At 70.8% G+C, this 42,629-nt stretch carries 34 protein-coding genes and 1 pseudogene; 9 read left to right on the forward strand and 26 right to left on the reverse strand.

Annotated elements, in window-relative coordinates:
• The 4 genes from ACFU53_RS20475 to rimP form a co-directional block, all read right to left on the reverse strand.
• Positions 1-1,056 (reverse strand): translation initiation factor IF-2 N-terminal domain-containing protein (locus ACFU53_RS20475; RefSeq protein WP_383994072.1); only part of this gene is annotated, 1,056 nt, incomplete at its 3' end.
• Between the two features lie 147 nt (positions 1,057-1,203).
• Positions 1,204-1,500 carry a YlxR family protein gene (locus tag ACFU53_RS20480; RefSeq protein WP_383994075.1) on the reverse strand — a complete coding sequence of 99 codons (297 nt, stop codon included), beginning with the start codon at positions 1,498-1,500 and terminating at the stop codon, positions 1,204-1,206.
• Positions 1,501-1,649: 149 nt separating this feature from the next.
• Positions 1,650-2,636 (reverse strand): transcription termination factor NusA, encoded by a 987-nt coding sequence (gene nusA, locus ACFU53_RS20485; protein WP_383994077.1) that lies wholly within the window; start codon positions 2,634-2,636, stop codon positions 1,650-1,652.
• A gap of 2 nt (positions 2,637-2,638) precedes the next feature.
• A complete protein-coding gene (gene rimP / locus ACFU53_RS20490) occupies positions 2,639-3,148 on the reverse strand; it encodes a ribosome maturation factor RimP (protein ID WP_383994080.1) in 510 nt (169 codons plus the stop codon).
• A gap of 278 nt (positions 3,149-3,426) precedes the next feature.
• On the opposite strand from rimP, the gene ACFU53_RS20495 reads away from it, so the two are divergent.
• Genes ACFU53_RS20495 through ACFU53_RS20505 form a run of 3 tightly spaced genes read left to right on the forward strand, consistent with a single transcriptional unit; the run spans position 3,427 to position 5,424 of the window.
• Positions 3,427-4,011 (forward strand): hypothetical protein, encoded by a 585-nt coding sequence (locus ACFU53_RS20495; RefSeq protein WP_383994083.1) that lies wholly within the window; start codon positions 3,427-3,429, stop codon positions 4,009-4,011.
• Entirely contained in the window at positions 4,008-4,463 is a 456-nt protein-coding gene (locus tag ACFU53_RS20500; RefSeq protein WP_383994085.1) for a ferritin-like domain-containing protein, read from the forward strand. Before ACFU53_RS20495 ends, ACFU53_RS20500 begins: the two co-directional genes overlap by 4 nt.
• Positions 4,464-4,491: 28 nt before the next feature.
• Positions 4,492-5,424 carry an aminoglycoside phosphotransferase family protein gene (locus ACFU53_RS20505; RefSeq protein ID WP_383994088.1) on the forward strand — a complete coding sequence of 311 codons (933 nt, stop codon included), beginning with the start codon at positions 4,492-4,494 and terminating at the stop codon, positions 5,422-5,424.
• A 109-nt stretch (positions 5,425-5,533) separates the two neighbouring features.
• On the opposite strand, the gene ACFU53_RS20510 is transcribed toward ACFU53_RS20505, so the two are convergent.
• From ACFU53_RS20510 to ACFU53_RS20525, 4 genes are read right to left on the reverse strand one after another with little or no spacing between them, the layout of a single operon-like run.
• Entirely contained in the window at positions 5,534-5,746 is a 213-nt protein-coding gene (locus tag ACFU53_RS20510) for a ferredoxin (protein ID WP_383994091.1), read from the reverse strand.
• A 4-nt stretch (positions 5,747-5,750) separates the two neighbouring features.
• Entirely contained in the window at positions 5,751-6,998 is a 1,248-nt protein-coding gene (locus ACFU53_RS20515; protein WP_383994094.1) for an NADH-ubiquinone oxidoreductase-F iron-sulfur binding region domain-containing protein, read from the reverse strand.
• Positions 6,995-7,576, reverse strand: a complete 582-nt coding sequence (locus ACFU53_RS20520) for a ferric reductase-like transmembrane domain-containing protein (RefSeq protein WP_383994097.1) — start codon at positions 7,574-7,576, stop codon at positions 6,995-6,997. The genes ACFU53_RS20515 and ACFU53_RS20520 overlap by 4 nt, the downstream gene beginning before the upstream one ends.
• The gene (locus ACFU53_RS20525; RefSeq protein ID WP_383994100.1) at positions 7,573-8,544 is read right to left on the reverse strand and encodes an FAD:protein FMN transferase; all 972 of its coding nucleotides are present in this window, start codon (positions 8,542-8,544) and stop codon (positions 7,573-7,575) included. Before ACFU53_RS20525 ends, ACFU53_RS20520 begins: the two co-directional genes overlap by 4 nt.
• A gap of 48 nt (positions 8,545-8,592) precedes the next feature.
• Between ACFU53_RS20525 and ACFU53_RS20530 the strand changes: the two genes are divergently transcribed.
• Positions 8,593-9,027, forward strand: coding sequence for a hypothetical protein (locus tag ACFU53_RS20530; protein WP_383994102.1), 435 nt, complete (start codon positions 8,593-8,595; stop codon positions 9,025-9,027).
• Positions 9,028-9,067: 40 nt separating this feature from the next.
• Here ACFU53_RS20530 and ACFU53_RS20535 read toward each other — a convergent pair whose 3' ends face one another.
• The 8 genes from ACFU53_RS20535 to ACFU53_RS20570 form a co-directional block, all read right to left on the reverse strand.
• Positions 9,068-10,774, reverse strand: coding sequence for a proline--tRNA ligase (locus tag ACFU53_RS20535; RefSeq protein WP_383994105.1), 1,707 nt, complete (start codon positions 10,772-10,774; stop codon positions 9,068-9,070).
• A 99-nt stretch (positions 10,775-10,873) separates the two neighbouring features.
• Complete coding sequence (locus ACFU53_RS20540; RefSeq protein WP_383994108.1) at positions 10,874-11,404, reverse strand: GNAT family N-acetyltransferase; 531 nt, start codon at positions 11,402-11,404, stop codon at positions 10,874-10,876.
• A 120-nt stretch (positions 11,405-11,524) separates the two neighbouring features.
• Positions 11,525-12,379, reverse strand: coding sequence for a GNAT family N-acetyltransferase (locus tag ACFU53_RS20545; protein ID WP_383994111.1), 855 nt, complete (start codon positions 12,377-12,379; stop codon positions 11,525-11,527).
• 223 nt (positions 12,380-12,602) lie between these two features.
• Entirely contained in the window at positions 12,603-13,760 is a 1,158-nt protein-coding gene (gene ispG / locus ACFU53_RS20550) for a flavodoxin-dependent (E)-4-hydroxy-3-methylbut-2-enyl-diphosphate synthase (RefSeq protein WP_383994114.1), read from the reverse strand.
• Between the two features lie 258 nt (positions 13,761-14,018).
• Positions 14,019-15,323 (reverse strand): M50 family metallopeptidase, encoded by a 1,305-nt coding sequence (locus ACFU53_RS20555; RefSeq protein ID WP_383994117.1) that lies wholly within the window; start codon positions 15,321-15,323, stop codon positions 14,019-14,021.
• The gene (dxr, locus tag ACFU53_RS20560) at positions 15,320-16,594 is read right to left on the reverse strand and encodes a 1-deoxy-D-xylulose-5-phosphate reductoisomerase (protein ID WP_383994120.1); all 1,275 of its coding nucleotides are present in this window, start codon (positions 16,592-16,594) and stop codon (positions 15,320-15,322) included. The genes ACFU53_RS20555 and dxr overlap by 4 nt, the downstream gene beginning before the upstream one ends.
• A 350-nt stretch (positions 16,595-16,944) precedes the next feature.
• Entirely contained in the window at positions 16,945-18,885 is a 1,941-nt protein-coding gene (locus ACFU53_RS20565) for an acyl-CoA dehydrogenase family protein (RefSeq protein WP_383994122.1), read from the reverse strand.
• Between the two features lie 154 nt (positions 18,886-19,039).
• The gene (locus ACFU53_RS20570; RefSeq protein ID WP_383994125.1) at positions 19,040-19,849 is read right to left on the reverse strand and encodes an endo-1,4-beta-glucanase; all 810 of its coding nucleotides are present in this window, start codon (positions 19,847-19,849) and stop codon (positions 19,040-19,042) included.
• A 330-nt stretch (positions 19,850-20,179) separates the two neighbouring features.
• Between ACFU53_RS20570 and ACFU53_RS20575 the strand changes: the two genes are divergently transcribed.
• Entirely contained in the window at positions 20,180-21,193 is a 1,014-nt protein-coding gene (locus tag ACFU53_RS20575; protein ID WP_383994128.1) for a LacI family DNA-binding transcriptional regulator, read from the forward strand.
• A 149-nt stretch (positions 21,194-21,342) separates the two neighbouring features.
• A complete protein-coding gene (locus ACFU53_RS20580) occupies positions 21,343-23,394 on the forward strand; it encodes a TIM-barrel domain-containing protein (protein WP_383994131.1) in 2,052 nt (683 codons plus the stop codon).
• Between the two features lie 165 nt (positions 23,395-23,559).
• Here the strand turns inward: ACFU53_RS20580 and ACFU53_RS20585 are convergent, their stop codons facing one another.
• Positions 23,560-23,793 carry a hypothetical protein gene (locus ACFU53_RS20585; protein WP_383994166.1) on the reverse strand — a complete coding sequence of 78 codons (234 nt, stop codon included), beginning with the start codon at positions 23,791-23,793 and terminating at the stop codon, positions 23,560-23,562.
• Between ACFU53_RS20585 and ACFU53_RS20590 the strand changes: the two are divergent.
• Both ACFU53_RS20590 and ACFU53_RS20595 read left to right on the forward strand, forming a co-directional pair.
• Positions 23,737-24,000 (forward strand): annotated as a pseudogene (locus tag ACFU53_RS20590) (AI-2E family transporter); the annotation flags it as partial. The gene ACFU53_RS20585 and the pseudogene ACFU53_RS20590 overlap by 57 nt on opposite strands.
• Before the next feature lie 89 nt (positions 24,001-24,089).
• The gene (locus ACFU53_RS20595; RefSeq protein WP_383994133.1) at positions 24,090-25,277 is read left to right on the forward strand and encodes a sulfotransferase family protein; all 1,188 of its coding nucleotides are present in this window, start codon (positions 24,090-24,092) and stop codon (positions 25,275-25,277) included.
• 86 nt (positions 25,278-25,363) lie between these two features.
• Here ACFU53_RS20595 and ACFU53_RS20600 read toward each other — a convergent pair whose 3' ends face one another.
• From ACFU53_RS20600 to ACFU53_RS20620, 5 genes are all read right to left on the reverse strand, one after another.
• Positions 25,364-27,835 carry a CBM35 domain-containing protein gene (locus tag ACFU53_RS20600; RefSeq protein WP_383994136.1) on the reverse strand — a complete coding sequence of 824 codons (2,472 nt, stop codon included), beginning with the start codon at positions 27,833-27,835 and terminating at the stop codon, positions 25,364-25,366.
• 112 nt (positions 27,836-27,947) lie between these two features.
• Positions 27,948-28,778, reverse strand: coding sequence for a carbohydrate ABC transporter permease (locus ACFU53_RS20605; RefSeq protein ID WP_383994139.1), 831 nt, complete (start codon positions 28,776-28,778; stop codon positions 27,948-27,950).
• Complete coding sequence (locus tag ACFU53_RS20610; RefSeq protein ID WP_383994142.1) at positions 28,775-29,698, reverse strand: carbohydrate ABC transporter permease; 924 nt, start codon at positions 29,696-29,698, stop codon at positions 28,775-28,777. Before ACFU53_RS20610 ends, ACFU53_RS20605 begins: the two co-directional genes overlap by 4 nt.
• Positions 29,699-29,722: 24 nt before the next feature.
• Positions 29,723-31,051, reverse strand: a complete 1,329-nt coding sequence (locus ACFU53_RS20615) for an ABC transporter substrate-binding protein (protein ID WP_383994145.1) — start codon at positions 31,049-31,051, stop codon at positions 29,723-29,725.
• Positions 31,052-31,165: 114 nt separating this feature from the next.
• On the reverse strand, positions 31,166-32,203 hold the full coding sequence (locus ACFU53_RS20620) for a LacI family DNA-binding transcriptional regulator (RefSeq protein WP_383994149.1): 1,038 nt from the start codon (positions 32,201-32,203) through the stop codon (positions 31,166-31,168).
• Positions 32,204-32,319: 116 nt separating this feature from the next.
• On the opposite strand from ACFU53_RS20620, the gene ACFU53_RS20625 reads away from it, so the two are divergent.
• Entirely contained in the window at positions 32,320-34,923 is a 2,604-nt protein-coding gene (locus tag ACFU53_RS20625; protein WP_383994152.1) for an alpha-galactosidase, read from the forward strand.
• Positions 34,924-34,997: 74 nt separating this feature from the next.
• Here ACFU53_RS20625 and ACFU53_RS20630 read toward each other — a convergent pair whose 3' ends face one another.
• The 4 genes from ACFU53_RS20630 to ACFU53_RS20645 are packed head-to-tail and all read right to left on the reverse strand — an operon-like array spanning position 34,998 to position 42,453.
• Complete coding sequence (locus ACFU53_RS20630) at positions 34,998-35,768, reverse strand: hypothetical protein (protein ID WP_383994155.1); 771 nt, start codon at positions 35,766-35,768, stop codon at positions 34,998-35,000.
• A gap of 48 nt (positions 35,769-35,816) precedes the next feature.
• Positions 35,817-38,186: a glycoside hydrolase N-terminal domain-containing protein gene (locus ACFU53_RS20635; protein WP_383994156.1), complete on the reverse strand. Its 2,370-nt coding sequence runs from the start codon at positions 38,184-38,186 to the stop codon at positions 35,817-35,819.
• Complete coding sequence (locus ACFU53_RS20640; RefSeq protein WP_383994160.1) at positions 38,183-40,225, reverse strand: beta-galactosidase; 2,043 nt, start codon at positions 40,223-40,225, stop codon at positions 38,183-38,185. The genes ACFU53_RS20635 and ACFU53_RS20640 overlap by 4 nt, the downstream gene beginning before the upstream one ends.
• Complete coding sequence (locus tag ACFU53_RS20645) at positions 40,225-42,453, reverse strand: 1,4-beta-glucanase (RefSeq protein ID WP_383994163.1); 2,229 nt, start codon at positions 42,451-42,453, stop codon at positions 40,225-40,227. The genes ACFU53_RS20640 and ACFU53_RS20645 overlap by 1 nt, the downstream gene beginning before the upstream one ends.
• Between the last annotated feature and the right edge of the window lie 176 nt (positions 42,454-42,629).

Genomic DNA, 42,629 nt, shown 5'->3' on the forward strand with positions numbered 1-42,629 from the left:
GCCACCGGGACCACCGGGACGACCGCCGCCGCCACCGGGACCGCGGCCGCCGGGGCCACCGCCGCCGGGACGCGGGCCGGCAGCCGGACGCTGCGGCATCATGCCGGGGTTAGGACGGTTGCCGCCGGGGCCGCCACCGGGACGGGGGCCGCCACCCTGCGGACGGGGCATGCCGCCCGGAGTGGGACGGGCACCGCCGGGACCGCCCTGGGGACGCGGAGCGCCACCGGGACCGCCCTGCGGACGGGGAGCCTGGCCGGGAGCCTGCGGACGCGGACCGCCGCCCTGGGCGCCACCGGGGCCACCAGGTCGAGGCGCGCCGCCCGGACGGGGCGCCTGCGGGCGTCCCATGCCGGTGGAGCCACCGGAGGTGAAGGGGTTGTTACCCGGACGCGGACCGGCCGGACGGGCACCGCCCGGCTTGGGCGCACCGGCGCCACCCGGACGCTCGGAACGCTGACCGCCGGGACGAGTCCCCTGACCACGGTCGTGGCCACGATCCTGGCCGCGGTCCTGACGGTCCTGACCGGGACCGCCCGGACGCTGACCACCGTGGCCCCCGGCCGGTCGCTGAGCACCCGGGCCGGGACGTGCACCCGGACGGGGGGCGGACGGGGCGGACGGGGCGGACGCGGCGGCCGGAGCCGACGGGGGTGCCTGGAACTCGGGCACGCTCGGGGCCGGGGAGGCCGGAGCGGGCTTCGCTGTCGGCGGCTTGGGACCCGGCAGCGGGCGCGGACCCGGGGCCGGAGTCGCGGCCGCGGGCTTCTCCGCGGCGGGCGGCTTCGGTGCGGCCGGACCCGGGCGCGGGGCGGCCGGACGTGCGGCCTGCGTGGGAGAGGGGGCCGCCGGACGAGCCGGGGCGGCCTTGCGGGGGGCGGGCTTGCCGCCGCCGCTGCCCTGCTGGAGGGCGTCAGTCAGTTTGCGTACAACGGGCGCCTCGATCGTCGAGGACGCCGAACGGACGAATTCACCGAGTTCCTGGAGCTTGGCCATGACGACCTTGCTCTCAACCCCGAACTCCTTGGCGAGTTCGTATACCCGGACCTTAGCCACTTCGCTCCTTTTTAGGTCCGGGTGCGTCCGGACCGTCGCTACTTCATGGGCGTACTCATCGCGTGCTCATCGAGTGCTCATCGCAATCTCGACCTACTTCCAACTCGCGGGGTACCAGGACCGCACGGAGGTTCCGTACGGCACGTTCTACGGTGTTACCTGCTCGGCAACTGTTGTCTGCTCCACGTATCGGCGCAACGCCTTTGTGTCGAGCGCTCCCGGGGCACGCAGCGCCCGCGTGAACGCCCGGCGGCGTACCGCCAGGTCGAGACAGACCTGGGCGGGGTGAACGTACGCACCCCGGCCGGGCAGCGTACCGCGAGGATCGGGGACGCATTCGTCCTCGACCGCCACGACGCGCAGCAGCTCCGTCTTGGCCGATCGCTGCCTGCACCCCACACAGGTGCGTTCAGGGCATGCGCGGGCACGCGTCCGGCCAGACACTGCTAAGTCTACCTCCCCGCACCGACCTCACCCCTTCGGGGCAAAAATCGAACGGTTGTTGTCGTGATCTAAGCGACCTGCGGCTTGGATCTATTCCCCGGCCTCCGGGAAGCACCCGGATGATCCAGTCCGAACGTCCGATCGAGTGGTTACTCCGCAGGCTGCTCGGTGTCCGGGCGGATGTCGATCCGCCAGCCGGTGAGGCGGGCGGCGAGGCGGGCGTTCTGGCCCTCCTTGCCGATCGCCAGCGACAGCTGGTAGTCGGGCACCGTCACACGCGCGGAGCGGGCCGCGAGGTCCACCACGTCGACCTTGGAGACCCGGGCCGGGGAGAGCGCGTTCGCCACCATCTCGGCCGGGTCGTCCGACCAGTCGACGATGTCGATCTTCTCGCCGTTCAGCTCGCCCATGACGTTGCGCACCCGGCCGCCCATCGGGCCGATGCAGGCGCCCTTGGCGTTCAGGCCGCTGCGGGTGGAGCGGACGGCGATCTTCGTACGGTGACCAGCCTCACGCGCGATGGCGGCGATCTCGACGGACCCGTCGGCGATCTCCGGCACCTCCAGCGCGAAGAGCTTCTTCACCAGATTGGGGTGCGTGCGGGAGAGCGTCACGGAGGGACCGCGCACGCCCTTCGCCACCCGTACGACGTACGACCGCAGCCGCATGCCGTGCTGGTACGACTCGCCGGGGACCTGTTCCTGCACGGGCAGGATGGCCTCCAGCTTGCCGATGTCGACGAGCACGTTCTTCGGGTCGCGGCCCTGCTGGACCACACCGGTGACGATGTCGCCCTCGCGCCCCGCGTACTCACCGAGCGTCGCGTCGTCCTCCGCGTCCCGCAGGCGCTGCAGGATCACCTGCTTGGCGGTGGTGGCGGCGATGCGCCCGAAGTCCGACGGGGTGTCGTCGAACGCGCGCGCCTCCTGCCCCTCCTCCAGGTCCTCGGGGTCCTCCTTCGCCCACACGGTCACATGGCCGGTCTCCCGGTTGAGCTCCACGCGCGCGTGACGGCGGCTTCCCTCGGTGCGGTGGTAGGCGATGAGGAGGGCCGCCTCGATCGCCTCGACGAGCAGGTCGAAGGAGATCTCCTTCTCCCGTACCAAGCCCCGCAGGGCGCTCATGTCGATGTCCACGGCTACGCCTCCTCCTCTTCCGTCATGTCCTTCTTGTCCTTGCGGTTGAACTCGACCTGGACGCGGGCCTTGTCGATCTCGTCGAAGGCGAGCCGGCGGGTGGTGGCCTTGCGGCCCTTCACGCCGGGCACTTCGAGGTCGAGGCCGTCGTCGTCCACGGTCAGGATTCTGGCGATCAGTTCCCCGTCCTCGCGGAGCGTGAACTTCACCAGTCGGTCGACGGCGCGGCGGTAGTGGCGGTGCTCGGTGAGGGCGCGCTCGGCGCCCGGCGTCCCGACTTCCAGCGTGTACTCCGCCTGGCCCATCGCGTCCGTCTCGTCCAGCTTGGCCGAGAGCGCGCGGCTGACGTCTGCGACCGCGTCCAGATCCGCGCCCTCGTCCGAGTCGACGACCACGCGCAGCACCCGCTTGCGTCCGACCGAGTCCACTGCGATCTCTTCGAGATCCAGGCCCTGGGAGCGTACGAGCGGTTCCAGCAGTTCTCGCAGCCTCTCGCTCTGGGTGGTGCTCATCCGGGTGACTCCTCGGCCGCGTGTGCTGTTGTGGGTAGGGCGCGTGTCAGGTCAAAGGGTAGCCGCTCCGCTGGGGTGTTGCCGTCCATGCGGTTCCTGTGCGTGGGGGTGCGTGGGGGCGCGCCCACCGGCCCGCGGGTGCCGCCATTTGGGCGCGTGCGGGGTGCGTGGGGGGCTTGTCGCGCGGTTCCCCGCGCCCCTATCGGGGCTGAGGCTCGATCACAGGTACCGTGATCACACCGCTTCTTTGTTCGTACGACCCCCCGAGGACGTCTGCCGTGTCGTTCACCGTGCCGTCGCGTACCCCTTCGGGGCCGCGAAGAAGGAGTCTGCTTGTCGGGGCCGCGAGCGCGGGCCTGCTGGTGGGGTGTTCGGCGGGGGGTGAGGGGTCGGATACCGCCGGGGGGAGTCCTTCGGTGGTGGAGAAGGCGCGGGCCCGGGTGGCGAAGGACAGCGGGGGCCTCGTGGAGCGGTACGACACCGTGATCGCCGCGCATCCGGACCTGGCCGCGCTGCTGACGCCGCTGCGGGCGGAGGTCGTACGGCATGCCCGGGCGTTCGGGGGCGGGAAGGGTACGGGCGCGGGTACTGGTGCTGGTACTGGTGCGGATACGCCGTCCGCTTCTCCGTCCGCTTCTTCGTCCGCTTCTTCGTCCGGCTCGCCTTCCGCCTCGGCGTCCCCCTCCCCCGTGCCGGAGGACCCCAGGGCCGCCCTCGCCGAGCTGGCCGCCGCCGAGCGGAGTCTCGCCGACAGGCGGGCCAAGGCGTTGCTGGAGGTGCCGGGCGAGGTGGCGCGGCTGATGGCTTCGGTGGCGGCGGCGGGGGCCGGGCACACGTACTTGTTGACGGAGGGGGCGAAGTGAGCAGCGGGGAGCTGAAGGCGGTCCAGGCGGCACTCGGGGCCGAGCACGCCGCCGTGTACGGGTACGGCGTCGTCGGCGGGAAGATCGGCGAGGCCCGGCAGAGCGAGGCCCGGGAGGCGTACGACGCGCACCGGGCCCGCCGGGACGAACTCACCCGGGCCGTGCGGGACCTGGGCGGCAAACCCGCCGCGGCGGCGGCCGGGTACGAGCTGCCCTTCCAGGTGACCGATTCCGACTCCGCCGTACGGCTCGCCGCCGAGCTGGAGGAGGGGGTGGCCGGCGTGTACTCCGATCTCGTCCGGGCATCCGAGGGCGACCGACGCGGCACGGCGGCCGAGGCGCTGCGGGAAGCGGCGGTGCGGGCGGTGCGGTGGCGGGGCGGAAGCGTAGCCTTCCCTGGTCTCGCCGAGCGGACGGCCGCTGCCGGCCCGTCGGCGACACCGCACACCTGATCACGGTCCGGAAGGGAACGACTCGCACATGGCTCGCATGGCTTTCGAGGACTTCGAACCGCCGCAGCGGCTGGTGCGAGCGCTCGCCGAGACACGGCGGCCGGACGGCGGTGACGGGATCGGCGAGTGGCTGGAAAGGCTTCCCGAGCTTCTCCAACGGGCCGTCGATCTACGCGAGTTGACCGTCGAGCGGGTGCAGGCGCCCGGCGGCCGCAGCAGTCTGGTGCTCCTCGTACGGCTGATCGACGGCACCCCCGCCGTGCTCAAGCTGGCGCCCCAGCGGGCCCGGCCGGAGAGCGAGCGGGCGGCTCTCGCGCACTGGGACGGGCGGGGCGCGGTGCAGTTGCTCAACCCCGGGGACAGTCATGGCGTGCTGCTGCTGGAGCGGCTGCATCCCGATCTGTCGGTGCGGTCGCTGCCGGAGGCGAAGGCGCTGCTGGAGGCCGCGGCGACGTTGCGGCGGCTGTGGGCCGAGCCGCCCGAGGCGCATGTCTTCGAGACCGTGGCCGAGCGGACGGGGCGGCAGGCCGAGCTGATGCGGTTCGGCTCCGCCGGGGACGGGGAGGCCGAGGCGCTGGTCGACGCCGCCCTTGCCGCGCGGGAGGAGTTGCTTGTCGCTGCGCCTGAGGAGCGGTTGCTGCACGGGACGTTTCGGCAGAGCAAGGTGCTGGCCGGGGAGCGGTTGCCGTGGCTGGCCGTGGGGCCGGATCCGGTGGTGGGTGAGTGTGCGTTCGATCTGGCTCGGCTGGTGCGGGATCGGGTCGAGGATTTGATCGCGTCGCCTTCGGGAGCGGCGATCACTCGGCGGCGGGTGAAGAAACTGGCCGAGTCGTTGGATGTGGATCAGGAGCGGTTGCGGGGGTGGACGTTGTTCCGGGCCGTGGAGTCGGGGGTGCGGGCGCGGAGGGTTGGGCGGCCTCGGGATGCGGAGTTGTTGCTTGAGTTCGCCGGGTGGCTTTGACCGGTGCGGATGAAGAGCTGACTCGGCCGGGTGCGTTCGGACGGTGACGGTCGTTCGTGGCTGGTCACGCCCACGCGGCGGAGCCGCACATCGATACAGCCCCACCCCCCTAGTGGGACCCCAGTTTCAGAGCCAGGACCGGGCAGTCGGCCGCTGCTCGCTTCGCTCGTTTCAGGGCGGCGCGCGGGACGGGGCCCTTCTCGAAGACCGGGTAGCCCCATTCGTCCAGGGTCATATGGTCCGGCAGGAGTTCCGCGCAGAGGCCATGACCCTGGCAGGCGGTCCAGTCGATGTCGAGGGTCGGGGCCGTGGGGGTGGTCATGGCGTCAGCTCCGGGGCTCGGGGACGGGCAGGACGGGCGTGTGGTCGGTGGCCGTGCAGTGGCCGTGGGCGTGGGCGTCGAGTTCGGGGGCGAACGTGGTCAGGGCGCTGCGGACCAGGCGGACGGTGCCGTCGGGGTGGTGGCAGACGCCTCGGCCTTCCACCAGGCCGGCCCAGCGAGCGATGTCGTCGCGGGTGGTGCCCTGGGGGCCTGGGGCGGCCAGGGTCTGGAAGGCGGCGGCGATGCGGGGCAGGCCGTTGAGGCAGGGCCCGCACTGGCCCGCCGACTGGAGGGCGAGGTAGCGCAGGACCCGGGCGGTCTCGGCGAGGCCGCAACGGTCGGCGGGGAGGACGGCGAGGATTCCGGCGCCCAAGTTCGCTGTGCTGAGGGTGAGTTGAGCGGCCTGGTGGGTCGGGATCCAGGTGCCGTGGTAGCCGCCGATCAGGATCGCGCTCGTGCCGTGGAGGGGGAGCAGGCGGTGCAGGGGGAGCCCGTAGGGGGCCTCCACGACTCGGGGGGTGTGGCCCGGGGCGTGCAGGGTGCACAGGACGCTGCCGGGTTCGCCGGGGGTGCCTGCCGAGCGGTACCAGTCGGCGCCGTAGCGGGCGATCAGGGCCAGGTGGGCGAGGGTCTCGACGTTCTGTACGAGGGTGGGGGCGCGGTGCACGCCCTGTTCGCGGACCGGGGGGTTCTGGTGACGGGGCAGGGCGGCGTGGCCGTTGATGTGCTGGGTGAGGGCCGAGGACTCGCCGGACAGGAAACGCTTGGGGACGCGGACGACCCGTACGGGGATGGGGTCGCGGTCGCGGCGTTCGGCCATCGCCGCTTCCAGGTGTACCGCGTCCTCCTCGACCGCGAGGTACGCCTCGGCCGCGCCGGTCGCCTCGGCGGCCAGGCGGAGGCCGTCCAGGACGAGGTGGGGTGACAGCCGCAGCAGCGTCTTGTCCTTGGCGCCGGCGGGTTCTCCCTCGGAGCCGTTGGCGACGACCACCGGGGCGCGGCCGGTGCGGCGGCCCGCATCGGCGACGGAGGCGAGCTTGCGGTACGTGGGGAAGGCGGCGCCGCCACGGCCGGTGAGGCCGGACTCGGCGGTCACGCGGAGCAGGTCGGCGGGGGTGAGGGCGGTGAGGGGGCCGTAGCGCTGTTCGTGGGTGGGGTGGTCGGCCGGGGTTCCGCCGGGGGCCAGCAGACGGGGTGACATGTGGAGGTCGGAGAGGACGGTCGGGGCGTTGGGTGCGGTCGTGGTGGTCACGGGCGGGCTCCTTCGGCCGTGCGGAGCAGGGTGGCGGGGGTGCGGCGGGAGTCTCGTACGGCGTGGGCGGCGCGCAGGGCGAAGGCGGCGAGCACCGCGGCGACGCAGGCGACCGTGAGCCAGAGCATCCAGGCGGTGCCGTTGTCCGTGCCGATGCCGATGCCGTGGACCAGGGCGAACGGCCAGGACGCGTACGCCAGCCAGTGCACGGCCCGCCAGGTGCGGTGGCCGACGCGGGCCCGGAGGAGGCTGGTGATCAGGACGCCGAGCATCAGGTCGAGGGCGACCGTGCCGAGGCCGAGCCAGAGGGGCTGGTAGTCGGAGACGAAGGGGATGAACGTGTCGACGAGGCTGATGTCCACGTAGTCGTCGACGACGGCGGCCGCGATGTGCAGGACCAGGAATGCGGTGGCGGAGAGGGAGAGGGTGCGGTGGAGGGAGACCGTGCCGAAGCGGGGCAGGCCGGGGATGCGGGCGCGGAGCCGCACCGCGATGCCGAGGAGGACGACGACGGTGAAGAGGACCAGACAGACGGCGCCGGTGGCTCTGTTGGCGTACCAGAGGATCTCGTCGCTCATGCGGTGGGCTCGGCTTTCGGAGTGGCGGACGGCCAGCCCGGTGTTGTGACGACCGTGCCCTCGTGGGTGACCAGTCGGGCCGGGAGCCCCAGGCGGGAGAGCCAGCGGGGTGCGGTCTCGCCCTTGACCAGGGCGGCGGTGGTGGCGGCGTTGGCGTCGGCGCAGGTGGAGGCGGCTACCGAGACGGTGCGCCAGGGGGTGGCGGCGGACTGACCCGTGCGGGGGTCGACTATGTGGTGAAGATGGTGGTCACCGCGGCGCCAGCGGCGGGCGGTGGTACCGGAGGTGGCGAGGCCGCCGCTGCGGATGCCGACCGTGGCGTACGAGCCGTGCTCGGGGAGTTCGTCGACCGGGGCCGTCTCGTCCTGGACGCGGATGCGCCAACCGCCGGCCGGGGGTTCGCCCGCGACGGCCGTGTCGCCGCCGAGGCTGACGAGGATGCCGCAGTCTGCTGTCCGGGCCAGGGTCCTGGCCGCCTTGTCGGCCGCCCAGGCCTTGGCCGTGGCACCCAGGTCCAGGCTGACACCGGGCGGGAGGGTCACCGTGTTCGTGGCGCGGTCCAGTTCGACCAGGCTCCAGCCCGGCACCCGCTTGACCGACAGCCGCACGGGGCGGTCGTCCTCCTGGACCAGGGTGAAGTCCCGGTCGTAGCCGAGGGCCTCCATCGCCGAGCCGACCGTGGGGTCCACCGCGCCGTCCGTGGCGCGGGCGGCGCGCAGGGCCACTGTCAGGGCCTCGGCCAGCAGCGGGCTGACCTTCACGGGTCGGCCTTCGGCCGCGTTCAGCGCCGACAGCTCCGAGTCCTGGCGGAAACGGCTGCACGCGGCGTCGACCTCGGCCAGGTGGCGGGCCAGGAGCAGATTGCAGGAGTCGAGCAGGGCCGGGTCGGTGGTGACCAGGCGGACGCTCGTACCGAGGGCCCGCCAGTCCGTGGCGGCAGTGGGGCGGGAGGTCGTGGACACGGTCATCACGACGCCCCCGAGGTCGAGTCCGCGGAGTCGTCCGAGGAGGACGTCATGCCGTCGGAGGAGGACTGGAGGTCCGCGGAGGAGTCGGAGGCGGAGGAGTCGCTCGAACTGTCCGAGGAAGAGGAGGAATTTGACGACGACGAGGAGGTCAAGGACGAGGAATCCGACGACGTGTCCGTGCTGCTACCGGTGCCGGTGCCGCTGTCGCTGCTCGAACTCGTGCCGCTGTCCGTGCTCGACGATGTCGAACTCGTGCCGCTGCCGCTCGCGTTGGTGTCCGTGTCCGCCTGCATCGTGCCGATCAGCGCGAACATGCCGGCCGCCGCCGCAAGCGTCACCGCCGCCGCGGTGGCCGCCGCGCGCCGGGCGCCTCTGCGGATTCCCGCGACGGCACCCTTTTCACTGGTCGCCATGACCGTTCCCCTCCGTAGTGACGTTCTGTCACGCCCTACGGTCGGGGAACGGTCTGAGAGAAACCTGTGAGGTACCTATAGGCCCCCGGAGAACATTCTGAGGGTTTTCTTTAGGCGGCGGTCAGGCGGGCGATCGCCTCATCCACCGTCAGCTCCTCGCGCTCACCGGTGCGGCGGTCCTTCAGCTCCAGGACGCCCTCGGCGGAGCGACGGCCGGCGACCAGGATCTTCGGTACGCCGATCAGCTCGGAGTCGGTGAACTTCACGCCCGGGGAGACACCGGCGCGGTCGTCGACCAGAACGCGGAGGCCGGCCGCCCGCAGCTTCTCGGAGACGTCGAGGGCCAGTTCGGTCTGGAGGGCCTTGCCCGCGGCGACGACGTGCACATCGGCCGGGGCGACCTCGGCGGGCCAGCACAGGCCCTTGTCGTCGGCGGACTGCTCGGCGAGGGCCGCGACCGCGCGGGAGACGCCGATGCCGTACGAGCCCATGGTGACGCGGACCGGTTTGCCGTGCCGGCCGAGGACGTCGAGCTTGAGGGCGTCGGCGTACTTGCGGCCGAGCTGGAAGATGTGGCCGATCTCGATGGCGCGGTCCATCCTGAGGCCGGTGCCGCAGTTCGGGCAGGAGTCGCCCTCCTGGACGACCACGACGTCGACGTACTCGCCGACCTCGAAGTCACGGCCCGCGACGACGTTCCTGGCGTGTGTGCCGGCCTTGTTGGCGCCGGTGATCCAGGCGGTGCCCGGCGCCACCCTCGGGTCGGCGATGTACGTGACCTTCTCGCCCAGGCCCTGCGGGCCGACATAGCCGCGGACCAGGTCGGGACGGCCGGCGAAGTCCGTCTCGGTGACCATCTCGACGACGGCCGGGGCGAAGTGCGCCTCGACCTTGCCCATGTCGACCTCGCGGTCGCCGGGGACTCCGACGGCGACGATCTCGCCGTCGACCTTGACGAGGAGGTTCTTGAGGGTGGCGGAGGCCGGGACGCCCAGGTGGGCGGCGAGGGTCTCGATGGTCGGGGTGTCCGGCGTCGGGATCTCTTCGAGAGCGGGCACACCCTCGGCGTCCACCGGCTTCAACTCGTACGTGATCGCCTCGGTGTTGGCCGCGAAGTCGCAGGCGGGGCAGTCCGCGAAGGTGTCCTCGCCGGCGCCGGCCGGGGCCAGGAACTCCTCCGACTTCGAGCCGCCCATCGCGCCCGCTGTCGCCGCGCAGATGCGGTAGTCGAGGCCCAGACGCTCGAACACCTGCTGGTAGGCCTGGCGGTGCAGTGCGTACGAGTGGGCCAGGCCCTCGTCCTCGGTGTCGAAGGAGTACGAGTCCTTCATCAGGAACTCGCGGCCGCGCAGGATGCCGGCACGGGGGCGGGCCTCGTCACGGAACTTGGTCTGGATCTGGTAGAGGATCACCGGCAGGTCCTTGTAGGAGGACGCCTGGTCCTTCACGATCAGCGTGAAGATCTCCTCGTGGGTGGGGCCGAGAAGGTAGTCGCCGCCCTTGCGGTCCTTCAGGCGGAACAGCTCCGGGCCGTACTCGTCCCAGCGGCCCGTCGCCTCGTACGGCTCCTTCGGCAGCAGCGCGGGGAGCAGCACCTCCTGGGCGCCGATCGCGTCCATCTCCTCGCGGACGATGCGCTCCACGTTGGCGAGGACCTTCTTGCCGAGCGGCAGCCAGGTCCACACGCCGGCCGCCGTGCGGCGGACGTAGCCGGCGCGGACGAGGAGCTTGTGGCTGAGCACCTCGGCGTCCGCCGGGTCGTCGCGCAGCGTCTTCGCCATCAACTGGGACATGCGCTGGACCGGTGCGTTCGCCATGGTTCTCGTACTCCTGCCGGATCGGTTGATGGCCTGAGGTTAGCCGGGCGGCGGGGGCCCGTGGAAATCCGGCGGTGGTGGCAGGGGGTGGGACGGCGGCTACCTGCGGCGCAGGGGCAGGGGGGCGCCCATCACCGCGTACGGCTTGGGGGCGCTGGGGAAGACGACCTGGCGGGCCAGGTCCGTGTAGCCGAGGGAGCGGTACAGGCCGCGGGCCGGGCTGTCGACGTCGATCGCGGAGAGGATCGACCGTGGTTCGGCCGCGCTGTCGGTGATGGTGGTGATCAGAGCGCGGCCGACGCCGTGGTTCTGGTGGCGGGGGTGGACGTGCAGTTCTGTGATCACGAAGGAGTCGTCCAGCCAGTGCTCGTGGTTGAGGGCGCGGAGGTAGGGCTCCACGACGGTGGACCACCAGTGGGTGCGGTCGTTGGGCATGCCGTAGACGAAGCCGACGAGCCGTCCGGCGGTGGTGGCGCCAAGGGCACGGGCGCCGGGGTAGGTCATGTGGCGGAGGACGATCTGGCGGCGGACCGCCACCTCGTCGGGGCCCAGGCCGAAGGCGACGGCTTGGACGGCTAGGGCCTCGTCTACGTGGGTGGAGAGGTCCAAGGGGCCGATGACGAGGTCCATGTTGCGGACTCTACAGGGGGGTTCGTGGTGTCTGCGGGGTGCGGGTTGTATGTGGCTGGTCGCGCAGATTCCCGCGGCCCTATAGGGCGCGTTCCTTGCCCGGCGGCCAGGAAGTGCACCTCAGAACAGCACGCTCATGAACGCGCCTACCTCCTGGAAGCCCACCCTTTGGTACGTGCGCCTCGCCGCCGTGTTGAAGTCGTTGACGTAGAGGCTGACCAGCGGGGCCACGTCGGCGAGGGCGTAGCGGAGGACCGCTGCCATGCCGGGGGCGGCCAGGCCCTGGCCTCGGTATTCGGGGGCCACCCAGACGCCCTGGATCTGGCAGGCGTGGGGGGTCGCCGCGCCGATCTCGGCCTTGAAGACGACGCGGCCGTCGGGGGCGAGGCGGGCGAAGGAGCGGCCGGAGCCCACGAGTTCGGCGACTCGGGCCTGGTAGAGGAGGCCGCCGTCGCCGGCCAGCGGGGAGACGCCGACCTCCTCGGTGAACATCGCGACACAGGCCGGCATGATCGCGTCCAGCTCGTCCTTGCGGATCCGGCGGACGTACGGGTCGGGGGCGACGTCGGCGGGGTCGGGCAGCCGGTCGGTGACCATGAGGGGCTGGCGGGAGCGGACCTCGCGGGCCGGGCCCCAGCTGGGTTCGAGCAGCCGCCAGAGCTGGGCGGTGGGTTCGGCGGGGCCGACGACCGAGGAACAGCGGCGGCCGGCCCGGCGGGCGCGGTCGGCGAAGGCGCGCACGGCGCGGGGGGTGGCGCAGATGGGGACGAGGTTGGCGCCGGCGTAGCAGAGGGAGGTCAGGGCGCCGTCCTCGTACCAGCCCCACATCTCGCCGCCGAGCCGCCAGGGGTCCAGGCCGGCGACCTGGACGCGGGAGGTCACGAAGGCGTTCGCGACGGGGTCTCGGTCCAGGACGGCGAGTGCGGCGTCCAGGTCACTCGGTTCGAGGACCCTGGTGGTGGTCTGGGTCAACACGTGCGGGGGCCTCACCCTGGGGTCTGCGGTGGTCTCCGCACGATACCCTGCCGGGCTGTGCCGGTCGCCCTGTGGCTGCGCCACGGCCGAGCCCCTTACAGCTCGGGGGCTACCGTGCTTTGGCGGGTGCGGGTGCGTTGTGGCTTGTCGCGCAGTTCCCCGCGCCCCTTGAGGGGGCCTGCGGCCCCTCAAGGGGCGCCGGTCCTCAGGAAGCGCGGCCTGATCAGCCTGCTACCGCCACCGTCGGTTCGCCCGAGGCGATGCCCTCCGCCTCCATCTGTTCGGCGATCTTCATGGCCTCTTCGATGAGGGTCTCGACGATCTTGGACTCGGGGACGGTCTTGATGACCTCGCCCTTGACGAAGATCTGGCCCTTGCCGTTGCCTGAGGCGACGCCGAGGTCGGCCTCGCGGGCCTCGCCGGGGCCGTTGACGACGCATCCCATGACGGCCACGCGCAGCGGGACCTCCATGCCGGTGAGTCCGGCGGTGACCTCTTCGGCGAGCTTGTAGACGTCGACCTGGGCGCGGCCGCAGGAGGGGCAGGAGACGATTTCGAGGCGGCGCGGCTTCAGATTCAGCGACTCCAGGATCTGGTTGCCGACCTTGATCTCCTCCACCGGCGGGGCCGACAGCGACACCCGGATCGTGTCGCCGATGCCCTCGGAGAGCAGCGCGCCGAAGGCCACCGCCGACTTGATGGTGCCCTGGAAGGCGGGGCCCGCCTCAGTGACGCCGAGGTGGAGGGGGTAGTCGCACTGGGCGGCCAGCTGGCGGTAGGCGTTGACCATGACGACCGGGTCGTTGTGCTTGACCGAGATCTTGATGTCCCGGAAGCCGTGCTCCTCGAAGAGGGAGGCCTCCCAGAGGGCGGACTCGACCAGCGCCTCGGGGGTGGCCTTGCCGTACTTCTGCAGGAGGCGGCGGTCCAGGGAGCCGGCGTTGACGCCGATGCGGATCGGGGTGCCGTGGTCGGCCGCCGCCTTGGCGATCTCCTTGACCTTGTCGTCGAACTGCTTGATGTTGCCGGGGTTGACGCGGACCGCGGCGCAGCCGGCCTCGATGGCGGCGAAGACGTACTTCGGCTGGAAGTGGATGTCGGCGATGACCGGGATCTGCGACTTGCGGGCGATCACCGGGAGGGCGTCGGCGTCGTCCTGCGTGGGGCAGGCGACGCGGACGATCTGGCAGCCGGAGGCCGTCAGCTCGGCGATCTGCTGCAGCGTGGCGCCTATGTCCGACGTACGCGTGGTGGTCATCGACTGGACCGACACCGGCGCGTCTCCGCCGACCGCCACGGACCCGACCTGGATCTGCCGGCTCTTCCGGCGCTCGGCGAGCTTGGTCGGAACGGACGGCATGCCGAGAGAAATCGCAGTCATCTGCTGTGCAACCCCAAGTTGTGGATCAGGATCGGGTCCCGGTACGGGCGGGCTCCAGGCTTCGAGATTACGGCACAGGCGGGGGCCCGAGCACTCCCCCACCTCGAACCACTCGGCGGGGGGACCCCCATCGTCCGTAAACCCACCCGTTGGGGAGACTCGCCGCGCGGTTCGGGCACTGGTGAGCGGACGTACCCGTACGACAGCGGCCGGGCCCCACTTTCGTGAGTGTGCCCGGCCGCCGTGAACTACGGGTGACTACGAGATGCGCACCGGGTTCACGAGGTCCGCGATCAGCACCAGGAGCGTGAAGCAGACGAAGATTCCGGCCACGACGTACGCGACGGGCATCAGCTTCGCCACGTCGAACGGGCCGGGGTCGGGCCGGCGCAGCACTTTGGCCGCGTTCCGGCGCAGCGACTCCCAAAGGGCGCCCGCGATGTGCCCGCCGTCGAGCGGGAGGAGCGGAAGCATGTTGAACAGGAAGAGGGAGAGGTTGAAGCCGGCGAGCAGGATGAGGAAGCTGGCGAGCTGCTGGGTGGCGGGGATGTCCATGGTGAAGATCTCGCCGCCGACGCGGGCCGCGCCGACCACGCCCATGGGCGAGTCGGCCTCGCGCTCGCCGTCGCCGAAGGTGGCGTCCCACAGGGCGGGGACCTTGGCGGGCAGGGAGATCAGGGACTCGACGCCGTTCTCCATCATGTCGCCCATGCGGTCCACGGACTCGCCGAAGGACAGCGGGAGGACTTCGGAGGCGGGGGTGAAGCCGAGCCAGCCGGCGTACACGTACTTGTCCTCGACGTAGCCGCCCTCGCCGTCGGTCTGGCTGACCTGGTTCTTGATGAGGGTGGGGGTCAGATCGACCTGCTGGCCCTTGCGGTCCACGGTGAGCGTGACCTGCTTGCCGGGGTTGTCGCGGATGTCGGCCTGCAGGGAGGACCAGTCCTCGACGGGGGTGCCGTCGAACGCGACGATCTTGTCGCCGGGTTCCAGGCCCGCCGCCTTGGCCGGGGCCTCCTGGTCGCTGCCCTTGCACTTCGAGCGGTTCTCACTGGCCGAGATGACGCAGTCCGAGACCTTGCTGACCGTGGTCGTCTGGGTCTGGGCGCCGAAGGTCATCATCACGCCGAGGAAGATCACGAAGGCCAGGACCAGGTTCATGAAGGGTCCGGCGAACATCACGATGACGCGCTTCCAGGGCTTGCGCGTGTAGAAGAGTCGGTTCTCGTCGCCGGGCTGCAGTTCCTCGAAGGAGGCCGCGCGGGCGTCCTCGATCATCACGCGCCACGGGGAGGTCGAGCGGGATTCGATCCGGCCGTCCGGGCCGGGCGGGATCATGCCGATCATGCGGATGTAGCCGCCGAGCGGGATCGCCTTGACGCCGTACTCGGTCTCGCCCTTCTTGCGCGACCAGATGGTCGGTCCGAAGCCCACCATGAACTGGGGCACGCGGACACCGAAGAGCTTGGCGGTCGAGAAGTGGCCCAGCTCGTGCCACGCGATCGAGAAGGCCAGGCCGATCACGAAGACCACTATGCCGAGGATGAACATCAGGGTCGTCATGCACGGGCCTCCGCGGTCGTCCGCTCGGTGGGGTTGGCTGTCGAAGTGGTCAGTTCACGGGCCCTGGCGCGCGCCCAGGTCTCCGCTTCGAGGACGTCCGCCACGGTCAGGGAAGTTCCCGTTCCGGGGGTGCCGTGCTCCTCGACGACCTGTGTGACGGTTTCCATGATCGCGTTGAACCGGAGCCCCCCGTGCAGGAACGCGTCGACGCACTCCTCGTTGGCCGCATTGAACACCGCCGGGGCGGTGCCCGCGAGCTGTCCCACCTGCCGGGCGAGCCCGACCGACGGGAACGCGTCGCTGTCGAGGGGGAAGAACTCCCAGGTGGACGCCTTGGTCCAGTCGAAGGCGGGCGCGGCGTCCGGGACGCGCTGCGGCCAGCCGAGGCCGATGGCGATGGGCCCGCGCATGTCGGGGGGCGTCGCCTGGGCCATCGTCGATCCGTCCGTGAACTCAACCATCGAGTGGACATACGACTGGGGATGCACGACGACCTCAATGCGGTCGAAGGGAATGTCGTAGAGGAGGTGCGCCTCGATGACCTCCAGGCCCTTGTTGACCAGGGTCGCGGAATTCACGGTGATGACCGGGCCCATGGCCCAGGTGGGGTGCGCGAGGGCGTCGGCGGGCCGCACGTCGGCCAGCTCCGCCTTCGTACGGCCGCGGAACGGGCCGCCGGAGGCGGTGACGACGAGCTTGCGCACGTCCGCCCGGGTGCCGGAGGCGAGGGCCTGGAAGAGGGCGGCGTGCTCGGAGTCGACCGGGATGATCTGGCCCGGCTTCGCCACGGCCTTCACCAGCGGGCCGCCGACGATGAGCGACTCCTTGTTGGCGAGCGCGAGGGTGCGGCCCGCCTCCAGGGCGGCGAGGGTCGGGGCGAGGCCGATGGAGCCGGTGATGCCGTTCAGCACGGTGTGGCAGTCGGACGTGGCCAGGTCGGTGGCCGCATTCGGGCCGGCGAGGATCTCGGGCAGGGCCTCCCCGGCCCCGTACACGGCGGCCAGGGCCTCGCGCAGCGCCGGTACGACGTCCTCCCGGGCGACGGCGACGGTCCGCACGCGCAGGCGGTGCGCCTGCGCGGCCAGCAGCTCCACCCTCCCTCCGGCGGCGGAGAGCCCGGTGACACGGAAGCGGTCCGGGTTGCGCAGGACGAGGTCGATGGCCTGGGTGCCGATCGAGCCGGTCGATCCGAGGATCACTACGTCCCGTACACCGTCGACCGGGTCGAAGACGAGATGCGGATCGGCGAGAGGGGCTGGACTGTCGCTCATCCCTCCATTGTGGCCGCATCCGGTGTCCGGCAGGACCACGCGTCCCCTTGTCGACCCACTTCGTGCCGTGTGTGGTTGACGAGGGCATTTCCACCGCGACCACGTACAAGAACCGCAAGGCCTACGTCTGGAACAACACCGGTGACACGGCGACGCTGCTGAAGGCGGACGGTTCGACGGTCGACTCTCGTTCCCGGAGTGCGCGGGACGGTAGCGACGAGTACTGCCAGCCCGCTGCGAGGGCCGTCCGTAGGCCGCGGGCCGTAGGTGGCTGGTCACGCAGTTCCCCGCGCCCCTGAAGACGGCCCATCGGGCCGATCTTCATGCGGGCGCGGGGGAGGTGTGACAGGTCACCGGATGCGGCGGTGGACGTTCTCCTTCTCGCTCGGGCCCGGGGTGGCGTCCGCGATCCAGGGGCCCTCGCCGGACGGGTCGACGACGCCCTGTTCGAGCCATTCGTAGGCGCCGCCGAGGACGCCCTTGACGACCTTGCGGTCGAGGTCGTCGGTGTTGGTCCACAGGCGGCCGAAGAGTTCCTCGACGCGGATGCGGGACTGGCGGCAGAAGACGTCGGCGAGCTGGTAGGCCTCGCGGCCGTGGCCCTCGGTGGTGCGGAGCAGTTCCGCGCGCACGACGGCCGCGCTCATCGCGAAGAGTTCGGCGCCGATGTCGACGATCCGGCCCAGGAAGCCCTGCTTGGTCTCCATACGGCCCTGCCAGCGGGACATGGCGTAGAACGTGGAGCGGGCGAGCTTGCGGGCGTTGCGCTCGACGTAGCGCAGGTGGGTGGAGAGGTCCGGGTGGCCCGCCGGGTGGAAGTCGCCGTACGTACGTGGGAGTTGGCCGGGGCCGGCGACCAGTTTCGGCAGCCACTTGGCGTAGAAGACACCCGCGTTCGCGCCCGCCCTGGCCTTGTCGGAGAGGGACTTCTCGGGGTCGATGAGGTCGCCGGCCACGGAGAGGTGGGCGTCGACGGCCTCGCGGGCGATCAGCAGGTGCATGATCTCCGTGGAACCCTCGAAGATCCGGTTGATGCGCAGGTCGCGCAGCATCTGCTCGGCGGGGACGGCCCGTTCACCGCGCGCCCGGAGCGAATCCGCCGTCTCGAAACCGCGGCCGCCACGGATCTGGACCAGTTCGTCGGCGATGCGCCAGCCCATCTCGGAGGCGAAGAGCTTGGCGAGGGCGCCCTCGATGCGGATGTCGTTGCGGTCCTCGTCGGCCATCTGCGAGGACAGGTCGAGCACCGCCTCCAGGGCGAAGGTGGTGGCGGCGATGAAGGAGATCTTCTGGCCGACCGCCTCGTGGTGCGCGACCGGCTTGCCCCACTGCTCACGGACCGCCGACCACTCGCGGGCGATCTTCAGGCACCACTTGCCGGCGGCCACGCAGGACGCCGGGAGCGAGAGCCGGCCGGTGTTGAGGGTGGTGAGGGCGATCTTCAGGCCCGCGCCCTCGGGGCCGATGCGGTTGGCGGCGGGGACCCGGACCTGGTGGAGACGGGTGACGCCGTTCTCGATGCCGCGCAGGCCCATGAAGGCGTTGCGGTTCTCGACGGTGACGCCGGGTGAGTCGGTCTCCACGACGAAGGCGGTGATGCCGCCCTTGTGTCCGTCGGACTTGGGCACCCGCGCCATGACGACGAGGAGGTCGGCGACCACGCCGTTCGTCGTCCACAGCTTCACGCCGTCGAGGACGTAGTCGTCCCCGTCCGGCACCGCGGTGGTGGCGAGCCGGGCCGGGTCGGAGCCGACGTCGGGCTCGGTGAGGAGGAAGGCGCTGATGTCGGTGCGGGCGCAGCGCGGCAGGAACCTCTCCTTCTGCTCGGGGGTGCCGAACAGTTTCAGCGGCTGCGGTACGCCGATCGACTGATGCGCCGAGAGCAGCACGCCGATGGCCGGGCTGGCCGAGCCGACCAGGGCCAGCGCCTTGTTGTAGTACACCTGGGTGAGGCCGAGACCCCCGTACCTGGGGTCGATCTTCATGCCGAGGGCGCCGAGCTCCTTGAGGCCGTTGATCACCTCGTCGGGGATGCGGGCCTCGCGCTCGATCAGGGCCCCGTCGACCTTCGTCTCGCAGAAGTCGCGGAGCTTGCTCAGGAACTGCTCGCCACGCCGGACGGCCTCGTCGGTGGGGAGCGGGTGGGGGTGGATGAGGTCGAGACGGAACCGGCCCAGGAACAGTTCCTTGGCGAAGCTGGGCTTGCGCCAGTCCTGCTCCCGGGCGGCCTCCGCCACCTGTCGGGCCTCACGTTCTGTGACGACGGGCTTCTTGAGGGGTGGTGCGGACATGAGGCTCACCTCGCCGCGAATCGGGATCTTGTACCTGATGGGTACCTGAATGGTTACCGATGGGTGCTACTCGATCGTTGGTACCCGATCCGGAGTGACCCCGCCACCCCTCGCGTGCGCGTTCGGCCCCCTTCGGCCGACGCGCACCCCGCCCTCAGCCGATGTCCACCGAGTACGACTTGGTGTCCAGGCGGCCGGTTCCCTTGAAGACCTCGGTGCCCGCCTCGATGCCGGAGACGTACTTGTCGCTGCTCAGCAGCTTGCGGCGGACCAGGGCCTGGGTGAAGTCGTCGAGGTTGAGCGTGGCCTTGGTGGTGTTGGTGCGGCGGACGAAGGAGTACACCTTCCAGCCGATGTCACCGGTGTAGATGTCCCACATCGCCCCACCGAGGCTGACGCTGCCGTACTTGGTGCCGAGCGGGCCCGCGCCGCCCTGACTGTTGAGCCAGATCATCACCTCGTCGGTGGGCTGGTCCTGCCAGTCCGCGGTGTTCTTGTTGTGCAGCCACAGGTCGTAGGCGACGTTCATGGTCCCGGGGTTCGAGCTGACCGAGAACTCCCAGCTGGTCTTCACCGGCTTCCGGTCGCCCACCCGGACGGGCAGCTGCGTCGCCGCCTTGTCGGTCTTCCAGCCCCAGTGCCAGCCGAGCACGGTACTGGCATACGACTTCACGTCGTAGTCCTTGCCCGTGCCGCTGTTGGCCAGGCTGTAGCTGGTCCCCCACGAGATGGTGGACCCCGATCGGGAGTTGTCCCAGACGCACTGGGTGCCGGTGGCCTTCTCCCTGTTCCAGACGTTGTTGTTCACGTAGTACTTGCCGAGCGTGATCGTGTCGAAGTCCGTGCACTTCTTGGCCTCCTCCCCCGCCATCGCCACGGTCACGGAGGCCCCGATCGCGAGTGCGGTGACAGCGGCCGCGCCGATCTTGGCCGTACGGGTCAGGCGTGGGCGACGGTGCGACATCGGTGTTTCCTTCCGGGGGCGGTACGTACGGGCACTGGTCGCCGCCGAACGCCGCGAAGGTTGCCGTCCGGTCCTAAGCTGAGGACCGGGCGCCTTTGCGCCAGGCGCCCACACCAGCCGACCGGGGCGCGGGGAACTGCGCGAGAAGCCCCCACTCACCCGCACCCGCCACCGACACCCCCACCACCCCTTTGGGCGCCCGGCGAATTATCGAAGCGCTTCGACAACCTATGGACACCCATCCACCGCCGAGCTACTGTCGAGCCACCCTCACTCGCCCTTGTTCAGAGATAGCGCTGTCGAAGCGCTTAAACACGCTTGGAGAGCTGGATGGTCACCCTCGCCGAGGTCGCCCAGCACGCCGGAGTCTCGGCGAGCACGGTGAGCTATGTCCTCAGCGGCAAGCGGTCCATCTCCGCGGGCACCCGGCAGCGGGTCGAGCGGAGCATCCAGGAGCTCGGCTACCACCCGAACGCGGGGGCCCGCGCCCTGGCGAGCAGCAGGTCGAACATCGTCGCCCTGATGGTCCCGCTGCGCACCGACATGTACGTCCCGGTGATGATGGAGATCGCCATAGCGGTGGCCACCACGGCCCGCACGTACGGCTACGACGTGCTGCTGCTCACCGGCGAGGAGGGCCCCGACGCGGTGCGCCGTGTCACGGGCAGCGGGCTCGCCGACGCGATGATCCTGATGGACGTGGAGCTCGACGACGAGCGGCTGCCGCTGCTGCGCGGCACCGACCAGCCGTCGGTGCTCATCGGCCTGCCGGCCGACACCAGCGGGCTGACCTGTGTCGACCTCGACTTCGGGGCGACGGGCGCGCTGTGCGTGGAGCATCTGGCGAAGCTCGGTCATCGCGACATCGCTGTCATCGGCGAGGCGCCCGCGGTGTACGAACGGCACACCGGTTTCGCCGAGCGCACCCTCGACGGGCTCCGGTCCCGGGCAAGGGAGTTGGGCCTGCGCGTGCTGCACCGCCCCTGCGAGGGCGGCTACGACGCGATGGCCGCGACCCTGGCCCGGATCTTCGACGAACGGCCGGGCACCACCGGGGTCGTCGTGCAGAACGAGTCCGCCGTGGAGCCGCTGCTCGCGCTGCTGCGGCAGCAGGGGCGCGCGGTGCCGGAGGACGTCTCGGTGATCGCGGTCTGCCCGGACCAGGTCGCCGTGCAGGCCTCGGTACGGCTGACGTCCGTGGCCATCCCCGCCCAGGAGATGGGCCGGCGGGCCGTGGAGCAGCTGGTCGCCAAGCTGGAGGGCCGGGACACCGACGAAGTGGTGCTCCTCGCCCCCGAGTTGACCGTCCGCGCCAGCACGGGGCCACTGTCCACCACCGGCTGAACCACGTCGTACGCAAGCCGTCGTACACAAACCGTCGCACACAAACCGCCGTACGGGAGTCGCCGTACGGCCCCCACCTCCTCTCCCACCGCCCGGCCCGCCGGAGCCGAGCCGGGTGTGCCGCCACTCCTCCCTTCCAGGAGACCTCCGTGAATCAGCCTGCCGAGAACCAGACCCCGACGGGCGCGGTCAGCCTCGCCCAGTCCTCCCCCACCGTCGGCACGTTCCGTGAGCGGGACGGCGCCCTGGAGTGGAGCGGACGCCAGGAGACCCTGCGGATCGAGCCCTGGGGCCCGGACGCGGTCCGGGTCCGCGCCCGCCTGGGCGGCCCGGTCCTCGACGGGCTGCCGGGCGCCCTGCTCGACGAGGCGGAGAGCACCGAGAGCAGCGTCAAGATCGAGGACGGGCTGGGGCGGCTGACCGTCGGCGCGCTCACCGTCGAGGTCGACGCCGAGGGCCTGATCCGGTACACGCGCACCGCCGACGGCGGCGAGCTGCTGTCGGAGGCCCGCGCCCACTTCTGGTGGCCCGGCTCGCGCCTGTACACCGCCGTCGGCAACGGCTACCACCGCCTGGAGCAGCGCTTCGCCGCGTACGACGACGAGAAGCTGTACGGCCTCGGGCAGCACCAGCACGGGCGGCTCGACCAGAAGGGCCTGGTGCTCGACCTGGTCCAGCGCAACGCCGAGGTCGGCATTCCGGTGCTCACCTCCAGCCGCGGCTACACCCTGCTGTGGAACAACCCGGCGATCGGCCGCGTCGAGCTGGCCGGCAACGGCACCCGTTGGGTCGCCGACTCGGCCCGGCAGATCGACTACTGGATCACCGCGGGCGACCCGGCCGACGCGCAGCGCCGCTACAGCGCGGCGACGGGCCGTACGCCGATGCTGCCCGAGTGGGCGGCCGGCTTCTGGCAGTGCAAGCTGCGCTACCGCACACAGGACGAACTCCTCGCCGTGGCACGGGAGTACAAGCGGCGGGGCCTGCCCATCGACGTCATCGTCTGCGACTTCTTCCACTGGACGCATCTCGGCGAGTGGAAGTTCGACCTGAGCGAGTGGCCCGACCCGGCGGCCATGGTCCGTGAGCTGGACGAGCTGGGCATCAAGCTGGTGGTGTCCGTGTGGCCGTCGGTCTCGCCGCTGAGCGAGAACCACCACCTCATGGAGCAGCGCGGCTACTTCATCGGCACCCAGTACGGCCCGATGGCGCACGCCGACTGGCCGGACAAGGAGGTCGCGTCGACGGTCCAGGTCGCCTTCTACGACGCGACGAACCCGGAGGCGCGCGACTTCGTGTGGTCGCGGGTGAAGGAGAACTACCTGGAGCCGTACGGCATCAAGGCGTTCTGGCTGGACGCCTGCGAGCCGGAGATCAAGCCGGGCTTCCAGGAGAACCTGCGCTACTGGGCGGGGCCCGGCCTGGAGGTCGGCAACATCTATCCGGCCGAGATCGCCCGCACCTTCTACGAGGGGCTGAGGGCGACCGGCGAGGAGGAGATCGTCTCCCTCAACCGTTCGGCGTGGGCGGGCAGTCAGCGGTACGGTGCCGCGCTGTGGTCCGGTGACATCGGCACGGACTTCACGACGCTGCGCCGGCAGATCGCGGCGGGCCTCAACACGGCCTTGTCCGGCATCCCCTGGTGGAACACCGACATCGGCGGCTTCCATGGGGGCGACCCCGATGATCCGGCGTACCGCGAGGTGATGGTGCGCTGGTTCCAGTTCGGGGCGTTCTCGCCGTTGATGCGGCTGCACGGGTTCCGTGAGCCCGGTATGCCGCTGGGGCCGGCCATGACCGGGGGGCCCAACGAGGTGTGGTCGTACGGGGAGGAGGCCGGGGCCATCCTGGAGGAGTACCTGCGGCTGCGGGAACGGTTGAAGCCGTACGTGCTGAGGGTCATGCGGGAGGCCCATGAGGAAGGGCTGCCGGTGATGCGGCCGCTGTTCCTGGAGTTCCCGCAGGACGCGGCCGCCTGGTCGGTCGACGACGCGTATCTGTTCGGGCGGGATGTGCTGGTGGCACCGGTGCTGGAGGCGGGGGTGACTGCCTGGACGACGTATCTTCCGGCGGGCGCTCGGTGGGCGGATGCGTGGACTGGGGAGACGTACGAGGGCGGCCGGTCGGTGACCGTGGATGCTCCGCTGGACCGGATTCCGGTGTTTCTGCGCGACGGGGTGTCGTTGCCGATCGCCGAGTAGGGGCCCGGTGCGGGGGTGGGCCGGGTGGGGTTCCGCGGCTCGGCGGTTACGACGTGCCGCCTGCGCCCACCCCTCCCTCCCCCCTCGGCTTCGCTCGAGCGGGAGGCACCCCCATCGCCCCAGCGGCACGGTTGCCCGCAGCTGAGCAGGCCTCGGCTGTGGTTGTCAGGAGAGTTGGGGTGCGACCTCGGTCATCAGTAGGTCCAGGTGGTCGAGGTCGGACAGGTCGCGGAGGCGGACGTAGACGCGGGTGGTGCCCGACTCGGCGTACTGGCCCAGCTGTTCGACGATTCTCGCGGGTGAGCCGTGGAGTGGCTCCTCCGGTGGGAGGCGGGACTGTTCGGGGTGGTCTTCGCGGTGCAGATCCTCGAAGGGAACGTGCTCCAGCCGATGATCCACAGTCGGACCGTGCAGATGCACCCGGCGGCGATCCTGCTGGCCCTCACGGCGGGCGCCTCCATCGCCGGCATCCTCGGCATGCTTCTCGCGGTGCCGCTCACGGCGGCGGTGTCCGGTGTGCTGTCGGAGCTGCGGGCGCGGTACGGCGACGGGGCGGGCGCGACAACACCCCCGGGGTCGAGGGAGGTTGCCCGCGCGGCAGGATGATCGCCGGCGGGCGCCTCACCCGGGCGACCGCCGACGGCACCGCGCCCGGGCCCGGATCGCCCCTGACCCGCACCGAAGGGAAGTCCTCGATGTCCTCCGCTCCCCTGTCCCTCACGCTGGCCAATCTGTTACTCCGGCCGACGCTCGGTTCCCGGCGCGACCCGGACCGGGTCTTCGACCGGATCGTCACCAAGGCCGGGCAGGCGGACGGGGACGAGGAGTTCACCGACGGTTTCCGTTTCCTGCTGCGCCACTGGGCGGGCGACGCCGACCTCACCGCCGTCGGCTGGCAGTCCGCACAGGCCCATCTGCGCAGGCATCTCACCAACCGGGCCCGGGTCCGGCGGCTGATCGCCGAGCACCCCGAGATCGAAGAGGAGACCATCGAGAAGCCGGTGTTCGTGGTCGGTCTGCCGCGCACCGCCACCACACTCACCCACGGTGTGCTGTCGATCTCGGACGAGCACCGCTGCCCGCTGCTGTGGGAGCTGCTCGCGCCCGACCTCTACCCCTCGGTCGAGTCCCGGCGGAAGGCGATCGCGTCCGCGCGCCGGTGGGTGGGCGGCATCAACCTGTTCGCCCCGCGCTTCCAGGACATCCACCCCATGGTCGCCGAAGGCCCCGAGGAGTGCACCTTCATCCTGCCGCACGCCTTGGTGCCCCTGTCCCAGGCCCGCATACCCGAGTACCAGGCCTGGCACTTCGAGCGGGACTTCGTCCCGGACTACGGCTACCTCAAGCAGGTCTACCAGGTGCTCCAGTACGGCCGCCCGCGCCGCCGCTGGATGCTCAAGTCCCCCATGCACCTCGGCAACCTCGACGCCCTGCGCGCCGTCTTCCCCGACGCGACGATCGTGTGGACCCACCGCGACCCGGCGACCGTCGTCGCGTCGTTCTGCAGCCTGGTCGAGCAGGGCATGGTCGGCACGCTCAGCCCCCTCGACCTGCACGTCCTCGGCGCCCAGTGGCTCGAACTGCTGAGCCGCTCCATGGAGCACGCCCTCGCGGCCCGTGCCGCCATCCCCCGCGAGGCGCTGGTGGACGTCCCGTACTCCTGGCTCGGTACGGACCCGGCCACGGGTGCCCCCAAGCTCCACGAGGCCGTCGGCGCCCGCTGGACCGACGCCGACGCCGCCCGGCTCCCCGAGATCGTCGCCCGCCCCAAGGGCACTCGCCCCCACCGCTACGACCTGGCCCGCTACGGCCTGACCCGGGCCGATGTCGAGTCTGCCTTCACCGACTACAACGCGCTGCGGGCCGAGGTCGACCGGGCCTGACGGGATCCGGCGGCGGGATCTGACGGGACCTGACGGAAAAGACCTCGGCCACCGGCATCCCACCGGTGGCCGAGGTCTCGCGTGTCCTAGCCGACGACCCGGCCCACCTCGATCCGGTCGATGTTCGGCGCCCAGGCGCCCGCGTTGCCGATGGTCACCTTGTTGGCGCCCTTCTTCAGGTCGACGGGGACGCCCACCGTCCAGTAGTCGTCCCAGCTCCAGGTGTTCTTGAAGGTGACCTTGCGCGGCTCGTCGGCCCCGACCGTGATGTCCGCCGTCCGGGACATGATGTCGGTGTTGTAGGCGTGGCCGTTGTCGCGGCGGTCGTTGTGCGCGTAGTGGACGACCAGGACGTAGCGGCCCGAGGTGGGGGCGTTCACCGTGAACTCGGCGGTGCTGTCCGCGCTGTTGCCGAGCCAGCCGATGTACGAACCGGCCGAGGCGTACGCGGAGTCGACGAGTTTGGCTCCTCCCGCGAGCGTGGCCGCGGCGCCCTCGTACGCGAGGGTGCCGGTGGTCGATCCGGCGCCGGTGACGTCGAGGGAGCGGACCGCGGTGTGCTTGGCGGTCGCGGTGACGCGGTTGTTGCCCGCCACGAGGTACAGCCGCAGCGGCCGGTCGGGCACCGCGGCCACCGACTGCCCGTGCAGGGCGAGTTTCACCGGCCCCGACGCCCGGGGCACCACCCGGTAATAGCCGTCGCGCGGGGCGTACACGTCGAAGACCGCCTTGTCGCCGGAGCGCAGCACGAGCGCGCCGGTGCCGGCACCCGCCGACGAGGAGTAGTCGTACGACGGCTTCCCGCTGATGTCCGCGAGCGTGGCCTCGTAGGAGGCGGACGGCTCGGCGGTGCGGGCGGTGAGGTCGATCCGGTCGAGGGTGACCTCGGTGTCGCCCTTGGCGAGGGTCAGTTGGTGGGTTCCTGCCGAGAGTTGGACGGTGACGTCCTTCTTGGCGCGGTAGGTCCAGTTCTCGGTGGAGGGGTAGGTGACGGTGACCGGGTCGCCGCCGTCGATCGTCAGCTTCTGGGTGGCCGGGGTCCCGGACTGGTTGCCGTACAGGATCGCCAGGTCGTACGTGCCGTCCTTCGGTACCGACACCGTGAAGTCGACCTTGCTGCCGGCCTGGTTGAGCGAGCCGACGTCCTTGGTGCCGGAGGCCGCGTAGCCGTTGGCGTTGCTCACGGTGCCCTGGGTGTAGACCTTGCCGTCGGTGATGGCGGCGTCCTCGGCCTCGTAGGCGGCGGCCCAGGGGACGGGCGGGGTGGTCGGGGTGCCGGAGCCGCCCGGGGTGAGGACGATGCGGTAGGCCGACATCTTGTGCAGGCCCCGCAGCGGGACGGTCACCGTGCCGTCGTCCCCGATCTTCACCTTGGTACGGGAGAGGACGCGCGGCGTCGCGTGCTGACCTTCGTAGCCGGACCAGGCGGCCTCGGCGACGGTCGCGGTGACCGTACGGCCGAAGAGGGACCGGGGGACCTTCCGGACCACGACGTCCGTGTCGTCGGCGGAACCGCCGAGCAGGACCTGGGCCTGGCGGCGGGAGGCGTCGAGGGAGGCGAGGCCCTGGAGGGTGTCGATGGTGTTCGCCTGCGGCGGGGTGACCTTGACGGTGTTCCCGGTCAGGCCCGCGTACCAACGGAAGAACCACCAGCCGCCGTTGGGGATGTTGGAGCGGACGACGTTGCCGTCCATGTTGCCGGCGGCGTCCCAGTAGGCCTGGTTGGCGTACACCTTGTTCCGCTCGAACATCGAGACCCACTGGACGAGCTGGCCGGGGACTGAGAGGTCACGACGGTTGGCGTACTCGTCGATGTTGATCTCCAGCGGGGCTATGCCCGCTTCCCGCTCCAGGGCACGGTAGTTGTCGTAGTGCCCCTGGAAGTCCCGCAGCGAGCCAGAGCCCAGCTCGTGCCAGGTCATGACCTGGGGCAGGACGTTCTCGCGCTTGGCGAATGCGAGGAAGTCCTTCAACACGCGTGTGTGGTAGGCGGCTTCGTTGGGGCCGGCGATCCTCGCGTCGGGGTCGATCGCGCGGATGCGCTGGTACACCGTCTTCCAGTCCCTGAAGAACCGGTCGCGGTTGACCTCGTACTGCGCCTGGTCGGCGACCCCGAGCTGGTACCAGATCTGGTCCGGCTCGTTGAACGGGATATAGACGAAGCGGTCGCTGTTCGGATCGGCCGCGATCTCCTTGACGATCTTGTCGACCTTGGGGAGGTAGTCGTCGATGCCGAGGTCCTCGTAGGGCCACTTGGCGTAGATGTCCTGCATCATCACGTTGATCTCGCCGCCGCCGTTGCGGAAGAACGACTTGGAGACGGTCAGCGCGTCGCCGTTGGGGTGCTGGGCGCCGCCCTCCGGCTTCTGCGAGATGCTGGTGATCTTCAGCGGCGCGAGGGCCGCGTCGCTGGGCACCCCGTCGTCGCTGAGCCCGTACAGCGCGCCGTTGGCGCCGCGCATCACCGGGCCCTCGGAGGCGGAGAGGTCGACGGTGAGGCGCTGCGGGTCTGCGGCAGCTGCCACGGACGATCCGGTGGCGGGGAGGGTGCCTGCCATGAAGGTGACTCCAAGTAGTGCTGTGACCAGGGCGGTTCTGGTACGAGACCTGGTGCGGGTCCGGGTGCGGGCTCTCGTGCGGGTGGGGGTGATCACGCTGCTGGACCTCCGGTCATTTGACGGCTCCACTGGTGATTCCGGACACGATCTTTCGCTGGCCGACGAGGAAGACGGCGACCATCGGCAGGCTCATCACCACGACGTACGCGAAGACGAGATGCCAGTTGTTGAGGTAGAGCTGGGCGCTCGCGACCTTGTAGAGGTTGAGCGGGAGGGTGGCCCGGTCGCCGCCTCCGAGGACGAAGAAGGCGTAGAAGATGTCGCTCCAGGCGTAGAGCATCACCATGATCGTCGCGGTGGCGATGACCGGCCGGAGGAGTGGAAGGACGATCCGCGCGAAGATCCGGAACGGCTTCGCCCCGTCGATCCGGGCCGCCTCCTCCAGTTCCATCGGGATGGCGCGGATGAAGCCCGTCATGAAGAAGATCGAGGTGGAGAGGTACATCCCGGTGTAGACAGCGATCATTCCGGGCCGGGTGCCCGCCAGCCCCAGCTGCCGCAGCTCCATCACGATCGTGATGACCGCCGGCGGCAGCAGCAGCCCGCTGATGCACAGCGCGTACGCCGCCGCGACCAGCCTCGACTTGCGGCGGGCGAAGACCCAGGCGGCGCCCGCGCCGAGGATCAGCACGAGAACCACCGAAGGGACCACGACCAGCAGGGAGTTGAGGAGCCCGCGCAGCATCTCGCCCTGGGCGACGGCGTCCTCGTAGTTGGCGCCGGGCTGCCAGTGCTGCGGCAGGTCGAGGTTCGGCCTGATGGCCTCCGCCTGCGGCTTGGCGGAGGTGACGAGGACCAGCCACAGGGGGACGCCGACGGCGAGGCCGGCGATGAGGAGGACGAGGGCGGGGCGGCCGTACCGCCAGACCACGGACGGGTTCAAAGCAGCTGCTCCCTTCGCCTCAACCCGATGACCAGCGGAATCGCCACGGCGACCACGACCAGGAAGAGGACGAGGCTCATCGCGGAGGCCTGGGCGTACAGGCCCTGTCCGAAGATCCGGAACATGTAGATGTTGAAGACCTCGGTGGAGGCGGCGGGGCCGCCGCCGGTCGTGGCCTGCACGATGTCGAAGGTGTTCATCGAGCCGATGAGCGCTGTGGTGACGTTGAAGGTGAGGGCCGGGGCGAGCATCGGCCAGCGCACCGACCAGAAGGTCCGCCAGGGGCCGGCCCCGTCCATCCGCGCGGCTTCGAGCATGTCGCCCGGGATGCCCTTCAGCCCCGCCAGGTAGATCAGCATCGACAGGCCCATCCACTTCCAGCCGTGGATGAGGGTGACGACGACGAGGGTCCAGGTCGTCGAGCCCAGCCAGGGAACGTCCGTGCCCAGCACCGAGTTGACCGCGCCGTCCTGGTCGAGGAGGGCCTGGAAGACGTAACCCGTGGCGAGGGCGGAGATGAGCACCGGCAGGAAGAAGACGGCACGGAAGAACCGGTTGAAGCGGGTGTCGTCCTCCAACAGCAGTGCCAGCACCAGCCCGAAGCCGTTCTGGAAGACGGCCGCGAGCAGCGCGTACAACAGGGTCGTGCGGATCGCGCGGACGAGAGTGCCGTCGTCGGCGATGGTCGTGAAGTTGTCGAAGCCGGTGAAGGCGATGTCCGGGTGGTACGAGGACCAGTTGGTGAACGGGTAGTAGAAGTTGAGCAGGTTGGGCACCAGGAAGAAACCCGCGAAGACGACGATCGCGGGGAGCGCGAACCACCAGGGGTGGTGCACGGCGGCGCGGGGCAGCCGCCCCACCCGCCGGGGTTCGCCTCTCGTGGGTGCCTGTTTGCGCGTACGTACGGCCGTGTCCGCCATCGGAAGCCCTGTCTCTCCCCCCGGCTAGAAGCCGGGCGCGCCCTGGGCCTTGGCCACCTGCGCGAACTGGTCCTGGATGGCCTGGGCGACCTGCTGCGGGCTCTTCTTGTCGAAAAGCATGTCGGCGAGGTACAGGTGCGTGTCCGGGGCGACGATCGCCTTGGCCTGGAAGACTCCGATGGCGGTCGGCAGGGCCGCGACCTGGGCCTGCGACGCCTCCGGGAGCCCGTCCGGGGTGGGCACGGAGGGCTGCACGGACGGGATCTTCATCGCGTCGATGTAGTCGGCGTAGTCGGGGCCGAGCCAGAAGGCGAGGAACTGCCGGGCCGCGTTCTGGCGCTTGTCGTCACCGGTCTTGAAGGCGACGACCCCGTTGGTCTGGTCGGGCGAATACAGGCCGGTGGCGGCCGAGTTGGCGACCGGGAACCAGCCGATCTTCTTGTCGATCTCCGCCGTGGAGTACTTGGCCTGCAACTGGCTCTGGAAGGAGGTGACGTTGAGGACCATTCCGGCCTCACCCTTCCACAGCGCGTCGGCCTGCCCGGTGAAGGTGCCTGTCTTGTAGTTCTTCTGGGCGAGCCCGGCGTCGAGCAGCTTCTCCTTGTACTTCTTGATCGCCCCGACGACGACCGGGTCGGTCCACTTCTCCTTGTTCTCGTTCAGGTCCGCCCACCACTGCTTGTCGAGGTCGGTGAGCTGCACCTGCATCTGCCACTGGAGGGGCCACTTGTCGCCGCCGGCCTCGTAGAAGGCGGCCGCGTCCGTGTCGTCGACGACCTTGTGGCCGAGGGCGAGGAGCTCGTCGTACGACTTGGGGAAGTCCTTCTCGGCGATGCCGGCCTGCTTGAAGACGTCCTTGTTGTAGTAGACGCCGAGCATGGCGGGGCTGGTGACGATCGCCGCGTACCGCTTGCCGTCGATGACACCCAGCGACTTCTCGGTGTCGCCGAGCTTGGAGACCCACTCCTCGCCGTCGAGGGTGAGGAGGTTCTGCTGCGGCTGGATGAAGGGGAGCGTCGAGATGGACGGCTGCCAGAACATCAGGTCGGGGCGGTCGCCGGAGGCCAGCTTGGTCGGCACGTTCGACTCGTAGGGGTCCGGGACCGCCTGGGTCTCCACCTCGGCGCCCGTGGCCTTCTCGAAGGCGTCGATGACCTGCTTGGGCGCGGTCACCGTGTTCTGCGCGGTCCACATGGTCAGTTTCACGCCGTCCAGGCGGGCGGTGGGGTCGACGGCCGACTGCTTGGTGTCCGTGTCCGCGCCCGACGTCCCTGCCGTGGGATCGCTGCACGCGGTGGCGGCCAGGCCGAGGGCGCATATGAGGGCCAGCGTCGGGAGAGCTCTTGTCTTCATCGCGTGCCTTTCGAGAACAGGTGGTTCAGGGCAGGGCAGGATGCGGAACAGCTGGGTGCTTACGGGGTGTTCGGGTGAGGCGTACGGGGTGTCCGGCCCGAGTGTGTGAGGTGTTCAGGCCTTGGCGGGCGGTGGCCCCGTGCTCTCCCGCACCACCAGTTCCGGTACGGAGACGGGGTGCGGGGCGATCTGCGCGGACTCCTCCACGACCCCGTGCAGCAGGGCGAACGCGGCCCGCCCGAGGCCGGTGAAGTCCAGGCGTACGGTCGTGAGGGACGGCGTCAGATAGGCGGAGTGCGGGGCGTCGTCGAACCCGGCGACGCTCACCTCACCGGGCACGGACCGCCCGGCCTCGTGCAGCGCGCGCAGCACACCGAGGGCGAGGTCGTCGTTGCCGCAGAGGACCGCGGTGACCGCCGGGTCCTTCGCCAGCCTGAGCCCGGCCGCGTGACCGCCCGCCGGCCCCCAGCTCCCCTGCACCGACTGAGGTTCGGGCGCTCCGGCCTCCTTGAGCGCCTGCCGCCAGCCGGTGGTACGGGCGCTGGTCCGCCGCGTGCTGGACGGGATCGCGACATAGTGCACGGTCTCGTGGCCGAGGGCGAGCAGGTGGCGGGTGGCCTCGTAGGCGGCCTCGCGGTCGTCGGTCCACACCCAGGGGCGGTCGCCGCCGGGCGGGGTCGCGGGGGTCTCGACGACACCGACGACCGGTAGTTCCGCGGGGACGCCCCCGAGGGCCGCGACACCGGCCGGATCGTAGGCGATCACGATGAGGCCGCCGCCCGCGTCCGACGCCCGCTGCACCTCGGCGGCGACCGCGGCTTCGTCCGCCGATTCGAGGACACCGATCCCGACCGCGTACGACGCCGCCCGCGCCGCCTCCTCGATGCCCTGGAGGATCGAGGCATAGCCGTAGTGCGTGGTGTTGGCGGTCAGCACGGTCACGGCCCGGGTGCGGCCGCTGGCCAGCGCGAGCGCGGTGGCGTTCCGCCGGAACCCCAGCTCGTCGATGGCCGCCAGCACCCGCTCCCGCGTCGTGTGCTTGACGCTGGGGTGGCCGTTGATCACCCGGGAAACGGTCTGGTACGAGACCCCGGCGGCGGTCGCGACGTCCCGGATGCTCGCCGGGCGCCTTGTGTGACCGGTCACATTCATGCCAGGATTGTGACCGGTCACACAGGAGTCGTCAAGAGAACGTAACGAAAGATTCACGCGGGTGCCTCCGGCGGCGGACGGCACACGGACGGGACGGCTTGGGAGGGGAAGCGAACGTGGACTCGGGTGCGAGCGACATCGGCGGAAGCGACCTGACGGACAGCACGACTGACCCCAACGACACAAAGGCAGCCTTCACTTGGGGACATCCGGCGATCGACACCGAGTTCGCGACGGCCGCCGACGGAACACTGCGGATGGTCCGGCTCGGGCCTTGCGGTGACACCGCCGACCCCGAAACCGCTCTGCCTCTCGTCGAGTTGACCGCGTTCGGGCACGGCAGCGGGTGGTCCGGGCCGCGCTTCACCGGAACGGCGTTCGGTGCGAGGCTCGCGTACCGGGGGCACCGCAGTGACAGCAGTGGTGGAGACAGCAGTGGTGGAGACGGCGGTGGCTGGGAGCGGCTGACGATCGAACTCCACGATGCCGCGCGCGGGTTGACCGCGTTCGTCGAGCTGTCCTCTCCCACCGGGGTTGCCGTCGTCCGTTCCCGGGTGCGGCTTCGCAACGACGGCACCGGGCCTGTCGTCGTCCAGTCCGTCAGCAGCCTTCTCCTCGGCGGGCTTCCCTCCTCCGATGTCCTCGACGTGCACCGGGCCCGCAACGACTGGCTCGCGGAGTGCCGTTGGTACGCCGAGCCGCTGCGGGCGACGGTCGCCGACATCAGCGTCGACGTCCATCAGCACGACAGCCGAGCGGCGCTTGCCCTCACCGGGCGGGGGAGTTGGCCCAGTGACGGGCATCTGCCGATGGGGGCGCTCACGGAACGGGGTGGGGGCCGGGGCCGGGCGTGGGTCTGGCAGGTGGAGTCGCCGGCCGGGTGGCGCTGGGACCTGGGGGAACGGGCGCACGGCACATATCTGGCCGTGAACGGCCCGACCGACGCCGAGCACCAGTGGCGGGTTCGGCTGGCGCCGGGCGAGGAGTTCACGACGGTGACGGCGGCGTTGGCCGTAGGGTCGGCCGGCGGGGCCGGGCACGGCTCGGGGCTGGACGAGGCGCTGGGGGCGCTGACCGGGTACCGCCGGGCCGTCCGGCGCCCGCACCCGGACCACGAGGCGCTGCCGGTCGTCTTCAACGACTACATGAACACCCTGATGGGCGACCCGACCACCGCGAAGCTGCTGCCGCTGATCGACGCGGCGGCGAAGGCGGGCGCGGAGTACTTCTGCATCGACTCCGGCTGGTACGACGACTCGGTGGACGGCGGCTGGTGGGACAGCGTCGGCGAATGGCTGCCGTCGCCGCGCCGCTTTCCCGCCGGGGGTGTGGACGGCGGGAGGGGTGCGGGGGCCGAACCCGGGGCCGGGCAGGGCGGCGGGAACGGGGCGGAAACCGAACCCGGAACCAGGCAAGACGGCAGGAACGGGGCGGAAACCGAACCCGGAACCAGGCAAGACGGCAGGAACGGGGCGGAAACCGAACCCGGAACCAGGCAAGACGGCAGGAACGCGGCGGCGGGCCTGGCCGGAGAGGGCGGCCGGAAGAGGGCGCAGGACCGGCCCGGAGCAGACGGCCGGAACGAGGCGACGGCGGCCCGACCCGAAGGAGACAGCCAGAACAAGACGCAAGGCCGACCCGGAGAGGGTGGCGGAACCGAGACCGGAGTAGGCCCCCTGTCCGACGGCGGTATCCGTGCCGTGCTGGAGCGGATCCGGGAGCGCGGTATGGTCCCCGGGCTGTGGCTGGAGCCGGAGGTCGTCGGCGTACGCAGCCCGGTCGCGGCGGAGCTGCCGCCGGAGGCCTTCTTCCAGCGCGACGGCGTACGGCTGACCGAACAGGGCCGCCACCAGCTCGACCTGCGCCACCCGGCCGCCCGCGCCCACCTCGACAAGACGGTGGACCGCCTCGTCGGCGACTGGGGCGTGGGCTACCTCAAGCTCGACTACAACATCGTGATCGACCCCGGCACCACGGCCCCCGGCGACCCCTCCCCCGGCGCCGGGCTCCTGGGGCACGCCCACGCCTACCTGGGCTGGCTCTCCGATGTCCTGGACCGCTACCCGCATCTGGTCGTCGAGAACTGCGCCTCCGGCGGTATGCGCATGGACGGCGCCACCCTGGCCGTCTCCCAACTCCAGTCCACCAGCGACCAGCAGGATCCCCTCCGCTACCCCCCGATCGCCGCCGCCGCACCCACGGCGGTACCGCCGGAACAGGGCGCCGTCTGGGCCTACCCGCAACCCGAGTACGACGACGACCTGATCACCTTCACCCTCGGCGGCGCCCTCCTCGGCCGCATCCACCTGTCGGGCCACCTCGACCGCATGACGGAGCGCCAACTCGGCCTCGTGCGGCACGCGGTGGCCACGTACAAGTCCATCCGCGGCGATCTGGCACACGCGGTACCGTTCTGGCCGCTGGGCCTGCCGGGGTGGACGGACGAGTGGCTGGCGCTGGGGCTGCGAGTGCCGGACGGACACGAACGCGGACCGTCGTACGTGTCGGTGTGGCGGAGGGGCGGGGAGGCCGAAGTAGGGCTGCCGGTCGGACACTTGGCTGGCACGGGAGCCCCGGTCCGCGCGGAGATCCTGCACCCGTCCGCCGCGCGGGCCCACTCCGCGGCGGTCTGGGACCCGGCCGCCGGCGAACTGCGGGTGTCGGTACCGCGCGCCCCCGGTGTGCTGCTGATCCGTCTGACGCCGCAGGCGCGGGCATAGGACGACCCGAGCCGGTGCCGCGTGGGGGTACGGCACCGGCTCGGACTTACATACGGCTCAACGACCTTCGAACGTCAACTGCTGCTGACGGTCAGGTTGTTGGTGGCGAAGTCCAAGCCACCTGAGGACGAGGTGACCTCGAAGCCGAACTGCACGTCGCCGATGGTCTCGTTGCCCATCCAGCCCTTGGTGTCCTTGATCCACTTGAGGATGGGCAGGATCTGGACCGTCCCGGAGGTCGAGTCCGAGGTGCGCAGGAACGAGAAGACGTCCCAGTACGTGCCGTCGGACCGGTAGGCCCGGCCCTTGTAGACGTTCCAGCTGTGGCCGCCGAGCGTCACGGCCGTCTGGTAGCTGCCGAGGGCGCCGACATCGCCGTTGTAGTTGACCCAGAGCATGGTCTCGTAGTCGTAGTCCGTGTCCCAGATGTCGTACGACGAGTTGTACGCGCCCGACGACGGGACTGTGACGTTGTAGCTGCTGTTGAGCGAACCGAGTGAGGTGATCGTCTTGTTGATCACCTTCTTGGAGTTGGGGTACGACTTGATGCCTCCGGTGTTGGGGTGGTTGGCCCAGACCCCCCAGTTGGTGCCGGAGTTGGCCCAGATGCACTGGCTGCCGGCGCCGGATCCCCAGATGTTGTTGTAGAGCGTGTAGCCGTTCAGGCTCGTGTTGCCCCACTGGTCGCAGGAGTTCCAGACGGCGGCCGAGGCGGGGGCGGAGGCGAGGCCGATGGTGGCGCCGAGCGCGAGCGCGGGGGCCAGCAGGACCTTGCCGATCCGGCCCAGGGTGCGAGTGCGGGAGCGGGGACGCGTGGCGGTCCCGGTGCGGGTGCGTAGTGCCATGGGGTCTCGTGTTCCTTCCATGGGTGGGGGGAATTACGGGGTGGGGAGCTACCGCGGCCCCAGCGTGAGGACGCGGTCTTCTCCGGCGACGAGGTCGAGCGATGCGAACGGTTCGGCGCCGGAGGAAGTCCGGAGTTCGACGCGGCAGGTCCGGGTGGGGCGGATCACCGCGATCGCCTCCTGCGGGCTCCAGGTGAGATCGAGTTCGGCCCCGAACCTCGTGCGGACGCCCCGCAGCCGGCCCGTCGGACAGGCCGCCGGGAGCGCGGGCAGCAGCACCAGGCGGTGCGGCGTCGACTGCACGAGCATCTCGATCAGCACGGCGGGCAGCGTGTGCGCGGCGTCCGCGTTGAAGACGTCGCGCTTCGGGTAGTGCGCGCTCATCAGGGAGGCATGGAAGAAGTCCCCGCCGAGGACCTGGCCGAGAGCGTGCGCGACCCGGTCGCCGTCGCGCAGCCGGGCCGCGACGAGGGCGTGGTGCAGATGGCCGTGGGCCGAGTCGTTCTCGGCGCCACGGAGTTCGAGCGCGCGGTGGGCGGCGGTCGCGAGCTCGGGGGTGTCGTACGGGTTGATCTCGTCCAGGGGCCATACGCCGTAGAGATGACTCAGGTGACGGTGGTCGTAGGTGTCGTCGAGGCCGGGCCAGGCCCACTCGGCGAGCGCGCCGTCGGCGTTGACACGATGGGGCGGGATCCGGTCGGCGAGCGCGCGCCAGCGGTCCGCCCGCTCGGGTCGGCCGGCGTGGTACTCGGCGGCGGTGAGCAGGGCGTGGCGGGCGGCCGACAGGTCCATGGCCGCGTTGATCGCCCCCCAGCCGGCGTTCGCGGGACGGTTCTCGGGCGAGTAGGAGGGGACGACGACGATGTTCCCGTCGGCGTCGGTTCGGGTGAGGAAGTCCTCGTAGAACAGGGCGACTTCGGCGAGGGCGGCGGCTGTGCGCGGGTCGCGTTCACCTCGGGTCTCGTCGTGGTCGACGAGCGGCTTCAGCAGCCAGTCCGCGCCCGCCGTCCACAGGTGCAGCGGGTACTCCCGGCTGAAGTGGTACGTCAGCCCGGTCTCACCGTCGGAGTGTGGCGGGGCGACGACACCCCGGGCGCCGAAGATCTCTCGCGCGTTGTCCCGCCAGTCGGCGAGCTGACCGAAGATCAGGGATGCGTGGGCCGCAGTGACTTCGGGCAGGGCGGCGGCCGCGGCGGAGGACGTCTGCAGGTTGAGGTTGGCGTCATTGGTGAACGCCCCCGCCCACGCCGTGTTCCAGTCGCCTGTCCACAGGCCGACGAGCCTGGGCGGAAGCAGACCGCTGGAGGAGAGGAGGTGGTAGCGGCCGGCGGCGAAGAGACGTTCGAGGAGGGCGGGGCTGTGGGGGCGGCGGATGAGCTCGGAGCCGGGGAGGGAACGTTCGTTTTGGGAGGCATCGCGGAGCGAACCTTCGTTTTGCGCCACGCGTCGCGAGAACGAACCCTCGTTTTGTCCGGCCCCCGAGAACAAACCTTCGTTTTCGCTCCCCCCGCCCCCGAGTTCCAACGACACCCGCTCGTACGCCGGCCGGTGCAGCGCCACATGCCGGTCGAGCAGCCAGGCATACGGCTCCGCGCCCTCCGGCAACAGCTCCCGCAGCCCCTGCCCTTCGGCCACCGCGTCCAACTCGCCGGTGTGCCGGTGCACGCGGGTGAGCAGCAGTACGGACTGGGCCCGTTCCACGCGTACGCCGGGCGGGGTGAGTGTCGTACGCCCGCCGGTGACGACGACGAGCGTGGTGCCGGTGTAGGCGCGGTCGCTGCCCGGGTAGCGGGCGCGCAGGCTCAGGAGTGCGCCCTCGGGGGTGAGGAGCGCGCCGTGGCCGATCGCGAGGTCCCTGGGCGCGCCCGGCAGCCGGTGGTCGAGGTCGACGTCCAGAGTGAGCCGGCGCCCCGAGACGCACTGGACGATCACGTCGTCCGCACGCGAGACGAAGACGCGGCTGCGCCAGCCCTCGCACTCCGCATCGACGACACCGGTGGCGAAGTCGACCGAACGGCGATAGCCACGCCCGCCCCCGTCCGCCCGCCTCAGCCGCACCTGGAACGCGGGGTGGAAGGGCTGCACCCACTGCAACTCCCGCCCGTCCGTGAAGCCTTCGGCGGCGGTCGGATCACCGGCGAGCAACCGGTCCTGGAGTGAGGGCAGTTCGTCGGCGAGGTGCGGCGGCCTGGCGGTCTCGCCGCCGTTGGGACGTACGAGGGTGTGATGGTTGACGATGACACGGTCGTCGTTCGGATCACCGAACACCATGGCGCCGTGTCTGCCGTTGCCGCTGAGGAAGGCGTTCTCCCAGCGGGCGGCGGGGGCCGGTTCCCAAGTGCCGTGCCGACGCGCACGCGTGGCCGTGTCGCTCGAAGTCGTCTCGCTCGAAGTCGTCTCGCTCGGGTTCGTGGTCATGATTTCAGCACCGCCACGCCGTACCGGCCGAGCGACAGTGATCCGGTGACGGTCACCCCCGTCAGCAGGTCGCGATGGGTGCCCGTCATGTCGACGGTGACTTCGTCGCGGCCGTGGTTGAGCACGAAGAGCACCTCTCCGCGCCGCACCGCCTCCACCCCCTCAGGCAGTCCGTCCAGCACCGGCCGCACCCCGGCGCCGGCCGCGACCCGCGCCAGCAGGTCGCGCAGATGGGTGGGTTCGGGCAGTGTGGAGACGTACCAGGCGCGTCCCTTCCGCAACACCGCCGGGAGTCCGTCGAGTTCGCCGCCCTTGTAGGGGACGACATCGTCGGCGTCCGCCGCCTCGATCTCCTCGGACCACAGAGTCCCCCGGAAGGCCCCCCGGAGGCCGTCGCACACGACCTCCTCCCCCGCGTCCAGCGGCCACCACTCGTGCAGGGTGCGGATCCCGAAGAGGTCGCGGAGTCGCGCGTCCATGCCGCCGGGGCGTACGCGGTCGTCCTCGTCGGCGATACCGGTCAGGAAGCCGCTGACGAGGGTGCCGCCGTTCCGTACGTACGCGAGAAGGTTCTCGATGGCCGCGTCCGTGAGCAGGTAGAGCTGCGGTGCGACGACGAGCTTGTACGCGGAGAGGTCTTGCTCGGGGTGGGCGAAAGCGGTGGTGAGGTTCGACTCCCAGAGGCCGCGATGCCAGGACCGTACGACCTGAGCCAGGTCGACCTCGGACGACAGCCGACCGTCCTGGGCGCCGGCCCACCACGAGTTCCAGTCGAACAGCACGGCTATGTCGGCGGCGAGATGATGACCCGCCACCTCCTCGCCGATGGCGGCCAGTTCGGCGCCGAGCTGCTTGACCTCCTGGTAGGTGCGCCCCTGTTCGCCCGCGTGGCTGACCATGCCGGAGTGGAACTTCTCCGCGCCCTGCCGGGACTGCCGCCACTGGAAGTAGCAGACGGCGTCCGCGCCTCGGGCGACGGCCTGGAGGGACCACAGGCGGTTGAGGCCGCGGGGCTTGGGATGGTTGACGCCGCGCCAGTTGACCGGACCGGCGGCCTGCTCCATCAGCATCCACGGGCCGCCGCCCGCCTGGGAGCGTGTCATGTCCTGGATCAGCGCCCCGTTCTGGGCGCCGAACGGGTCGCGCGGGTCCGGGTAGATGTCGACGGAGACGACGTCCTCCTCCGCGGCCCACCGCCACGCGTCCTGGCCCGCCCACATCGGCATGAAGTTGGTGGTGACCGGGAGGTGCGGGGTGTGCCGGCGGACGATGTCGCGCTCGATGACGTAGCACTCCATGAGCATGTCGCTCGTGAAGCGTTTGAAGTCGAGCACGTGCGTGGGGTTCTTCATGTAGTGGGCGCGGCGCGGCGGGAGAATCTCGTGCCAGCCGTCGTATCCCTGGCTCCAGAAGGCCGTTCCCCAGGCCTCGTTGAGGGCGTCGACGGTGCCGTATTTCCGTCTGAGCCAGTCGCGGAAGGTGGTCGCCGCCTCGTCGCCCCAGTCGTAGGTGCAGTACTCGTTGTTGATGTGCCACATGGTGAGGGCCGGGTGCCCGCCGTAGCGGGCGGCGAGATCCTCGGTGATGGCGGCGGCGTAGCGGCGGTAGGTGTCGCTGGAGTGCGAGAAGTGCTGGCGGGAGCCCCACCACTCGACCTGCCCGTTCTCGTCGCGCGGGAGGGTCTCGGGGTGGAGGCGGCCCATCCACGGCGGCGGGGAGGAGGTGGGGGTGGCGAGGACGACACCGATGCCTCCTGTGTGCATCAGGTCCATCAGCGTGTCCAGCCATCCGAACTCCCGTGCCCCCGGGCGTGGTTCGAGCCTCGCCCAGGAGAAGACGCCGAGGGTGACGGAGTTGACGCCGGCCTCCTTCATGAGGCGTACGTCCTCGTGCCAGACCTCCTCGGGCCACTGCTCGGGGTTGTAGTCGCCGCCGAAGAGGACGCGACCGCGGGTGGCGTCGGCGAGGGTGGGGCGCGTGGCGTCGCTCCGGCCGGGCGGCGTGGCAGCGTTCGGGTCCGGCTCTGTCGCCTCCGGCATCAGACCGGCTCCCCGTACTGGATGCCGCGTCCGTTCGTCGCCAGGTACACGCGGCCGTACACGCGCGGGTCGCCGATGATGACCTCGCCGGTCCAGCCCCACTGGTGGGCGTCGTCGTTGACGCGGGTCCAGGTCTTGGCGCCGTCGTCGGAGCGGTAGACGGCGGTGATGGTCTCGGTCGAGCCGACCTGGTAGATCGCCGGGTAGTCGGCGCCGTCGGCGGCCTTGCCGAAGCCGAGGGTGTACGAGGCCCAGCAGCTGTCGATCTTCGAGAAGGTCACCCCGCCGTCGGTGGACCGGTACAGCCCGTTCCACTTCACGCTCAGCCACAGGTCACCGGTGCGTCCGGGGGCCGTGACCAGCTTGAACTGGCTGTCCCCCTTGGGCAGTCCGGTCGCACGCGCCGTGAACGAACGGCCACTGTCACTGCTGGCGTACAGCGTTCCTGTGTCGGTGTCGTATGCGTAGAAGAGCGTCGGGTCGGCCGGGTCGGCGACCGGCGTGGCGCCCTTCGGGAAGGAGGAGATCTCGGTCCAGGTCGCGCCGTTGTCCGCGGAGCGGTGGGCTGCGTACTTCGTGCCGTCCCAGTGCACGAAGGACCACAGCAACACGCTGCCGTCGGCGTTGGCGGCGATCGGCCCCGGTGCGTTCTTGGCGATGTCGGGCTGGGCTTCGAAGGGCGCCCAGGTCCGCCCGCCGTCGCTGGAGTACGCGCCGTTGCCGTTGTCGCCCCAGCCGGTGCGGACCACGTACGACGGCTTGGTCGAGGCCTGCGCGAGTCCCGTCGCCGACCCGAACACGGGGTTCGACGCCATGCCGCGCGACGGGGACGCCGTGAGCCGCTCGTGGTACATCGTGCCGATGTCCCCGAGACCGCTGATCAGGTGCGCCTCTCCGACCGGAGGCGAGATCAGCTGGCGCACGGACGTCTCCTCCAGGCCCCGGATCTGCGGCGCCCAGCGCTTCAGGTCCCGGGTGCCGTAGAGCGTCGCGCCGGTGCCGTAGACGAGGTGCTTCGAGTCGTACGGGTCGAGGGCGAGCGCCTGGATCCACCAGCCGAACTTCGGTTTGTCGGCACCCCACTTGAGATAAGGAGTCTCGGATACGTCGAAGACAGCGGAGTCCTTGAGGGACGCCCAGGTACGGCCGCCGTTCGTGGACCGGAACACGTTGTCGATCTCGGCCCAGCGGTTGTTGGTGGACACGACCACCGTGCCGGGGCGGCGGGCGTCGACGTCCACCCCGCCGTAGCCGAAGGTGTCGGCGGAGCCGTCGGCCGTCGTGCCGCCGGGCTTCACCGGGGTCACGTCGGTCCACTTGCCGTTGGTGGTGCGGAGCTTGTGCACACTGCCGTCGGACTGGCCGTTGGGGCCGGGCGCGTTGGCGTACGTCACGTACAGCTCGCGGCTGTGCTTGTCGTACGCGGCGCGGATCGGGACCTTGGCGGAGGTGCCGGTCGGCCGGCCGGGGACGGCTTCCCAGGTGGTGCCGTCGCTGGTCCGGTAGAGGTTCGCGGTCGCGGAGGTGCCGTCACCGTCGCCCCAGCCGGCGTAGAGGGTGCGTCCGGCGGCGACGAGCAGGGTGACGCCCTGGCCGGAGCCGCCGGGGGTCGCCGGGAAGCCGGTCGCCGTCGCCCAGGTGGCGCCCCGGTCGGTCGACTTGAGCAGGCCGTCGTGCCGCGTGCCCAGCCACAGGGTGTCGCTGTCGCGCGGGTCGACGAGGAGGCGCTCGCCCGCGCCCCGGCCGTCCTCGTTGGCACCGAGCTTGACGGTGAGGTCGGTACGGGTCCAAGTGGCGCCGCGGTCGTCGGAGCGGAGGATCGCGCCGTTGCCGGCCCAGGACTGGGCGTAGGTGCCGAGGGCGAGGTAGAGGCGGCTGGGGTGGGCGGGGTCGATGGCGATGGCCTCCACGCCGAGGAGGTTCCAGTCGTCCCAGCCGAGGTGGTCGGTCAGCGGGGTCCAGCGGGCCTTGCGGTCGTCCCAGCGGTAGGCGCCGCCGATGTCGGTGCGGGCGTAGGCGAGGCCGCGTACGGAGGGGTGGAAGAGGACGCCGGTGACGAATCCGGTGCCGCCGATGACGGCGGTGCGCCAGCGGTAGCCCCCGGCGGTTGAACCGCTTTGGGCCCCGGCTGCGTGGGCCGGGGTGCCAAGGGCGGGGAGGGCCGTAAGGGCTGCGGCCGCGGCTGTTCCGGCGAGGACGGTGCGGCGGCTCGGCTTGGGGGTGCGCATGACATACCTCGTTTTGCGGGGAGGGGGTACGGGGTGGGCGCCTTGTGGCTCGTGGGGGTTCGGTTCGTCGGCGGCTGCGGGTGGTGTGTGGGTGGTCGCGCAGTTCCCCGCGCCCCTCAAAAGCCCAGGGGCCTCCGGGGACTGAAGGGCGCAGCCCTTCAAGGGGCGCGGGGAAC

The sequence above is a fragment of the Streptomyces sp. NPDC057474 genome (assembly GCF_042802555.1).
Lineage (GTDB): Bacteria > Actinomycetota > Actinomycetes > Streptomycetales > Streptomycetaceae > Streptomyces.

Coding starts and splice junctions, on each gene's coding strand:
- rimP (WP_383994080.1), bottom strand. CDS start 3,148: ATGAGCACCACCCAGAGCGAGAGGCTGCGAGAACTGCTGGAACCGCTC.
- ACFU53_RS20505 (WP_383994088.1), top strand. CDS start 4,492: ATGGCTCGCATGGCTTTCGAGGACTTCGAACCGCCGCAGCGGCTGGTG.
- ACFU53_RS20510 (WP_383994091.1), bottom strand. CDS start 5,746: ATGACCACCCCCACGGCCCCGACCCTCGACATCGACTGGACCGCCTGC.
- ACFU53_RS20520 (WP_383994097.1), bottom strand. CDS start 7,576: ATGAGCGACGAGATCCTCTGGTACGCCAACAGAGCCACCGGCGCCGTC.
- ACFU53_RS20525 (WP_383994100.1), bottom strand. CDS start 8,544: ATGACCGTGTCCACGACCTCCCGCCCCACTGCCGCCACGGACTGGCGG.
- ACFU53_RS20530 (WP_383994102.1), top strand. CDS start 8,593: ATGCCGTCGGAGGAGGACTGGAGGTCCGCGGAGGAGTCGGAGGCGGAG.
- ACFU53_RS20535 (WP_383994105.1), bottom strand. CDS start 10,774: ATGGCGAACGCACCGGTCCAGCGCATGTCCCAGTTGATGGCGAAGACG.
- ACFU53_RS20540 (WP_383994108.1), bottom strand. CDS start 11,404: ATGGACCTCGTCATCGGCCCCTTGGACCTCTCCACCCACGTAGACGAG.
- ispG (WP_383994114.1), bottom strand. CDS start 13,760: ATGACTGCGATTTCTCTCGGCATGCCGTCCGTTCCGACCAAGCTCGCC.
- ACFU53_RS20555 (WP_383994117.1), bottom strand. CDS start 15,323: ATGACGACCCTGATGTTCATCCTCGGCATAGTGGTCTTCGTGATCGGC.
- dxr (WP_383994120.1), bottom strand. CDS start 16,594: ATGAGCGACAGTCCAGCCCCTCTCGCCGATCCGCATCTCGTCTTCGAC.
- ACFU53_RS20565 (WP_383994122.1), bottom strand. CDS start 18,885: ATGTCCGCACCACCCCTCAAGAAGCCCGTCGTCACAGAACGTGAGGCC.
- ACFU53_RS20570 (WP_383994125.1), bottom strand. CDS start 19,849: ATGTCGCACCGTCGCCCACGCCTGACCCGTACGGCCAAGATCGGCGCG.
- ACFU53_RS20575 (WP_383994128.1), top strand. CDS start 20,180: ATGGTCACCCTCGCCGAGGTCGCCCAGCACGCCGGAGTCTCGGCGAGC.
- ACFU53_RS20595 (WP_383994133.1), top strand. CDS start 24,090: ATGTCCTCCGCTCCCCTGTCCCTCACGCTGGCCAATCTGTTACTCCGG.
- ACFU53_RS20600 (WP_383994136.1), bottom strand. CDS start 27,835: ATGGCAGGCACCCTCCCCGCCACCGGATCGTCCGTGGCAGCTGCCGCA.
- ACFU53_RS20610 (WP_383994142.1), bottom strand. CDS start 29,698: ATGGCGGACACGGCCGTACGTACGCGCAAACAGGCACCCACGAGAGGC.
- ACFU53_RS20615 (WP_383994145.1), bottom strand. CDS start 31,051: ATGAAGACAAGAGCTCTCCCGACGCTGGCCCTCATATGCGCCCTCGGC.
- ACFU53_RS20620 (WP_383994149.1), bottom strand. CDS start 32,203: ATGAATGTGACCGGTCACACAAGGCGCCCGGCGAGCATCCGGGACGTC.
- ACFU53_RS20630 (WP_383994155.1), bottom strand. CDS start 35,768: ATGGCACTACGCACCCGCACCGGGACCGCCACGCGTCCCCGCTCCCGC.
- ACFU53_RS20635 (WP_383994156.1), bottom strand. CDS start 38,186: ATGACCACGAACCCGAGCGAGACGACTTCGAGCGAGACGACTTCGAGC.
- ACFU53_RS20640 (WP_383994160.1), bottom strand. CDS start 40,225: ATGCCGGAGGCGACAGAGCCGGACCCGAACGCTGCCACGCCGCCCGGC.
- ACFU53_RS20645 (WP_383994163.1), bottom strand. CDS start 42,453: ATGCGCACCCCCAAGCCGAGCCGCCGCACCGTCCTCGCCGGAACAGCC.